44 protein-coding genes (2 of these 44 cut by a window edge) are annotated in these 57,671 nt (G+C 70.7%); 25 read left to right on the top strand and 19 right to left on the bottom strand.

Features of this window, described 5'->3' with window-relative positions; all coding sequences use genetic code 11:
• The 3 genes from BIV28_RS06475 to BIV28_RS06465 form a co-directional block, all read right to left on the bottom strand.
• On the bottom strand, positions 1–3,036 hold the 5' portion of the coding sequence (locus BIV28_RS06475; RefSeq protein ID WP_076260311.1) for a S8 family serine peptidase. 687 nt of this gene lie to the left of the window's left edge; the window shows 3,036 of its 3,723 coding nt (coding positions 1–3,036); its start codon is at positions 3,034–3,036; its stop codon lies off the left edge, out of view.
• Positions 3,037–3,251: 215 nt separating this feature from the next.
• The gene (locus tag BIV28_RS06470) at positions 3,252–3,797 is read right to left on the bottom strand and encodes an FMN-binding protein (protein ID WP_076260309.1); all 546 of its coding nucleotides are present in this window, start codon (positions 3,795–3,797) and stop codon (positions 3,252–3,254) included.
• Positions 3,794–5,260, bottom strand: coding sequence for a ferredoxin reductase family protein (locus tag BIV28_RS06465; protein WP_242652800.1), 1,467 nt, complete (start codon positions 5,258–5,260; stop codon positions 3,794–3,796). Before BIV28_RS06465 ends, BIV28_RS06470 begins: the two co-directional genes overlap by 4 nt.
• A 62-nt stretch (positions 5,261–5,322) precedes the next feature.
• Here BIV28_RS06465 and BIV28_RS06460 point away from each other — a divergent pair, with 62 nt between their 5' ends.
• A complete protein-coding gene (locus BIV28_RS06460) occupies positions 5,323–6,054 on the top strand; it encodes a response regulator (protein ID WP_083707105.1) in 732 nt (243 codons plus the stop codon).
• 101 nt (positions 6,055–6,155) lie between these two features.
• A complete protein-coding gene (locus BIV28_RS06455) occupies positions 6,156–7,385 on the top strand; it encodes a sensor histidine kinase (RefSeq protein WP_242652799.1) in 1,230 nt (409 codons plus the stop codon).
• 96 nt (positions 7,386–7,481) lie between these two features.
• On the opposite strand, the gene BIV28_RS06450 is transcribed toward BIV28_RS06455, so the two are convergent.
• The 6 genes from BIV28_RS06450 to BIV28_RS06425 all read right to left on the bottom strand — a co-directional run bounded on the left by BIV28_RS06450 (position 7,482) and on the right by BIV28_RS06425 (position 18,805).
• A complete protein-coding gene (locus BIV28_RS06450; protein ID WP_076260308.1) occupies positions 7,482–14,312 on the bottom strand; it encodes an OmpL47-type beta-barrel domain-containing protein in 6,831 nt (2,276 codons plus the stop codon).
• Between the two features lie 326 nt (positions 14,313–14,638).
• On the bottom strand, positions 14,639–15,865 hold the full coding sequence (locus BIV28_RS06445; RefSeq protein ID WP_076260306.1) for a pilus assembly protein TadG-related protein: 1,227 nt from the start codon (positions 15,863–15,865) through the stop codon (positions 14,639–14,641).
• An 11-nt stretch (positions 15,866–15,876) separates the two neighbouring features.
• Entirely contained in the window at positions 15,877–16,395 is a 519-nt protein-coding gene (locus BIV28_RS06440; RefSeq protein WP_083707095.1) for a TadE/TadG family type IV pilus assembly protein, read from the bottom strand.
• Positions 16,396–16,537: 142 nt separating this feature from the next.
• Complete coding sequence (locus BIV28_RS06435; protein WP_242652798.1) at positions 16,538–17,389, bottom strand: serine hydrolase; 852 nt, start codon at positions 17,387–17,389, stop codon at positions 16,538–16,540.
• Entirely contained in the window at positions 17,368–18,279 is a 912-nt protein-coding gene (locus BIV28_RS06430) for an alpha/beta fold hydrolase (protein WP_076260302.1), read from the bottom strand. The genes BIV28_RS06435 and BIV28_RS06430 overlap by 22 nt, the downstream gene beginning before the upstream one ends.
• A 19-nt stretch (positions 18,280–18,298) precedes the next feature.
• Entirely contained in the window at positions 18,299–18,805 is a 507-nt protein-coding gene (locus BIV28_RS06425; RefSeq protein WP_076260300.1) for a phage holin family protein, read from the bottom strand.
• A 223-nt stretch (positions 18,806–19,028) separates the two neighbouring features.
• On the opposite strand from BIV28_RS06425, the gene BIV28_RS06420 reads away from it, so the two are divergent.
• Positions 19,029–20,258, top strand: a complete 1,230-nt coding sequence (locus tag BIV28_RS06420; protein WP_207555818.1) for a hypothetical protein — start codon at positions 19,029–19,031, stop codon at positions 20,256–20,258.
• Positions 20,259–20,309: 51 nt separating this feature from the next.
• Here the strand turns inward: BIV28_RS06420 and BIV28_RS06415 are convergent, their stop codons facing one another.
• Together BIV28_RS06415 and nhaA are read right to left on the bottom strand one after the other, a co-directional pair.
• Positions 20,310–21,608 carry a hypothetical protein gene (locus BIV28_RS06415; RefSeq protein ID WP_207555817.1) on the bottom strand — a complete coding sequence of 433 codons (1,299 nt, stop codon included), beginning with the start codon at positions 21,606–21,608 and terminating at the stop codon, positions 20,310–20,312.
• A gap of 72 nt (positions 21,609–21,680) precedes the next feature.
• Entirely contained in the window at positions 21,681–23,024 is a 1,344-nt protein-coding gene (gene nhaA, locus BIV28_RS06410) for a Na+/H+ antiporter NhaA (RefSeq protein WP_207555816.1), read from the bottom strand.
• 305 nt (positions 23,025–23,329) lie between these two features.
• Here nhaA and BIV28_RS06405 point away from each other — a divergent pair, with 305 nt between their 5' ends.
• Positions 23,330–23,575, top strand: coding sequence for a hypothetical protein (locus tag BIV28_RS06405; protein WP_076260295.1), 246 nt, complete (start codon positions 23,330–23,332; stop codon positions 23,573–23,575).
• 47 nt (positions 23,576–23,622) lie between these two features.
• Here the strand turns inward: BIV28_RS06405 and BIV28_RS06400 are convergent, their stop codons facing one another.
• Positions 23,623–24,885, bottom strand: a complete 1,263-nt coding sequence (locus tag BIV28_RS06400; RefSeq protein ID WP_076260294.1) for a hypothetical protein — start codon at positions 24,883–24,885, stop codon at positions 23,623–23,625.
• A gap of 128 nt (positions 24,886–25,013) precedes the next feature.
• Here BIV28_RS06400 and BIV28_RS06395 point away from each other — a divergent pair, with 128 nt between their 5' ends.
• From BIV28_RS06395 to BIV28_RS06370, 6 genes are all read left to right on the top strand, one after another.
• Positions 25,014–26,315, top strand: a complete 1,302-nt coding sequence (locus BIV28_RS06395) for a DegT/DnrJ/EryC1/StrS family aminotransferase (RefSeq protein ID WP_207555815.1) — start codon at positions 25,014–25,016, stop codon at positions 26,313–26,315.
• A gap of 4 nt (positions 26,316–26,319) precedes the next feature.
• Positions 26,320–27,519, top strand: coding sequence for a glycosyltransferase (locus tag BIV28_RS06390; protein WP_076260292.1), 1,200 nt, complete (start codon positions 26,320–26,322; stop codon positions 27,517–27,519).
• A complete protein-coding gene (locus tag BIV28_RS06385) occupies positions 27,516–28,502 on the top strand; it encodes an NAD-dependent epimerase/dehydratase family protein (protein ID WP_076260291.1) in 987 nt (328 codons plus the stop codon). The genes BIV28_RS06390 and BIV28_RS06385 overlap by 4 nt, the downstream gene beginning before the upstream one ends.
• Before the next feature lie 63 nt (positions 28,503–28,565).
• Positions 28,566–29,585, top strand: a complete 1,020-nt coding sequence (gene gmd / locus BIV28_RS06380; RefSeq protein WP_076260289.1) for a GDP-mannose 4,6-dehydratase — start codon at positions 28,566–28,568, stop codon at positions 29,583–29,585.
• A complete protein-coding gene (locus BIV28_RS06375) occupies positions 29,578–30,369 on the top strand; it encodes a glycosyltransferase (RefSeq protein ID WP_076260288.1) in 792 nt (263 codons plus the stop codon). The genes gmd and BIV28_RS06375 overlap by 8 nt, the downstream gene beginning before the upstream one ends.
• Positions 30,359–31,318 carry a GDP-L-fucose synthase family protein gene (locus BIV28_RS06370; RefSeq protein WP_076260286.1) on the top strand — a complete coding sequence of 320 codons (960 nt, stop codon included), beginning with the start codon at positions 30,359–30,361 and terminating at the stop codon, positions 31,316–31,318. The genes BIV28_RS06375 and BIV28_RS06370 overlap by 11 nt, the downstream gene beginning before the upstream one ends.
• 32 nt (positions 31,319–31,350) lie before the next feature.
• Here the strand turns inward: BIV28_RS06370 and BIV28_RS06365 are convergent, their stop codons facing one another.
• Together BIV28_RS06365 and BIV28_RS06360 are read right to left on the bottom strand one after the other, a co-directional pair.
• Entirely contained in the window at positions 31,351–31,728 is a 378-nt protein-coding gene (locus BIV28_RS06365) for a DUF2304 domain-containing protein (protein ID WP_076260284.1), read from the bottom strand.
• Entirely contained in the window at positions 31,725–32,483 is a 759-nt protein-coding gene (locus tag BIV28_RS06360; RefSeq protein ID WP_341350196.1) for a glycosyltransferase family 2 protein, read from the bottom strand. The genes BIV28_RS06365 and BIV28_RS06360 overlap by 4 nt, the downstream gene beginning before the upstream one ends.
• 234 nt (positions 32,484–32,717) lie before the next feature.
• Between BIV28_RS06360 and BIV28_RS06355 the strand changes: the two genes are divergently transcribed.
• Positions 32,718–34,049 (top strand): hypothetical protein, encoded by a 1,332-nt coding sequence (locus BIV28_RS06355; protein WP_207555814.1) that lies wholly within the window; start codon positions 32,718–32,720, stop codon positions 34,047–34,049.
• A gap of 137 nt (positions 34,050–34,186) precedes the next feature.
• Positions 34,187–35,254, top strand: coding sequence for an acyltransferase family protein (locus BIV28_RS06350; protein WP_076260281.1), 1,068 nt, complete (start codon positions 34,187–34,189; stop codon positions 35,252–35,254).
• Positions 35,255–35,264: 10 nt separating this feature from the next.
• Here BIV28_RS06350 and BIV28_RS06345 read toward each other — a convergent pair whose 3' ends face one another.
• Positions 35,265–36,605: a hypothetical protein gene (locus BIV28_RS06345; protein WP_076260279.1), complete on the bottom strand. Its 1,341-nt coding sequence runs from the start codon at positions 36,603–36,605 to the stop codon at positions 35,265–35,267.
• Positions 36,606–36,910: 305 nt separating this feature from the next.
• Here BIV28_RS06345 and BIV28_RS06340 point away from each other — a divergent pair, with 305 nt between their 5' ends.
• From BIV28_RS06340 to BIV28_RS06290, 11 genes are all read left to right on the top strand, one after another.
• The gene (locus BIV28_RS06340; RefSeq protein ID WP_076260277.1) at positions 36,911–37,093 is read left to right on the top strand and encodes a Flp family type IVb pilin; all 183 of its coding nucleotides are present in this window, start codon (positions 36,911–36,913) and stop codon (positions 37,091–37,093) included.
• A 121-nt stretch (positions 37,094–37,214) separates the two neighbouring features.
• Positions 37,215–37,385: a Flp family type IVb pilin gene (locus BIV28_RS06335; RefSeq protein WP_076260275.1), complete on the top strand. Its 171-nt coding sequence runs from the start codon at positions 37,215–37,217 to the stop codon at positions 37,383–37,385.
• A 96-nt stretch (positions 37,386–37,481) separates the two neighbouring features.
• Positions 37,482–37,862, top strand: a complete 381-nt coding sequence (locus BIV28_RS06330; RefSeq protein ID WP_242652796.1) for a TadE/TadG family type IV pilus assembly protein — start codon at positions 37,482–37,484, stop codon at positions 37,860–37,862.
• A 5-nt stretch (positions 37,863–37,867) separates the two neighbouring features.
• Positions 37,868–39,079, top strand: a complete 1,212-nt coding sequence (locus BIV28_RS06325) for a pilus assembly protein TadG-related protein (RefSeq protein ID WP_207555813.1) — start codon at positions 37,868–37,870, stop codon at positions 39,077–39,079.
• A 48-nt stretch (positions 39,080–39,127) separates the two neighbouring features.
• Positions 39,128–39,925 carry a Flp pilus assembly protein CpaB gene (cpaB, locus tag BIV28_RS06320; protein WP_076260269.1) on the top strand — a complete coding sequence of 266 codons (798 nt, stop codon included), beginning with the start codon at positions 39,128–39,130 and terminating at the stop codon, positions 39,923–39,925.
• On the top strand, positions 39,922–41,097 hold the full coding sequence (locus BIV28_RS06315) for a CpaE/TadZ family protein (RefSeq protein WP_076260267.1): 1,176 nt from the start codon (positions 39,922–39,924) through the stop codon (positions 41,095–41,097). Before cpaB ends, BIV28_RS06315 begins: the two co-directional genes overlap by 4 nt.
• A complete protein-coding gene (locus tag BIV28_RS06310) occupies positions 41,094–42,470 on the top strand; it encodes a TadA family conjugal transfer-associated ATPase (RefSeq protein ID WP_076260265.1) in 1,377 nt (458 codons plus the stop codon). Before BIV28_RS06315 ends, BIV28_RS06310 begins: the two co-directional genes overlap by 4 nt.
• Positions 42,467–44,461 (top strand): type II secretion system F family protein, encoded by a 1,995-nt coding sequence (locus tag BIV28_RS06305; RefSeq protein ID WP_076260263.1) that lies wholly within the window; start codon positions 42,467–42,469, stop codon positions 44,459–44,461. Before BIV28_RS06310 ends, BIV28_RS06305 begins: the two co-directional genes overlap by 4 nt.
• Before the next feature lies 1 nt (position 44,462).
• Positions 44,463–45,380 carry a type II secretion system F family protein gene (locus BIV28_RS06300; protein WP_076260261.1) on the top strand — a complete coding sequence of 306 codons (918 nt, stop codon included), beginning with the start codon at positions 44,463–44,465 and terminating at the stop codon, positions 45,378–45,380.
• An 8-nt stretch (positions 45,381–45,388) separates the two neighbouring features.
• Positions 45,389–46,822 carry a hypothetical protein gene (locus BIV28_RS06295; RefSeq protein ID WP_076260260.1) on the top strand — a complete coding sequence of 478 codons (1,434 nt, stop codon included), beginning with the start codon at positions 45,389–45,391 and terminating at the stop codon, positions 46,820–46,822.
• The gene (locus BIV28_RS06290; RefSeq protein ID WP_083707090.1) at positions 46,819–47,757 is read left to right on the top strand and encodes a glycosyltransferase family 87 protein; all 939 of its coding nucleotides are present in this window, start codon (positions 46,819–46,821) and stop codon (positions 47,755–47,757) included. Before BIV28_RS06295 ends, BIV28_RS06290 begins: the two co-directional genes overlap by 4 nt.
• Here BIV28_RS06290 and BIV28_RS06285 read toward each other — a convergent pair.
• The 3 genes from BIV28_RS06285 to BIV28_RS06275 form a co-directional block, all read right to left on the bottom strand.
• A complete protein-coding gene (locus BIV28_RS06285; RefSeq protein WP_076260256.1) occupies positions 47,747–48,307 on the bottom strand; it encodes an NADPH-dependent FMN reductase in 561 nt (186 codons plus the stop codon). The genes BIV28_RS06290 and BIV28_RS06285 overlap by 11 nt on opposite strands.
• A gap of 157 nt (positions 48,308–48,464) precedes the next feature.
• Positions 48,465–50,279 (bottom strand): DEAD/DEAH box helicase, encoded by a 1,815-nt coding sequence (locus tag BIV28_RS06280; RefSeq protein WP_076260359.1) that lies wholly within the window; start codon positions 50,277–50,279, stop codon positions 48,465–48,467.
• A 234-nt stretch (positions 50,280–50,513) separates the two neighbouring features.
• Positions 50,514–54,332, bottom strand: a complete 3,819-nt coding sequence (locus BIV28_RS06275; protein ID WP_076260254.1) for a S8 family peptidase — start codon at positions 54,330–54,332, stop codon at positions 50,514–50,516.
• A 334-nt stretch (positions 54,333–54,666) separates the two neighbouring features.
• Here BIV28_RS06275 and BIV28_RS06270 point away from each other — a divergent pair, with 334 nt between their 5' ends.
• Positions 54,667–55,707 (top strand): helix-turn-helix domain-containing protein, encoded by a 1,041-nt coding sequence (locus BIV28_RS06270; RefSeq protein WP_242652795.1) that lies wholly within the window; start codon positions 54,667–54,669, stop codon positions 55,705–55,707.
• Positions 55,708–55,758: 51 nt separating this feature from the next.
• Here the strand turns inward: BIV28_RS06270 and BIV28_RS19925 are convergent, their stop codons facing one another.
• Positions 55,759–56,205 (bottom strand): hypothetical protein, encoded by a 447-nt coding sequence (locus tag BIV28_RS19925; RefSeq protein WP_207555810.1) that lies wholly within the window; start codon positions 56,203–56,205, stop codon positions 55,759–55,761.
• A gap of 28 nt (positions 56,206–56,233) precedes the next feature.
• Between BIV28_RS19925 and BIV28_RS06260 the strand changes: the two genes are divergently transcribed.
• Positions 56,234–57,671: the 5' portion of an HNH endonuclease signature motif containing protein gene (locus tag BIV28_RS06260; protein ID WP_076260250.1), read on the top strand. 176 nt of this gene lie beyond the right edge of the window; 1,438 of the gene's 1,614 nt are visible here — the first part of the coding sequence; its start codon is at positions 56,234–56,236; the stop codon falls past the right edge of the window.

Here is a 57,671-nt window from a genome sequence, read left to right as displayed (position 1 = left end):
CGTCGAGGGCTTGACCGTCGCGGTGCGCCTGGCGGCGTCGTAGGTGACGGTGGCCGGGACGGCCGCGCCGGTGCGGCCGTTGACGAGCCGGACGGTCGAGGCGGTGACCGTCGAGCCGACGACGTCGCGCACGAAGGTCACCGTCGGCGTCGTCGTGACCGGCAGGCCGCTGCCGAAGTCGGCCGGCCACGTGCTGCGGACGAACTGGGGTGCCACGGTGGGGGTCAGGCCGCCGGCGTTCGACAGCACCTCGACGCCGGTGTTCGGCGCGACCACGGCATCGACCCGCCCGTCTCCGGTGACGTCGCCGACCGCCAGCGCGGTGGGGTCGTAGTGGGAGATGTAGGAGGTGAAGCTGCCGCTCGCCGGGCGCAGCGTGCCGTCGGAGCGCTGCTCCAGCACGCTGACGGTGGCGAAGCCGCTGTGGGTGGCGACGAGGTCGGTCCGCCCGTCGCCCGTGAGGTCGGCGGCCGCGAGGGAGGCCGGGATGTCGGGGATCTCGGTACTCGTCGGTGCCGCGGGGAGTGTGCCGTCGGCCTGCTGTCGCCACACGACGAGACGGCTCGAGGGGCGGTTGCCCCCGCCGGCGGTGGCGAGGTCGAGCCGGCCGTCGCCGTTGACGTCGGCGATGACGATGCCGCTGGCGCCCGTGTCGGTGGGAAGGGAGTGCGTGGTGGCCTCCCATCCTCCGGCGCGCTGGTGCAGCACGAGGACCGAGCCGAACTGGTTCACGGCGACGTCCGGGCGGGCGTCCCCGTCGAGGTCGCCGATGACGACGGTTCCCCGGCGTACCGAGCCGTCGGTGGTGTCGAGCAGCTCACGCGTCCATGAGCCGTTCGGCTGGGGGTGCAGGACGCTGACCTCCGTGCTCGCCTCCGTGGCGGTGGTGCTGACGAGGTCCGCGCGGCCGTCGCCGTCGAGGTCGGCCGCGGCGACGAAGGTCGTGTCGGCGGTGTCGGGCACGACGACCGGCGCTGCGAGCACGTGCCCTGCGGTCTGACGGAACACCTGGATGCCCACGGCCGTCGACACGACGACGTCGCGCAGCCCGTCGCCGTCGACGTCGCCCGTGGCGACGTTGCGCACGAGCGAGCCCTCCGAGGTGGCGTAGTGGACCGGCGCCGTGAGCCCACCGATGGACGCCTGGGCCATGACGTCGAGCTGGCTCGTCGCCGGGCTCGTGGCGACGCCGGCGACGACGTCACCCCTGCCGTCGCCGGTCACGTCGCCGTAGGCGAGGGGCCCGTACGAGGTGGAGGTGGCGAACGCGGCACCTGGGTTGAGGACGCCGGCGGCGCCCTGCTCGACGGTGACCGAGTAGTAGCGCGGGTCGCCGACCCGCGAGCCGTTGGCGTTGCGGACCGTGAGGTACGTCGTTCCCGGCACCCGGACGGTGACGGTCTCGGGCTGCCCCTCCGCCTTCTGGTCGACCTGGGCGATGAGCCTGAGGTTCTCGTCGTAGACGGCGAGGACGGGGTCGACGTTCTGCGGGACGCTCGCGTCGTAGTACGGCGGCGCCACGGTGAAGGTCACGGTGCGCCGGCTCGGGAAGTCGTACCGCCTCCAGTCGAGGTCGCCCTCGATGCCGATGCTGCCGTGGCTGGTTCCGCTCGTCTCGAATCCCACGGCCCTGGTCGGGGTGTCGTCGGGCTCGTTCGCGCCTGCCCCGGGCAGGGGGAGGTCGGCCGCGTAGCCGCCGCCGAGGGCGTTGGTCGCGTCGAGCAGGCCCGCCCCGTAGTAGGGGTCGATGCCGCGGGGACCGGCGTCGCGGGCCGTGGCCCGGAGCCGGGCCAGCACCTGGGCCGGGGTCATCGACGGCGTCTTCGCGCGCATCAGCGCCACGACGCCGGACACGATCGGCGCGGAGAACGACGTGCCGTCGCCGACGTAGTACAGGTTGCCCTGGGAGTCGGGCCGGCCGGTCGAGGTGATCGCCCACCCGGGAGCCGCGAGGTCGACCCACGAGCCGTGCGTGCTGAAGTCGGTGAGCGCGCCCGTGTTGTCGGTGGCGCCGACGGCGATGACCTCGCTGTAGGCGGCGGGGTACTGCGGCGCGTCGTCGCCGGTGTTGCCCGCGGCGACGACGACGACCGCGCCCTTGGCCACGGCGCTCCTGATGGCGGTGTGCAGGGCCGGGTTGTCGGTGCTGCCGCCGAGCGAGAGGTTGATGATGCGGGCGCCGTGACCGACCGCCCAGTTGATGCCCTCGATGACGTCGGAGTCGGTGCCCTGCCCCCGCGAGTTGAGCACCTTGACCGGCATGACGCGGGCGTTCCAGGCGACCCCGGCGATGCCCTCGCCGTTGTTCGTCTCCGCGGCGATGATGCCCGCCACCATGCTGCCGTGGCCGTAGTCGTCGCTCGCCGCACCGGCTGCGATGCCGACGTTGCTGACGGCGTTCCAGCCGGCCACGGTGCGGCCGGTGAGGTCGGGGTGGCGGCCGTTGACGCCGCTGTCGAGGACGGCGACGACGGTGCCCAGCGAGCCCTTGGACCGGTCCCAGGCCCCGGGCAGGCGGACCGTCTTGAGGTAGTCCTGGTCGCCGTAGGTGTAGCCGGGGTCGTTCGGCGTTGCCGAGGCCTCACGGACGTAGTCGAGGCTTACCTCGGCCACGGACGGGTCGGTGGCCAGGCGGCTGGCCAGCTCGTCGGCCGCGCCCGAGGTGTGCACGGTGACGAACGACGTGCCGGGCAGCGTCCGGCCCAGGCTGGCGCCGCGACGCTTCACGGCGCGGTCGCGGGTGCCCGACCCGGCGGTGCCCTTGAAGCGGACCAGCACCGTGTGCGGGTCGTGGGCGCGGCCCGCTCCTTTGGCCGGCGTCGGGCGCGGGAGCCGCTTGGCCCCGAGCGACGATGCCCCGGGCGCGGTGCTCGCCGACGCGGCGACACCGGTGGTCGTGGACCACGGGTGCGCGGACGCGGAGTGGGCGGACGCGGAGTGGGCGGGCGCCGCGGTGGCGACGGACGCAGTCAGGGCCGAGACGGGCGCGACGAGCGCAAGCGTCAGGGCCGCAGCGAGCGGACGGCGACGTGGCATGAAGGATCCCCTGTGAGACGTGGTGGTGCGAGCGCATCATGACACCTCGACGGGCGCCGCAGGCACGGTTCGCGCCAAGCCCGCGTCGACGTGCGACCCGCACGAGCGGCCCGCCACCCACAGGGGGAGGTGACGGGCCGCGTCCGTGGGGCGTCGGCCGGCGGGAGAGGGGTCGCGCGTCGGCCGACGCGTGGGTACGAGAGCGTCGGGCGCCCTCAGATGTGCGCGGCGTCGATCGCCGACTGGAGGCTCTGCTGGTAGGCCTCGCTCGTGTACGTCGCCCCGCTGACCATGTCGATCTGCGCCGACTGTTTCGCGAGGGCCTCCTTGCGCAGGATCGGAGCGGCGTAGGCGCTGATCCGGGCCGAGTGTCCCGAGCTGTCGGTGAGGTGCAGCGCCGTGACGTCGGTGATGTTCGAGCCGGTCACGGTGATCGACACCTGCACGTTGCCGTACTGGGTGCTCGCGACGCCGCCGTCGACGGTGCGCGGCTTCGGGGCCGCCGGCTTGGGCGTGCTGCCTGCCCCGCTCTTGGACGTGCTCTTCGACGCGCTCTTCGTGTGCGGAGGGGGAGCGGCGGACGTGCGGGCGGCACCCGACGCGCGGGACGCGTCGCCCGTCGACCGGGTCGTCGACGCCGGTGGCGCGGAGAGCGTGGCGCCACCCACGGCGTCGTGCTTCGGCGCCAGGCCCGCGGCCCAGGACGCTCCGATGGCCGTGGCGCTCGCGACGCCGACGATGACCGATGTCGTCTTCCTCACCAGCCGAACCTCTCGTCGTGGATGTGGGGGCCGGGCACGCCGGCCCGGTGGACCGCCTTGTGCACGAGCGACATCCACTGCGGCGGCCCGCAGAGGTACACCTCGTGCTGGGCGAGGTCGGGGACGAGTCGCGCCAGGCGCTGGGCGTCGGAACCACTGCCGCCGATTCCCGCGGGCAGCGAGGACCCCGGCACCGGCGGCCCGACGAGCGTCGCCAGGTGGTGGTCGGCGAGCTCGACGAGCGCCTCGAGCTCGTCGTGCAGCGGCAGCTGGCTCGGGTCGTTCGCGCGGTAGACGACCGTGACGTCTCCGGGCAGCGCGTGGCGTTCGGTGACGAGCTCCTCGAGGAGGGCCCGCACCGGGGTGACGCCGATGCCGGCGGCGAGCAGTAGCACCTTGCGCCGCACCCGGGCCCGCGTCGTGAAGGCGCCGTAGGGGCCCTCGACGAGGACGAACGTGCCGGGTCGGAGGTCGGCGATCGCTGACGAGTGGTCACCGAGGCCGCGGATCGTGATGCGCAGGGTGCGCCCGTCCGGGGCGGCCGACAGCGACCACGGGTGGGCCGCGAGGAGCAGCCGCGGCGTCACGAAGCGCCAGTTGAAGAACTGCCCGGCGCGCACCTGGAGGCGGTCGAGGTGGCGGCCGCGCATGACGACCGACCACACGCCGTCGGACTCCTCGACGACCTCGGTGACGCGCAGGCCGTGGCGGGCGCTGCGCAGGACCGGCAGCAGGAGGCGCCACCAGAGCACGCTCGCCGCGACGACGACCCACAGCGTCCACCAGTAGGCGCGCGTCCAGGCCGATGCGGTGAAGTCGGAGCCGAGCGACAGCTCGTGCGGGATGGACAGGACGACCGCGGCGTACGCGGTCAGGTGCACGACGTGCCACCACTCGTAGGACATGCGGCGTCGGGCGATCTGCACCGAGGTCACGGCGATGGCGACGAGCGCCGCCGTCGACAGGGCCGCGAGCAGCAGGTCGCCGCCGCCGGTGACCATCGACAGCAGCTCGCGCAGCCAGCCGACGACGCCCGTGCGGCCGTCGCCGACGGCGGAGCCGACGACGATGGTGCCGACGTGGACGAGCACGAGCGGGACGGTGACCCGGCCGAGGATGCGGTGCGCCATGAGCGCGCGGTCCATGCCGTAGACGCGGTCGACCCACGGCACTCGTGCGGCGAGGACGAGCTGCAGGAGCAGGAGGTCCATCGCGACGAGGCCGGTGAGGCGACCGACGGCCGTGAGGCGCGAGCCGGCGTCGCCGGACAGCAGGTCGTGGCTGCCGCCGCCGAGGAGGAACTGCGCCACGACGAGCATGAGCGTGCCGATGGCGAAGGCCTCGAGCAGGTCGGCGACGCGGTGGCGCCAGCGCCGGAACTCGACGCCGCTGCGCAGAGCCCGCCGGACACGCTCGTTCGGGCGCGGGCGGGTTTCGCTCCGGGATGTCATGGTGTTGCTCACGCAGTCGATGCTCGACGGCGGATCTCAGAAAGTTATGAGACGAGGAGATGATCGTGGGTCGCATGTCCGACGACCTGCCCGGTGGCCTCTCCCTGCCGCCGCTGCCCCCGGGGCCGAGTGGGCCGGACGGCGCGGGCGGCGGGCGGCGGCTGCTGCTCGTCGAGGACGACGCCGACCTGTCGACGATGCTCGAGCAGCTGTTGACCGAGGAGGGCTACGCGGTGACGGCGGTTCGCGACGGCCAAGCCGGCCTGCACCAGGGCCTCGTGGGGGAGTGGGACGTGCTCGTCGTGGACCGGGGCCTGCCCGGCATCGAGGGCGTCGACCTCGTGTCGCGGCTGCGGACCAAGGGGCTCGCGGTCCCGGTCCTGTTCCTCACGGCGCGCGGTACGGTCGCCGACCGGGTCGAGGGCCTCGACGCCGGGGCCCAGGACTACGTCGTCAAACCGTTCGACGTCGACGAGCTGCTGGCCCGGCTGCGGGCGCTGCTCCGGCCCCTCGGCGGCGGCGCGACCGAGCTGGCCGTCGGGTCGCGGCGCCTCGTCGTCGGTGAGCAGCGGGTCGTCGGCGAGGGCGAGGACGTCGTGCTGTCCCGGCGCGAGGCGGCGCTGCTCGAGGTGTTCGCCCGGCGGCCGACGCGGGTGTTCACCCGCGACGAGCTGCTCGACCGCGCCTTCGACCGCGCCGACACCCTCGGCGCCGTCGACACCTACGTGCACTACCTGCGGCGCAAGCTCGGCAAGCGGGTCGTCGAGACGGTCCATGGCGTCGGCTACCGGCTGGGGTCTCGGTGACTCGCGGCACGGTGTCGGGTCCTGCTGGGGCGCAGGGGGATCCGGTCGGACGCGCGGCGCGCTCCATCGCATTGCGTGTCGGTGCGACGACGGCTCTCGTCGTGCTGCTCGCGATCCTCGGGGCCGGGTTCCTCTTCGACCGCCAGCAGGCCACCGACATCCGCCGCCAGGTGGACGCGTCGGCCGCGACGGTCGACGACGTCGTCGACGCACCGCCCGGCATCTGGCTCGTCGAGCTCGCGCCCGACGGCACGCGCACGACGACCGGCACGCCGCCCGCCGTGCGCGACGCGGCCGTGGCGGCCCTGCGCGTCGCCGGCACGAACCCGGAGGCCACGGCGCCGGAGGCGACGGTGTCGGACGCCGCGACCCCGAACGGCGCGGCCCCGCACCGGCCGTTCACGATCACCGTCGAGGCCGACGGCCGCGACTGGCCCGCCGCCGGGGTCCAGCGCGAGGGCCACACCTTCGCCGCCGTCTACGACATCCGTCTGCACGCGACGCAGGAGCGCAGCCTCCTCACGGCGATGGGGGTGGCCGGCGTGCTCGGCGTGGCACTGTCGGCGCTGACCGGGTGGCTCGCCGGTCGGCGGGCGGTCCGCCCGCTGGCCGACGCGCTCGACCTGCAGCGGCAGTTCATCGCCGACGCGAGCCACGAGCTGCGGACCCCGTTGAGCGTCATCAGCATCCGGGCGCAGATGCTGCGGCGGCACCTGCGCGCGCAGGGTCGCGGCGACCTCCTCCCGGAGGTCGACCAGCTCGTCGACGACACGAAGGTCATGAGCGACGTCGTGTCCGACCTGCTGCTGTCCGCGCAGCTCGACGCCGGTGAGGCGACGCGCGAGCCGGTGAACCTCGTGCACGTGGCCGAGCAGGTCGGCCGGTCCCTCGAGCCCTACGCGGCCGAGGCCGGGGTGAGGCTGAGCTGGCCCGAGTCGGCCGCGCGCCGGCCGGTCGTCGTCGACGGTGTGTCCTCCAGCCTCCGGCGCGCGGTCCTGGCCCTCGTCGACAACGCCGTGGCGCACTCGACCTCCGGCTCCTCGGTCGAGGTGCTCGTGTCGGCCGATGAGGAGGCCCGCTCCGCGCACGTCGACGTCGTCGACCACGGGGCCGGCGTCGACCCCGAGGACCTCGAGGTGCTGACGCGCCGGTTCGCGCGGGCCAAGGCCGACGAGGGGGCGGGGCGGCGGTTCGGGCTCGGGCTGGCGCTCGTCACGCAGATCGTGCGGTCGCACGGCGGCGCGCTCGAGGTGGTGGAGACGGCCGGCGGCGGCGCGACCTTCCGGCTGGTGCTGCCCCTCGCTTCCGTGGACGACGCCGACCTCGACTGAGCCGCAGAGGATCTCGAGAGTCTCGACGTCCTTGAACGGGAAGGACGCGGGTGCCCCGCCCCGATCGGGCCACCCGCGTCCGTCTGTTCCCGCCTCTCAGCGGAGTCCGATGCTGACGTAGTAGGTCTGGCCGTCGTCGAGGCTCACACCCACCCGCCAGTAGTAACCGGCCTGTGCCTTGTCGGTCTTCCAGTTGTACTGGTACTGCGTACCGTCCCAGCTGTAGCTGCCGCCCGCAGAGGCGGTCGCCGTGAAGGCCGACTCGTTGACCGCAGCACCGGTGCTCGAGCCCTTGACCGGAGTCAACCACTGCGGCGCGCTGTTCGCCTGGACGATCGCGCCCGCGGCAGTCCTCAGCTGGAACTTCATCGGGATGGTCTGGCCGGCGTTGAAGACGCTGGTCGACACACCCGTCTGGTGCGCGGTGTCGTTGACCGGCTGGAGGAACAACGTGTTCCCGTAGCCGTACCGGACCTGGTAGGTCACCGACGCCGTGCCCACGTTGCCGGCCTTGTCGGTGGCCGTCGCGGAGTAGGTGAAGGTGCCCACGCCGTTCGCCGTGCCGCCGGTGCGGACGCCGGTCGCCGGGGCGGCCAGGCCACTCGTGGCGTCGGTGGCCGAGGCCGTCGCGGTCGGGACCGCACCCACGACGTACGTCGCGCCGTCGGTGACGCCACCGATCGTGACACTCGGGGCGACGGTGTCGATGTTGATCCCGCCCACCGTGGTCGACGCCCTGTTGCCGGCGTTGTCGACCGCGGTGCCCGGGACGCTGTTCGCACCCTGGGCCGCGACCGTCGCGTCCGGCTGGCAGCTGGCGATGCCGCTGACCGCGTCGGCGCACGTGAAGTGCACAGTGACGGGCGTCCGGTACCAGCCGTTGGCGTTCGGGCTCGTCGTGGCCGCACCGGTGATGGTCGGGGCGGACTTGTCGATGAGCACCGTGACTGTCCGCGACGACTCGGCGTTGCCGGCCTTGTCGACGCTCCAGAACACGACCTGGTGGGTGCCCTCAGCGGTGACGGTGACGGTGGTGCCGTCCTGCTTCAACCCGCCGTCGACCCGGTAGGACGTGCCCGCGACACCCGACAGGGCGTCGGTCGCCGACAGCGTCACGGCAACGTCGCTGCTCTGCCAACCGGTGGGAGCGGTGGCCGTGGTGCTCGGTGCCGTGCGGTCGATCTTGATGCCCTTGACCGTGGCAGCCTTCCCGTTACCCGCCTTGTCGGTGACCGACGTGCTGGCCGAGAGGTTGTCGCCCTCGCCGGTGACCGTGCTGTCGGTCGGAGCGGTGCCGTCGAGGCCCGACAGGGCGTCCGCGGCGGTCCACGTCACGGTGACGTCGCCGTTGTACCAGCCGTTGCTGTTCGGGGCCGTGGTGGCGGCACCGCTCAGGGTCGGGGCCGTCTTGTCGACGTTGACGCCGGAGATCGCGAACGGCTCACTGACGTTGTCCGCGGCGTCGGTGGCGGTGCCGCCGGCGCTCTGGTCCTTACCCTCGCCCAGCGTCTGGGCTGCGGGGCAGGAGAGGATGCCGGAGAGGCCGGCCTGGTCGGCGCAGGTGAACGTCGCGGTGACGTTCGCGTTGAACCAGCCGTTGGTGTTGGCCGTGGCCGACAGGCTGCCGGTCACGGTCGGCTTCGTCTTGTCGACGTTGACCGTCGTCTCGTCCGAAGTCGAGTTGCCCGCCTTGTCGGTCGCGATGCCCTGGACCTTCTGTGCCGCGCCCTCACCCCTCGTGACCGGTGCCGTGCAGCCGGCGATGCCGGAGCCGGCGTCGGTGCAGGTGAAGGTGACCGTGACGTCGCTGTTGTTCCAGCCGCGTGTGTTCGCGGCCGGCGACTGGGTGTGGCTGATGCCGGGCGCCGTCGTGTCGATCTTCACCGCGAGGTTCTTCTGGGCCTCGACGTTGCCTGCGACGTCCACGCTCCACACCTGGAGGGTGTGCACGCCCTCGGCATCGATCGTGACGCTGGTGCCGTCGGCGATCGGGTCGGAGTCGAGCTGGTAGCGGGTCGTGGCCACGCCCGACAGGTTGTCCGTCGCGGCGAGCTCCACCGTGACAGCGCTGTTGCTCCAGTCGGAGATGTCGGAGACCGTGGTGATCGGCTTGGTCTGGTCGATCTTGACCGGGGCGCTCGTCGCCGAGGTCTCGTTGCCGGCTCGATCTCTGACCGACGCGCCGGCCGTGAGGCTGGTGCCCTCGCTGTCGATGATGCTGTCAGCGGGGGCGGCGCCGTCGATGCCCGAGAGCGCGTCTCCGGCGGTCCAGTGCACGGTGACCGGGGCGCGGTACCACCCGGCCGCGTTCGGGGCCGACGTGGCGGCCCCGCTCAGGGCCGGGGCGGTCTTGTCGATGCTGATCGGACCGACGGTGGTGCTGGCGGAGTTGCCGGCGGCATCGGTGGCCGTGCCTGTCGTGTTCTGCCCCGCGCCCTCGCCGAGCGTGACCGGGGAGGCGCACTTCGCGATCCCGGACAGCGCGTCGGAGCAGGTGAAGCCCACCGTCACGTTGCCGGCGTACCAGCCGTTGGCGTTGGGCGCGTGGTCGGGCGCTCCACCGATGGTCGGCTTGACGGTGTCGATGCTGACCCTGGCGTCGTCGAGCTGCGTGTTGCCCGCGTTGTCGACGGCCGTACCGGGTGCGGCCTGGTCGCGGCCGTCGGTCGTGACGTCGACGGGTGCCGGGCAGGTGGCGACGCCGGACAGCGCGTCGTCGCACTCGTAGGACACCGTGACGGGAGACATGTTCCAGCCGTTGGCGTTCGGAGTCGGCGTGACCTTGTGGTGGATCGTCGGGTCGGTGAGGTCGATCTTCACCGTGGCCGTGTGGGCCGCCTCGACGTTGCCGGCCTTGTCGACGCTCCAGTACGTCAGGGCGTGCTGCCCCTCAGTGCTGATGGTGAGCGTGGTCGCCTTGACGGCGTCGCCGCCGTCGACGGTGTAGTACGTCGCGCCGACGCCAGAGAGGCCGTCGCTGGCGCTCAGGCTGACCGTGACCGACGTGTTGTTCCAGCCGGCCGGTGCGTTGGCACCGGTGACCGGGGCGGTGCGGTCGATCTTCACCGGCGTGCTGTCGGCGGTGGTGCTGTTGCCGGCCTTGTCCAGGACGGTCGCGGTGGCCTCGAGGCCCTCGCCCTCGCCCGTGATGACGTCGTCGGCCGGGGTCGAGACGATGCCGGAGCGGTCGTCGTCGGCGCTCCAGGCGATCGTGACGTCGCTCCGGTACCAGCCGGCTGCGTTCGGGTCGGTCGTCGGCGCTCCAGCCAGGCTCGGGGCCGTCTTGTCGACGTTGATGCCACCGACCGTGACGCTGTCGGAGTTTCCTGCGGCGTCGACCGCGGTGCCCACGACGGACTGCGCGGTGCCCTCACCGAACTTCTTGTCCTCCGTGACGGAGTCGATGCCGGACAGGGCGTCGGTCGCGTCGAAGTGGACCGTGACGTCGGTCTTGTTCCAGCCGAAGCCGTTGGCCGCCGGGGAGCGGCTGCCCGCGATGGTGGGCTTGGTCTTGTCCAGGCTCACCGTCGCCGGGTCGGTCGCCTCGTTGCCGGCGTTGTCCTTCGCAGCGCCGGTGACGGGCTGGTTCTTGCCCTCGGTCGAGATCGTTTGCGGCGCAGTGCAGCTGGCGATGCCGGACAGCCCGGCCTGGTCGTCACACGTGAACGTGACGGTGACGTCGCTGTTGTTCCAGCCGTTGGCGTTCGCCTTCGGGTCGAGGACGTGCGTGATGGTGGGGGCGGACTTGTCGATCTGCACCGTGACGGTCTTGACCGCCTCGGCGTTGCCCGCCTTGTCGACCGAGTAGTACGCGACGTGGTGCGTACCCTCGCTCGTCAGGCTCACGGTGGTGCCGGTCTGGTCGCCACCACCGTCGACGGTGAAGTGCGTCGCCTCGACACCCGAGAGGGCGTCGTGCGGGGACAGCGTGACGTCGACGCCGTCGTTGACCCAGCCGCCCGGGGCCGACACGTCGGTGCTCGGGGCGGTCTTGTCGATCTTGACCGGCTCGCTCGTCGAGCTGGTGACGTTGCCGGCCTTGTCCGCGACCGCGGCAGAGACGGTCTGTCCAACCCCCTCGGTCGTGATCTCGGCGTTCGCGGGCACCGCGCCGGCGAGGCCCGAAAGGGTGTCGTCCGCGGCCCAGACCTGGGTGACGCTCGTGTTGTACCAACCGTTGTCGTTCGGCAGCGTCGTCGGGGCGGCGCTCAGGTTGGGCGACGTCTTGTCGATGTTGATGCCGCTGACGGTGGTGGTGGCAGCGTTGCCCGCGTTGTCGGTCGCCGTCCCGATGACGCTCTGGGCCTCGCCCTCGCCGAGGTGCTGTGGCCCGGTGACGGAGTCGATGCCGGAGAGCCCGTCCGTGCCGGTGAAGGAGACGGTGACGTCGTCCTTGTACCAGCCGGCAGGGTTGGCCGCGCGGTCCGGTGCGCCGGTGATGCCGGGGGCGCTCTTGTCGATGTTGACCGTCGCCGCGGCGCTCGTGCTGTTGCCGGCGTTGTCGGTGGCAGTGCCGACGACCTTCTGGGCCAGGCCCTCGGTGGTCACGGTCGACGGAGCCGTGCAGGCGCTCAGGCCGGACAGCTCGGTCTGGTCGTCGCAGGCGAAGCTGACGTTGACGTCGGTGTTGTTCCAGCCGTGGACGTTCTGGGCCGGAGCCTGGCTCGGCGTGATGCTCGGCGAGGACAGGTCGAGGCGCACGGTGAACGACTGGGCCGTCTCGGCGTTGCCGGCGTTGTCGACCGACCAGTACGTGACGGTGTGGACGCCCTCGCCGCCGATGGTCACGGTCGAGCCCTTGCTCGCCGTGGACGCCCCGTCGACGCGGTAGAAGGTGCTGTCGACGTCGGACAGGTTGTCGGTGGCCGGAAGGCCAACGGTGACAGGGCCGTTCACCCACCCGGACGGGACGCCGGTGGCCGTGGTCGACGGCGTCGTGCGGTCGATCTTGATGCCGGTGACCGTCGCCGTGGCGATGTGGCCTGCCTTGTCGGAGATCGACGCGCTGGCGGAGCGGTTGCTGCCCTCACCCGTCACGACCGAGTCGGCGGGACAGGAGATGACACCGGAGAGGTTGTCGGCGCAGGTCCAGCGAACCGTCACGTCGCCGGAGAACCAGCCGTTGGCGTTCGGGGTGTCGACCACCTCACCGCTGATGCTCGGGGCGGTCTTGTCGACGTTGACGACGGGCGTCTTGACCGAGGAGCTGTTGCCGGCGGCGTCGGTGGCCGTGGCGGTGTCCTGCTGGTCGGCGCCCTCGCCGAAGGTGTGGCTGCGGTCCTGGCTCTTGACGCCGGACAGTGCATCGGTGGCCGTGTAGGTGGCCGTGACGTCATCGCCGTACCAGCCGTAGGAGTTCGGCGCCGGCAGGGCGTCGACGGTGATGATCGGCTTGGTCTTGTCGATGCTGACCGACGCCGGGTCGCTCGCCGTGTTGCCGGCGTTGTCGGTGACGGTCCCGGTGACGGCCTGGCTCTGGCCCTCGGTGGTGACCGTGCGCGAGCCGACGCACGAGGCGACGCCGGAGAGCGCGTCGGAGCACTGGAAGGTCACGGTGACGTCGGTGTTGTTCCAGCCGTCGCTGTTGGCGACGGGGTTCTGGGTGTGGCCGATGGTCGGCGAGGTCTTGTCGATGCCGAACGAGACCGTGTGGGAAGCCTCGGTGTTGCCGGCCTTGTCGGTGCTCCAGAACGTCAGCGTGTGGTTGCCCTCGGTGGTGACCGGGATGCTGGTGCCGGCCGTCTGCGTGCCGCCGTCGAGGCGGTAGAAGGTCTTGTCGACGCCGGAGGCCCCGTCGTTCGGGACGAGGGTCAGCGTGACGTCGGACTTGTTCCACGCCGGCGGCGCGGTGACCGTCGTGACCGGGGCGGTGCGGTCGATCCTGACCGCAGGCGAGCTCTGGGCGTTCGTCGTGTTGCCGGCCTTGTCGGTGACGCTGGCGGAGGCGGTCAGCGGCGAGCCCTCACCGGTGATCGTGCTGTTGGCAGGGGCCGAACCGGCCAGGCCCGACAGGGCGTCGCCTGCGGTCCACGCGACGGTGACGTCGCCGTTGTACCAGCCGTTCGCGTTGGGGGAGGTGGTCGGGGCGCCGGAGAGCGTCGGGGCGACCTTGTCGATGTTGATGCCGCTGACGGTCGCGCTCGCCGAGTTGTCGGCGTTGTCGACGGCCGTGCCGGACACCGACTGGTTCGCCCCGTTGGTGGCGACGACGACGGGGGAGACCGGCTGCGTCTTGACGCCAGAGAGGGCGTCGCTCGCGGTGAAGGTCACCGTCACGTCGGTGTTGTTCCAGCCATTGGCGTTCGCGGTCGGGGTGCGCGACCCGGTGACCGTCGGTGCGGCCTTGTCGAGCTTGACCTCGACGGACGCGGTCCCGGTGTTGCCCAGGTTGTCCGTCAGTGCCGTCGTTCGCGTCGTGGTGCCTTCGGTGGTGACCGACCCGGTGCCGGGGTTTACGGAGGCGACACCGGAACCGCCGTTGTCCGTCGCGTTCCAGGTCAGCGACACGTCGGCCTTGTTCCATCCGGCTGCGTTCGGCGTCGGGTTCAGGGTCGCCGTGGCGGTGGGGGCCGCGTTGTCGAGGGTGTAGCCCGCAGAGGCCGTGGAAAGCGCGCCGGCGCAGCCGCCATTGCCGTTGTTGGTGTTCTTGTAGGAAGCGACGGTGTACTGCACGAGGCCGTTTCCGGTGCCCGCCGTGAGCCATGCTCCGCTCGTGAAGCTCCACGCCGTCTTGGCGCTTGCCGATGTCTGTCGCGCCACGAGCGTCGAGCCCTGCGTGACCTCGACGCAGATGGTGTTGGACTCAGTCGCGAGGTCGAGGGTTAGAGCTGCACCCGCCTTGGCGAACAGGGCGCCACCAGCGGACCGGTACGTCCCCGATGATCCCGAGAACGTGCCGCTGATCGACGCTGCTGCGTTCGCAGGCATGGCCAGCGCGACAGCGCCTCCCAGAACGAGGCTCGTGGCGCCGATGGCAGCCAGAAGACGGCGTGCAGACATAAGGGTTCCCCTCCCCAGCGAAACGCCGACACCATCGCCCCCGCGACTCGGCGTGAGGCTCAAGGTAGGTGGTCCGGAGGGGCCCGTCTCAGGAACCGTCGAAATCTGGCAGTTCGGTTGTGCCGCATCGAGATTCGTGTGTCCATAATGTCCGGTTCGCACACATTTCAAGGTGGGCAGACGGGACGGAGCGGTCTACTGCCGGGTGCGCAAGGTTCGGATCCCGAAGCCCATCGTCGAGCTCGCCGGCGGGGTCACTTGCTCATCGTCATGGTGCCGGCGTTCGTCTGCGTGACGCCGCCGACGTTCCCCGTGCTCTCGACGTAGACCGTTCCCTGGTTGCCGTTGCCGGTGCCGCTCTTGACGACGATGGGGCCGCCCACGAAATGGAAGTCGGATGTGCCGTTGAACTCGATCGTGGCGGACTTGGCGTAGATCGCCCCGGTGATGGTGGTGTTGCCGTTGCCCTGCGCGGAGAAGGCGTTGGCGTTGTCGCGGTCGTAGATGATGCCGAAGCCGGAGGGCCACCCGGCCGGGGCGCCTGCGGGTGTGCCGGTGGGTGCCTTGAGGCCGGCGATGACGCCGTTCTTGGCGTCGAGGCTGCCGCCCGCGCTCTTGAAGTAGAGCGTGACCCCGCCGCTGCTCGTGAGCGTCGAGTTGTTCTTCATCGTCCAGGCGCCGGTGATGACGTACGCGCCGGCGCTCAGCGTGCAGGTGCCCGACGGGATCGCGAAGGCCCCGTAGACCCCCGGGCCGTCGGAGCACGGGTCGGACTTCGCGGACAGCCCGGTGCTCGAGAGCGGCAGCGACATCGATGCGAGCGGGTCCGGGATGACCGGCTCGGTGATGTACGCCGGCGAGAACTGCCCGCCGCTCACGGTGCCGGTGACCCCGACCGTCTGCGACGACGCCGGCGTGACCGTCCACATGCCGTTGGGGCCTGCGGACAGGTTGCCGTTGAGGTGGATGCTGCCGTTGCTGACGCTGTAGTCGGCGTTGCCGGTGTCGGTCGTTCCGGTGCCGAGGAAGCACAGGGCGCAGTCGCCGAGGAGGGTGGTGACGACCTTGAGGCTGGACTGGGCCTCACGGTCGACGGTGAGCTGGTTGGTTCCGGTCACGATCTGGCCGAGCCCGAGGGGTGAGCTGGCGGTGACGTGGTAGTCGAGGGTGAGCGTGCCGGTGGCACAGGACGGTACGAGGTCCACGTTGGGCGAGCTCGGCATGTTCGCCAGCCGCAGCTGGTCCGCTGCCGTCTCCGCCTGGCTCAGCAGCGTCATGTCGCCGACGAGGCTGGCGCAGGTGCCCGACTTCCCGGCGTAGACCTTGCCGGCAGCCATGACCGCGGCATCCGCGGCGGTCTGGGCCTGGCGCTTGTTGACGTAGGCCATCCCGAAGTCGGTCACCAGGGCGGCGCAGATGCAGAGCGCCACCATGAAGAACGTGACGACGAGCGTGACGGCCCCGCGCTCGTCACGGCGCATCAGGCCGTGCCTCAGGAGAACTCGCACCGGAACACCCCGTCGGCGGTGAGGCGCTTGGTGTTGCCCATGCCGGGGATCGGCAGCATGACGTTCGCGTCGTAGGCCACCGTCACGTAGATGTTGTCGGTGGCTCCGGAGCCCGTGCAGGGCTTGGTGCTGGAACTGCCGCAGACGTTGGTGGCGCCGGCCGAGGTGGTGCCCCGCCGGACCGTGACGTTCGCCGACGGGAGGACCACCAGGGGCCTGGCCGAGTTCACGGCCTCCGACGTCACGTCGGCACAGGTCCGGTTGATGTTGTCGACCACGGCGTACCGGGCGGCCTGCCGTGCAGCGTTGCTCAACGCCAGGTTCTGGGCGAAGAGCAGCCCGAACACGACGATGGCGAACAGCAGCAGAAACAGGACCGGAGCCAGCATGGCGAACTCGACCGCCGTGGCTCCCTTGTCCCGTCGGCGCGCGCTGCCGCCTCGGTCCGTACCTGCAGTGGTGCTCTTGGCGCCCTGAAGGCACGCCAACGATATGAAGCCCATATCTCCCCCGAGAAGTATGGTGTGTCGCCTCGTCTGGCCAGGGGCACGTTACCCCGAACGGGGGCCTGCGTCCGGGAAAAGCGCGAGCCGCCTTTCGTGGACCTGCATGTCGTTGCTCGAGCAACAGGCGGGACGGCGGCTCCTACGCCACGGCGTCGAGGACGAGCTCTCCGACCTGGCGCATCCCGCGCAGCACGGCCCACACCGTGAGGTGGTCGAGCGAGGTGCCGACCGCGGGGTCCCAGTTCGCGACGGCCGCCCAGGCGACGGTGCGACCGCCGGCGGTCACCGCGCCGACGTCGGCCCGTACCCCGGCGTCGGTCCCCGTCTTGTTCCACAGGACGCGTTCCTCACCGAGCGAGACGTGGTGCGCGATGGGGTCGAGGCCGGCCTGGTCGACGAGGACGGAGCCGACCATCGACTGATCGACGTTCGCCGAGAGCCATTGCCGGACAAGGCGATCCGGCTCCGGGCCGATCGCCGTCCCGTTCGCGAGCCTGACCATGAGCGAGCTCAGCTCGGCCGCGTTCCCGGTCGAGAGCGTCGCCGGGTGGTCGTCGGAGCGGACATCGCGGACGCGGTCGTGCAGGGCGGTCGACCTGAGCCCGAGAGCGGTGGCGCGCGCGGCGACCTCGGCCAGGCCCACGCGTCGGAGCAGGACGTTGGTGGCGAGGTTGTCGGACACGGCGCCGACGAGCGCGGCGACGTCGACGAGGGGGAGGGTCTCCACGGACAGCGTGTGCCAGAGGCCGGAGTCGCCGACCCAGAGGTCGACCGAGCGGGTGAGCGGCTCGTCGGGGGAGAGGTCGCCGGCGACGAGCCCGCGCGCCGTCTCGAGCAGGAGCAGCACCTTGCCGACGGACGCCGTGCGCAGGGGCACCTCGGGGTGCTCGGCCGCGAGCGTCGTGCCCTCGGCGTCGCGCAGGCACACCGACCACGTGACTCCGCCGGCGTCGGGAAGCTCGAGCTGCATCAGTCCAGCGACCTCAGCCACGACAGCAGTGCTGCGTTGACCTGTTCGGGCGCCTCCTCGGTGAGGAAGTGCCCGGCGCCCTCGACGTTGACGTGCCGGTAGTCGCCGGGGACGAACGCGCCCGAGCCGCGCGTCGACGCGGGCAGCACGCATCCGTCGTCGGTGCCCTGCAGCTGCAGCACCGGGACGCGGATCGCGTGGCGGACGCGACGCATGAACAGCGGGCCGTCGGGGCGGACCGACGAGCGTCCGAGCCAGCGGTAGTGCTCGGCCGCGGAGTGGGCGACGAACGGGATCATCATGGCGTCGCCGTAGCGCTCCACGTCTGTGTCCGTGGGGAACTCGCCGAACGGCGAGGACCACGCGCGCATCAGCTCGCCGACGTACTCGTGCGACTCGGCCATCTCGCGCTCCGGCACGAACGGACGCTGGAGGCCGACGATCCAGCTCGACGCGCGCCTCTGCTTGCGGTCGGTCCACGTCGCGTGGCGCATGATCCGCGGGTGCGGCATCGACAGCGACGCGACGGCCCGGGTGACGTCGCGCCGGAACGTCGGCATCGACCACGAGATCCAGCCGCCGAGGCCCTGGCCGACGACGACGGCCTGCTTCTCGCCGAGCGCGCGGATGACACTCGCGGCGTCGAGGGTCGACATGTACGTGTCGTAGCCGCGGGGCGGCTTGTCGCTGCCGCCGTAGCCGCGCAGGTCCATCGCTGCCACGCGGAACCCGGCCTCGGCGAGCGCGACCATCTGGTGGCGCCACGTGTACCAGAACTGCGGGAAGCCGTGCAGGAGCAGGACGAGCGGCCCGTCACCCAGCTCGGCGACGTGGAACCGGGCGCCGTTGGCGGAGACGTAGCGGTGCTCCCACGGACCCTCGACGTTGACGAACGCAGCGTCGACGGGCATGGGAGGGCGCGGTGAGGCGTCAGGCGTCGCGCGAGGCGTCGACGGCAGGGGTGGAGGGGGTGACCGGCGCGGCCGGGAGGTCCTTGCGGTCCCACTCGGGGCGCGGTGCGGGCACGACGGTGCCCGGGTTGGCCAGGGCGGCCTTGACGCCCTCGACGGTCTGCTGGGCGTTGGCGATCGCCTTGTCGGGCGAGGGCTTGACGGTCTTCATCTTGCGCACGCCGAGCAGGGCGAGCACCGCCGCCACGAGCAGCATGAACACCGTGACGATGAGGAAGCCGAGCCACCGCGGCAGGCCGAGCGCGGTGAGGCCCTCGGCGATCGTCGTGAAGATGAAGTAGACCGAGTAGAAGAGGATGACCGCGGCACCGGCCAGCAGGCCTCCGCCGACACCGGCCTTCTTGAACTGGACCGAGACCTCGGCCTTTGCCAGCGCGATCTCGCTGCGGATGAGCGCCGAGATGTCCTGGGTCGCGGACGCGACCAGCTGGCCCAGTGTCCGCTCCTGCCGCGGGTCCGTGCTCATCGGCTGTCTGCCTCGCTCTCGCTCGGGGTGCGCGCGGGACGCGCGCCTACCGGTTGCCACCCTACTGTGACTCCCCTACCCCGACGCGGACGGGACACTCACACGCGGGTTTGTCCGACTTCACCCGAAACCGTGCGGTCGGCAGGAGCGCGCCTCTACCCTGCGGGAGCAAGTGAGTCATCGGGGGGCTCTGACACACGCAGCACGGGGTGGGGTGCGCCACATGAGCGTCCAGGTTCAGGTCGCGCGCGCAGTCCGGTCGACGCAACGACCGGCACGGGACGCGTTGCGCTGGGCGCTGCCCGTCTTCGTCGTGACGCGGGCCGTCGACGCCGTCTTCATGGCGGTCGCCTCGAGGTTCCAGGTGTCGCTGCCTCCGGCCCCGGCGGGGATGTTCACCTACGCCCCGAAGCCCGCCGACCCGGGCCTGTTCGGCGTGCTCACGAACTGGGACGGTCAGTGGTACCAGTTCATCGCCGAGCAGGGCTATCAGGTGCCCGCGCCCGGCGAGCACGGAGCCGCCGACGCCCTGTGGGCCTGGCAGTTCCCTCCGCTCTACCCGTTCCTCGTCCGCGCGCTCATGGTGGTGACGCGGATGGACTTCCCGCACGCGGCCGCGACGCTCAGCCTCCTAGCCGGCGCCGCGGCGATGGTGGTGCTCTACCTGCTGCTCGAACGCGCGGGTGGCCGACGCGTGGCCCGGACGGGGGTGCTCCTGGCGAACCTCTTCGTCAGCGCGCCGATCCTCGGCGCCGCCTACTCGGCGTCGCTCAGCCTGCTCCTGCTCCTCTCCTGCCTCTACGCCGTGAGCCGCCACCGCTACGGCGCCGTCCTCGTCCTGCTCGTGCTCCTGTCCCTCACCCGCCTCATCACCCCACCGTTCGCCGTCGTCATCGCCGTGCACTGGTATCTGCGTGAGCGCGGCGAGCAACCGTCAACGGTGACTCGACGTCAGCGCGTCCTGCTCGGGGCGTCCGCCGTCTACTCGGTGGTGGGCGCGTTCACGTGGCTGTCGGTCGGTGCCGCCTTCATCGGGCCGGCCAACGGGTTCGCCCGAACCGAGGGCCAGCGCTCGATGGCCTTCGGCTGGTTCGGCGCCTCGCTGCGCGAACTCGACCTGCCGGGGCTGCTCGGCGTCGTGGTGCTCGTCAGCCTGACGATGCTCTACGCCGTGAGCCGCCGCTCGAGCAGCTGGGGCGTGGAGATGCGGGCCTGGTTCGCGTCGTATCCGTTCTTTCTGGCCGCCGCCACGTCGATGCACCCGGGGATCCTGCGCTACCTGCTCATGGTGCCGACGCTGCCGATGGTCGCGGCCCCGGCCGCGACGCTGCCCGTGTGGGCGCGTCGGAGCCGGCTTGGCGTGCTGGTGGTGATCGGGCTCTTCGCCCAGTACTGCTACGTGCGCTACCTGCTCGTCATCCCGAGCCACGTCGCGCCGGTCTACCTGCCCTGACGCTTCGGCTCAGTGCGCGGCTGCCACCCTGGGCGGTGCTGCTTCAGCGGGTCATGGTGCCCACGGCAGCAGGGCAGGCGCGGGATCGAGGATGTACAGGTATCGAATCCACAGCCACTGGCCCCACAGTGCGAGGAGGGTGACGACTATGAGGCCGGCGACCTTCGCGGCGGACGGCCGGTTGCGAAGAAGAGCCGCTAGCGCGGTCGCGAGAAACGGCGCGGCGAGCAGCAGGTAGCGGATGACGCCGGGCGTCACGGGAGTCACGAGGAGAACGAAGACGACGTAGGCGACTCCCCAAGCGCACAACTCCGGAGGGACGTCGAGGCGTCTCGCGAGGAGTACAGCCCCGAGCAGCAGGATGACGACGGCCAGCGCGAGGAGAAGCACCACGGCCGGTCCACCCGCGCGCCACAGCCCGCCGAACCAGCCGAACTCGAACGACCTCAACATCGACGACGCTCGAGCGGTGCCGGACAACGGCCCGTTTCCCAACCGCGTGCCCGCCGACCGTCCGGCGACGATGCCCGTGATGGTGCTCCACAGCCAAGGTGATGCGAGGGCCAAGAGCGCACACGCCGCGGACGCAACGCGGACGCGCATGGCAGGACGTCCGGCAGGGTCGCGGTGCCACGACCACCACTGGACGGCGATGACGACCGCGAAGGGCACCGCCACCGGTCGGGTGAGCGAGAGCAGCGCGATCCAGACGAACGCGAGGCCGTAGCGCCTCGACATGAGTGCCGACAGTGTCAAGAGCACCAGCAACAGTGCCGCGGGTTCGCTGTAAGCCAGACCCAGCAGGGGAGCTGACGGGAAGGCGTTGAGACTCACTGCTGCCACGGCGGCGACAACGGCGCCGACGGCGGGGCAAAGGATCCGGAGTAGCAGCAGACTCGCGAGCAGGCCGAGCAGAAGGTTGACGGCGATCGAAGCAGCCGGAAAGCCAAGGCCCGTCACGGCCATGACCAGTCGGGCCAGCGCTGGAAAGAGGGGCGGGAAAGCCCAGGCCCACGCGTCGTTGGGCGAACGAATGGCGTCGCCAGTCGGGTAGCCGTCCGTCGCGATGCGTTCGTACCACTGGCCGTCCCAGTTGGACAGAAGGCCGCCCAGACCTGGTGACGGCGGCGTCGGCGAGTGGACGAAATACTCCGAGGGGCTGCCCCCTGGGTTGGCCGGGCCACTCCCGCTCTGCGCCGTGGACGCCCACCACAACTCGAGGAAGTTGAGACAGCGGAGCACCACATAGCCGGAGATGACGACGAGGACGGACCGCGGCACCCACGCCCGGGCGTCCCCGGCCTCAGGGGCGGAGGTGGCGCTCCCTCGGTCGCGCGGTTCCGTGAGCATTGCGTGCAACATAACCGCAGCGGGAGCACGTGTCCGGACTTCCGTCCTTCGTGTCGCGCTGGAGGGGTGCTGTTAGTCGACGTCTTCGTACACGTCCGGGATGCCGTCGCGGTCCCGATCCTCGGTCTCGCGAAGCTCGACGAGACGGTAGTGACGGTTGCGCTGTCGAAGGACGATCGTCGCGAGGAGGGCAGCCAGGAGGCTCCCGGTGAGAACGGCGAGCTTGACGTGCTCGTCGCGGGCGGAGCCGGCGCCGAAGGCCAGCTCGCTGACGAGCAGGCTCACGGTGAAACCCACACCGGCGAGGATGGACAGCCCGAGCACGTCGGTCCATGACAGGTCCGAGTCGAGCTCGGCCCGGGTGAAGCGGGCGACCGCCCAGGTGCCGCCGAGCACTCCGACGGTCTTGCCCACGACCAGTCCGACGACGACACCCAGCGCCGCGGCGTCGGTGACGGCGGCGCCGAACCCGCCACCCACCACCGTGACTCCGGCCGCGAAGAAGGCGAAGACGGGCACGGCGAACCCGGCCGAGAAGGGGCGGACCTTGTGCTCCATCCGTTCGGCCAGGGTGTGGACGTCGGGGTCCTCCTCGCGCTCTCGGTTGACGGGGACAAGGAGCCCGAGCAGCACGCCGGCCACGGTCGCGTGAACCCCGCTTGCATGAACCAGGGCCCACGCCACGACTGCTGGTACGGCGAGGAGGAATGGGTTGGTGAGCTTGCGGCGCAGGAGGATCCGCCAGGCCGCTAGCGGCGCGGCGGCCGCCAGCAACCAGACCAGATGGACCGACTCCGTGTAGAAGATCGCGATGATGGTGATCGCGATGAGGTCGTCCACGACGGCGAGCGTCAACAGGAAGGAGCGCAGGGCGCTCGGAAGGTGCGTGCCGATGACCGCGAGGACGGCGAGGGCGAAGGCGATGTCGGTCGCTGTCGGAACGGCCCAGCCGCGAAGCGACGCCGAGAGGTCTGCGCCCCCGTGCTCGACCAGGACCACCGTCGCCGCGTAGAGCAGGGCGGGGAGTGCGACGCCGCACGCCGCCGCCGCGATCGGCAGGGCAGCCTTGCGTCGGTCGGACAGGTCGCCGGCCACGAACTCGCGCTTGAGCTCGATGCCGGCGACGAGGAAGAACACGGCGAGGAGCCCGTCAGCGGCCCACGCGCCGAGACTGAGGTCCAGATGCAGGGCGCTCGGGCCGACGGTCGTGTCACGCAGGCTCGCGTAGGCATCGCGCCAGGGGGAGTTCGCCCAGATGAGGGCGACCACGGCGGCTGACAGGAGGATGGCCCCGCCGACGGTCTCCTGCCGCAGCACCTCAGCGACGTACCGGGCATCACGCCAGGTGCCGCGGCCGAGGATGCGGCTCTTTGCACTGCCTGCGGGCGAGGAGCTGGCGGTGTGGTCCTTGGTCACGAGATGCCTCCGGGGTCGTCGACGAGAGACGCCGACCAGTCTTCCCGGCACACCCTTGCCGCGCTCGCGGGAGCGCGGACCAGCCGATTCTACGGGGAGCGCGAAGGGGCGTGATGAGGCTCGGTGAACCACCGGGTTGCTGCTGCCTTGCAAGATCCTTGTGCCCGACTTGTCCATTTCGTGAATTTCATTGGGGCGGTGGCAAATCGGACTAATCAGGCATGCGCGTCTATGGGGCGAATCCGCCGCTATCTTGTGCTCAAGGGGGCAAGGGGCAGATCCGTCGGTTCGGGTGTGGGGGAGCAATGGGTGAGAAGCCTGCAGGGTGGTATTACGTCGGGGACGGACAGCTCCGCTACCGCGACGACTACGGCTGGACCGAGTTCGTCATGGACACGAACGACCCGCGCGCCCAGAAGTGGCCGCCGCCCACGCCGCGCACCATGCTCCAGCAGGTGCGCGACCACGAGGCCGAGCTGGCGATGATCGCCGCGCACAATCGAGGCCGGCGTTCCCGTTGGTTCCGCCGTCGTGAGGCGCGTTCTCGCTGACCCGTGACCCTCGGTCGGTCCCGGTTTCGCGCAAGGCGCTCCTTGGGTCAGGCGATGCCTGCCTGGGGCTCCCGTTCCTGCGCGCCTGCTCGATCCGCGCGCCGGCCGAGGATGAGGGTACCGGCCAGGACGACGGATGGACCCGCGACGAGCCCGACTGCGGTCACCCACCCGAGGCCGGGATCGAGTGCCACCAGGACGAGGAGGACGCTCGCTCCGAGGATCCACAGGACGGAGGCAGCACCAGCTCGGCGCGACGCCAAGAGGGCGGTACCGGCGACAGCAGCCGTCGTGGCCACCACGGTCGAGGCGGCCAGACCCACCACGACCACAGGCGGGACATCCGGAGCCTGCCCGTAGAGCAGCGGAAGTGCGATTGGCGATGCACCCGCGGCAGCAGCGGTGGCGAGAGCGGATACAGCCATTGCAGCGAGGGATGCCCTGCGGCGCATGACCGAGAAGCCAGCCATGTCCCCGCGTGCTCGGGCGTGACTCAGGCGGACGAGCGCCGGCGTGGTGAATCCTGCTGCCAGCACGCTTGCGAAGCGGTAGTAGCTGCTTGTCACGACGAAGGCTCCGATCAAGGCAGGCGCGTCGAGGAGCTTTCGCTCGAGGACGAACGGTGCAGCATTGAGGCAGGCCTGGTACCCAAGCGCCACGAGCACGAACGCGAGCTGCTCGGCCTTCGGCTCCTCGCTGGAGCTGCCGCCCGGGATCGGTCCGGTCTGTGTCAGGCCCCGAACTGCCCCCACGAGGCCTGCCACCAGCACCGGGCCTCCCAGTGCAGCCGCCAGGACGGGCGCTCCCACGCTTTCCGGAACCGCGATGGCGGCCGCCACGAGAATGATGCGCACGCCCCCCTCCAGACCGAAGAGCCCTGCGTAGCGTCGTAGATCTCCTGAACCGGCCACCCGTCCCCGGGCAATGGCTGCGACGGTCCATCCGACGACCCCGAGAACGGTCGCCGTGCCGAGGAAAGTGAAACTCTTGTCCGCCGGGGACTGTGCTGCCCAGATCAGGGCCAATGCCGAGACCCCGACGGTCACGAGGGCGAGCCTCAGGCTGGCGGCTCGGACGTCCGCCGCGGGGTCGGCATTGAGTCGTCGGCTGATCATCTGCTCCGTAGGCATCGCCAGCCCGTAGCCGAAGACCGTTATCGCGGTCCAGGCGAGGCTGTAACCCGTGAAGGCCTCGTGACCGAGTACCCGCGGTCCAGCGGCCAGAGCGGCCAAGACCGAACCTGCGACGACGAGGTTGCCCGCTGTGACAGCGGGCGCACCACCGCGGCGTAGGGAGTTCTCCTGCGTCACGGCATCTCCTGGCCTCGGGCTCGTCGGGTCCCAGTCGCCCACGATAGTCCGGCGTCGGCCGCCCGAAGCGGACCGACAACCTGCTCAATTCCGGCCCATCCGACGGGTCGCTGGGTAACATCACGCGGGTGACTGGACGTGAGGGGCCACGGCTGGTGCCCACAGATGCTGCGGTTCGAAAGAAGGCCATTCGTGCCGAGATCGACGGGCTGCTGGGTGAGTACTTCGACCTCGTCGAGCCGATGCCTGCCGACTCATGTCCGCTCTCCGTCCCGCTCTACGGGGCGGAGGAGGTCAGCGGGGCGCTCGGCACGATGCTCGATCAGAACGTCACCATGGGCGCCTTGGTCCGCGAGTTCGAGGATGAGTTCGCCCGGTTCGTGGGAACCGAACACGCGATCATGGTCAACAGCGGTTCGTCTGCGAACCTGCTCGCGCTCGCCGTGCTGTCGAGCCCCTCGCTGCCCGGTGCCCTGAGGCCGGGGGACGAGGTCATCGTCCCGGCAGTGACGTGGGCCACGACGATCTCCCCGATCCTCCAGCACGGTTGCGTCCCCGTTCTGGTCGACATCGACCCTCAGACCCTCAACCTGCGTCCCGAGGACCTTGAGCTGGCCCTCTCCTCCAAGACCCGCGCCATCATGCCCGTGCACCTCCTGGGCAACCCGGTCGACATGGGTCCGCTCATGGAGTTCGCGGCTGCACACGACCTGCGTGTCATCGAGGACACCTGCGAGTCGCTGGGAAGCTCGATCGACGGACGGATGGTGGGGGCGTTCGGCGACTGCGGCACGTACTCCTTCTACTTCTCGCACCACATCACCACCATCGAGGGCGGCATGTTGGTGACCAACGACGCTGGGATCGCCGACCTCGCTCGGTCGATGCGTGCGCACGGGTGGACCCGGGACATGGCCCAGCGGGAGGCGTTCGAGGCGGCGAACCCGTGGATCGACCCACGATTCCTGTTCGTCAACGTGGGGTACAACCTGCGTCCGATGGAGCTGCAGGCAGCCTTCGGCCTCGTCCAGCTCAAGCGGCTCGACTCCTTCAACGACCGGCGGCGTTCCAATGCCGAGTACCTGCTCGGCGCGCTGTCCGGGCTCTCGGGGCACCTCGAATTCGTGACCGAGCAGCGTGGTGGGCGCAGCACCTGGTTCGGCTTCACCGTGATGACGAGGAGCGGCGACGTGCGACGCCGACTGAGCGCCCATCTCGAGGAGCGCGGCATCGCGACGCGTCCGATCGTGGCCGGCAACCTGGCGATCCAGCCGGCCTTCCGTGACAACCCGCACCGCACAGTGGGGCACCTCGTCGGAGCAACGCAGGTAGGGGAGCGGGGGCTGTTTATCGGCAACCACCCCAACCTGAGCCGAGCCCAGCTCGACCACATCATCGACGCGTTCCAGTCGTTCTTCCTAGGCGTCTGAGGTCGTGGCGGACGGCAGGGTCCTCTGGCTGCACAGCCATTTCGAGCTGCCAACGGGAGGCACGAAGTACATCTACGAGGTCGCGCGACGCCTGGCCGAGGTCCGACCTGTCGAGATGGTCGTCGAGAGCGCATCGCCGTTGTGGCGTGACCGCTACGCCGCCGAGGGCATCACCCTCAACGAGATCGGCGGGCTGACGTCGACGCGCCTCGCCTACTGGGCGGCTTTCCCCTGGTTTCTGCGTCGAGACCTGAAGGCGCTGCGTTCGCTCGTCCGGCCGGGTGACGTCCTCGTGTCCAGCTTCTACCCGATGCCCTGGGCCGCCACCCGCGTGGCCCGCGACCTCGGCTTGCGGCACGTGTCACTGTGCTTCGAGCCCTTCCCGTTCTTCCATGACGCCGAGGTCATCGGTCTCTACCCGCGTCCGAAGCGCGCCCTGTTGCGAGGCTTGCGGATGGCCTACGGACGGCTGGACCACGTCGGGATCACCGCGGCCGACTCGCTCCTGACCCTCAACGCGACCACCAAGGGCGAGATCGAACGCGTCTACGGCCGAGGTGATGCGGTGCCGGTGTATGCCGGTGTCGACACCGAGCTCTTTCGGCCCTACTCGGATGAGGAGGTGGCGCATCTCGTCGCAGCCTGGGGACCGGGGCCCTGGGTCGTCCACTCGACTGACTTCTCGCCGATCAAGCGCACCGACCTCGCCGTGCTGGCCTTCGCGGAGGCCGCGCGCAGCAACCCCGAAGCGCGACTGCTCGTCACGAGCACTCGTGAGGATCCTGCGGCAGAGGCCCAGGTCCGGCGCCTCGCCGCCGAGCACGGCGTCGGGGACCGCGTCGTCATGGCGGGCTTCCTGCCGTTCGCCGACCTCCCGCGGGCCTACTCGCTGGCCACCGCACTGCTCCAGACGGGCACGTCGGCCGGCTCCGGTGCAACGACGATGTCGCTCCCGGTCAAGGAGGCCCTGGCCTGTGGCACCGCAGTGGTTCGCAGCCGGGCCACGGACGAGGACGTCGAGGACGGAGTCAGCGGCTTCCTCGTCGATCCCTCCGACTCGGCGCAGACTGGTGCCCGCTTATCCGAGCTCTTGGGCGACCCGGCGCGGGCATCCAAGATGGGTCTTGCCGGCCGGGAGCGCATCGAAACCACGTACACGTGGTCAAAGGTCGTGGATTCCGTTTCCCAAGAGGTGAACTCGTGAGCCGACGCGCCCTGGTGACAGGTGTCGGGGGATTCACCGGGCGCCGGCTCGCAGAGCGTCTTCTCGCTGACGGCTGGGACGTGTCCGGAACGGTCCACTCGCGTCCATCCGGCATCGAGGGGGTCCAAGAGCATCGATGTGACGTCGCCGACTGGGCCGAGGTGCGACGTGTCGTGGCTGAGTCGCGCCCCGACGTCGTGTTCCACCTCGCGGCCATCGTCGACACCGTGACGACTCCGGACCTGTCGGCCTTGTACCGCACCAACACGCTCGGAACGGCCGCCGTCCTGGACGCCGTGGGCAAGGCGGGTGACGTCGCCCGAGTCGTCCTCGCCAGCTCCGCCTTCGCGTACGGCCGGTTCGACGGGCCTGGCGCCGTCGTGGGTGAGGACACCCCGCTCGCGCCCGTCACTCCCTACGGGGCGTCCAAGGCGGCTGCCGAGGTGATCGCTCTGCAGTGGTCGCGGCAGCACGCCACCGACGTCGTCGTCGCCAGGGGCTTCCAGCACACGGGCCCCGGACACGTCGGCAGGTACGCCCTGGCTGACTGGGCTCGGCAGTTGGCCGAGGGCGCCGACCGGCTCGAGGTGGGGGATCTCAGCCCTGTGCGGGACTACCTCGACGTCCGTGACGTCGCGGGAGCATATGTGGCTCTGGCGGAGTCGGGCCGTGCGGGCCGCGCCTACAACGTCGCGAGCGGGATCCCGCGCAGCATGCGGGACATGCTCGACGGGCTGGTGACAGCCTTTGGTCGAGAGGTCGAGGTGGCCGTCGCCCCAGACCGCCTCAGGGCCGTCGACCAACCGGTCTTCGTCGCCGACGTCGAACGACTTCACGAGGACACCGGCTGGGTACCGGCGTACGGGGTGGAGGAGACGCTGCGAGACCTTGCAGACTTCGCGACGGAGTCCGCGCGGGCAGCCGGCGAGGATGACGCCCGTTCTGCGGGTTTCACGCCCTTCGAGCGGAGGACCCGTGGGTAGCATGACCGGAGTCCGCAAGCACCGCGTGGGGTGGACAGGCATCGACCGGATGAAGGAAACGCTGTGACGAAACGTGCCCTGATCACCGGCATCACCGGCCAAGACGGCTCCTACCTGGCTGAGCTCTTGCTGTCCAAGGGGTACGAGGTCCACGGGCTCATCCGTCGCGCCTCGACGTTCAACACCTCGCGCATCGACCACCTGTACGTCGACCCCCACGACAGCGGCGCCGAACTCTTCCTGCACTACGGCGACATCGCCGACGGGTCGCGTCTTGTGACTCTCCTGGCCCAGGTCCGCCCCGACGAGGTGTACCACCTTGCGGCCCAGTCACACGTGCGCGTGAGCTTCGACGAGCCCGAGTACACCGGCGACACCACGGGCCTCGGCACGATTCGACTGCTCGAAGCGATCAGGATGATCGGCCTTCAGTGCCGGTTCTACCAGGCGTCCAGCTCGGAGATGTTCGGTGCTGCACCTCCGCCTCAGAACGAGGAGACACCCTTCTACCCACGCAGTCCGTACGGCGCGGCAAAGGTGTACAGCTACTGGGTCACCCGCAACTACCGCGAGGCCTACGGGATGTTCGCGGTCAACGGCATCCTCTTCAACCACGAGAGCCCTCGCCGCGGTGAGACCTTCGTGACGCGCAAGATCACTCGCGCCGTGGCCCGCATCAAGGCGGGACTCCAGGACGACCTCTACCTGGGCAACCTCGACGCCGTCCGCGACTGGGGTTACTCACCGGAGTTCGTCGAGGCGATGTGGCTGATGCTCCAGCACGACGAGCCGCGCGACTACGTCGTGGCGACGGGCAGCGCCTATTCGGTCCGCGACTTCGTCCAGTTCGCGTTCGAGCACGCCGACCTCGACTGGGAGAAGTACGTCCGCTTCGACGAGCGATACCTGCGCCCCACCGAGGTCGACGCGCTCATCGGCGATGCCTCGGTCGCCGAGAGGACGCTCGGCTGGGTGCCGAAGGTGCACACTCCCGACCTCGCTCGGATCATGGTCGACGCCGACATCGAGTCGCTGCAGTCAGAGGGATCGCCGTGGGTCCACCGGGCGTGGGCGCATGGCTGACCGTGGATGCGTCCTGGCGGTCGTCCCGACCCTCGGTGAGCGGACGGACACGCTCGGGGCGGCTCTCGCGAGCGTCCGTGCGCAGGAAGGTATCTCGACGACACTCGTCGTCGTAGTCCCGGCGACGGCTACGGAGGCCAGGGCGATCGCGAAGGAGTTCGGCGCTCTCGTGGTCGACGATCCGCGCAGGGGCTTGTCTGCCGCTGTGAACGCAGGCATCGAGGCGGCCGACGGAGAGTCCTACTTCGCCTGGATCGGTGACGACGACGAGCTCTACCCGACGGGCCTGCGAACCCTCGCCGACCTGCTCGAGGCCGACCACGGCGCCGTCGTCTCCTTCGGTGCCTGCGACTACATGGACGATGCCGGCCGGGTCTTCGCCGTGAGCCGGGCCGGACGATGGGCTCGCCGAGTGCTGGCCTGGGGGCCCGACCTCATCCCACAGCCCGCCTCGCTCACGCGTCTGCCGGCCATTCGTGCCGTTGGCGCCTACGACGAGGGCCTGCGGTTCGTCATGGACCTCGACATGTTTCTACGGCTGCGCCGGCAGGGGCGGTTCCTCACGACCGGCGAGCGCATCGCGTCCTACCGGTGGCACCCCGACGCCCTCACGGTGGCCAATCGCGGCATCTCCATCGCCGAGGCAGAGAAGGTCAAGCGGCGTCACCTGCCCGGTCCGCTGCGTCCGCTGGCCCCGGTCTGGGACGCGCCGGTGCGGCTGGCGATCACGCTGGTCTCCAAGCAGCTCTCCCGGCGGGCACGGGCGGGTCGTCATGTCGACTGAGGCGCCCGGTCCTCTCGACCGACATGCTCCCTTCTACGTGGCGGGCCACCGCGGGCTCGCCGGGTCCGCCGTGTGGCGGCGCCTTGAGCGCGACGGGTTCACCGATCTCGTGGGCCGCTCGTCGGGCGAGCTCGACCTGCGCGACCGCGACGCCGTTCTCGAGTTCTTCGCCGAGATCCGACCACGCTACGTCGTCGTGGCGGCGGCCCGGGTCGGCGGCATCCTCGCCAACAGCACGCGTCCGGTGGAGTTTCTCTCCGACAACCTCAGGATCCAGGTCAACGTGCTCGACGCGGCCCACGCGAGCGGTGTCGAGCGCCTGCTGTTCCTCGGGTCCTCGTGCATCTACCCGAAGTTCGCGGACCAGCCGATCGCGGAGTCTTCCCTGCTGACGGGGGCCCTGGAGCCGACGAACGATGCGTACGCCATCGCCAAGATCGCCGGCATCATGCACGTGCAGGCCATGCGGCGCGAGTACGGCCACCGGTGGATCAGCGTCATGCCCACCAACCTCTACGGTCCAGGCGACAACTACGACCCCGAGTCCTCGCACGTGCTCGCAGCGCTGATCCGCCGCTTCCACGAGGCGGTAACCAATGGGGCAGCGTCGGTCACGAACTGGGGAACGGGCGCGCCGCTGCGCGAGTTCCTCCACGTCGACGACCTCGCCTCGGCAGTGCTCCACCTGCTCGAGCACTACGACGACCCTGCTCCCATCAACGTCGGTACCGGGCGCGACCTCAGCGTCCGCGATCTCGCGAGCCTCGTCGCCGAAACGGTCGGGTTCACGGGCAGCATCGAGTGGGATGCCGGCCGGCCCGACGGTACGCCGCGCAAGCTTCTCGACGTTTCTCGCCTCGAAGCCCTGGGTTGGAGCGCGCGAATCCCCTTGCGCGACGGCTTGGCCGAGACGTATGCCGCGTACCTCGCGGCACTGGACTCACCCTGAGCGAACCGGTCCGCCGGGCTCGATGTCGGCCGTCAGTCGCGCTTCTGAGTGCCGTTGCTCCCTGACCGATCGCGTCGGGGCTCGTTGTCGAGACGTTGGAGCGCGGCCTCCTCGGCAACCCGAAGAAGCTTCTTCTCGAGACGTCCTACCTCGGCGGTCAGCTGGATGAGGATCAGCAGCAGGCCGACGAACCCGATGAAGAACAGAAGGTTCAGGGGGACGGCCACACCGGTGATCCATGCTGCCCAGTCGAGGAAACCAGGTGCCAGCGCCATGAGGGTGGTGATGAGCCCGACGACGGTCCACGTCACCGCGAACCGTCCGCGGATGTACCGGCGCCTCACCATCTCGAAAATGGTCAGGACGACGATGACCGCTCCCGCGAGGGCGAACCCGAAGCCGCCGGTCAACGGACGACTCCGGTCATGACCGGCCGAGGGCGCACGAGGCCGAGGAAGATCGTGGCAACTGCGCGGCCGGCATAGCCGACGGAGGCGATCGTGTTCTGGCTCGGCGTGCCGCCCAGGCGCGGACGCATCGAGACCGGCACCTCGACCACGCGAAGGCCGGTCCGGCGGGCAAGGACGAGGGACTCGACAGTGTCGCCGAGGTACTCACACGGGTAGTGCTGCGCGAACAGCTCGATCGCAGAGCGCGAGAAGGCGCGGAACCCCGATGTCGAGTCCGTGAGGGGGGACCGCACCACCCGGCTCATGAGGCCGGCGACCACACGCATCGAGGCGAAGCGCACAGGGTGCACCTCGTACCCGTCTCCTGAGGCGAAGCGACTGCCGATGACGACGTCGGCGATCGACGTTGCGTCGATGAGCGCTCGCGCTTGCTCGGCCACGTGCTGGCCATCGGCATCGATCTGGATGACTACTGCATATCCGCGTTCGGCCGCGTAGCGGAATCCGGTGCGCATGGCACCCCCGACGCCGACGTTGAAAGGGTGCGAGGCGACCCGGACCGGGAACTGCCGAGCGATGCGCGCAGTGTCGTCGCGTGATCCGTCGTCGACGACGAGGACGTCAGTGTCGGGCAGGTTCTCGAGTACCTCGGCGAGCACGACGGCGATGGAGGCGCCCTCGTTGTACGCGGGCATGACGACGAGGACGCGTGGGTCGACGCCTCCGGCGTCGTCCCGGCTGATGCTCTCGATCACGTTTCCCCCGCTGCCCTGGGCAGTCCACGTCCTCTGGTCTGCGCCCATGGTGCCGGTCGATGTGCAGCCGTGTCCGGCGTTTGGGACAACTTGGCCGGAGGGTCACCCGGCACTGCGGAGGCATCGGCGGCCGGCCTCAGGCCAGGAGAGCCCACCACTGAAGCGGGCAAATCGGCGCAGCGAGGACTGGCTTCGCCTATGCTCGCCGGGACTCGTCCGGTCCGGATGGACGGGGTGCGGTACGAGACGCAGCACGCCCCAGGGGAGGAGCGCCAGCGCATGCCGTCAGCAAAAGCCGTGTCCACCACTCACGTGACAGGTCCTGCGAGCGCCCGGCGGACAACCGGCGCCGTTGCACGCGTCGCTGCGCGTGTCCGCCTGTTCCTTGTCACCTATTGGGTGCCGCTCGTCGTCTTCGCGGCTTCCCGACTTGTCGACACCGTGTTCCTCGTCATGGCGGCGCACGACCAGGTTGCTTTGACCCGCACTCGCATCGACTACTACGTCTATGACGCCGAGCCCGCTGACCCCGGCTATTTCGGGATCGTCTCCAACTGGGACGCCCAGTGGTACCGGCGGATAGCGACGGACGGCTACGAGCTGCCCGCGCCCGGAGGGTCCGCCGCCGATACGCGCAACACTCTGTGGACGTGGGCCTTCCCGCCCGCGTATCCGATGATCGTCAGGGCCCTGATGGGGGTCACGACGCTCTCCTTCCCGGTCGCGGCCACGATCGTCAGCTGTCTTGCTGGTGCCGCGGCCGCGGTGCTGATCTACCGGCTCGTGGTCCGCACTGGCGGTCGGTACCTGGCCACGATCACCGTCCTCTTCTCCAGCTTCTTCATCAGCGCGCCGCTGCTGCAGATCGGCTATAGCGAGTCGCTCGCCCTGCTGTTCCTGATGGCCGCCCTGAACCTGTTGGTGGATCGTCGCTACTGGTGGGCTGCTGTAGCGGTGCTGGCGTTGTCGTTCACTCGCATCGTGACGCTCCCCCTCCTCCTCGCCGTGGCGGTGCACGCCTATCTCCGGTGGCGGGCCGAAGGCGCTTTCTGGGCGGGCAGGCTCAAGGAGGCCCTGGGCCTTTTCACCGTCGCCTTCGTGAGCGTGTTCGGTCTCGTCTCGTGGATGCTCCTCGCGTCGGTCTTCATCGGCACCAAGGCGGGCATGGAGCGCAGCGCCGGCCAACGAAGTCTTTACCTCGGATGGTTCGAGGACTCGTTCCACCTCTTCGGGGTCCTCGGCCCAGTCTTCCTCCTGCTCTTCCTCGCTCTGGTGACGCTGAACATGGTGGGTCGCCGCGGGCGCGTATGGGCGCCCGAGCTGCGCGCTTGGTCCGTGGCCTACCCAGCGTTCCTCTTCGCGATGACCCCGATCCTTCCCGCCGTGCTGCGCTACCTGCTCCTCGTGCCCACCTTGCCGGTGCTGCTCGCGGGGACGCCTCGGACCGCCTCGAAGCGATCGATCATCTGGGTCGGGCTCTTGCTCGTGGCCCTCTTGATCGGGCAATGGTGGTACGCCCACAACATCGTCGTCGTCTTCACGTCCGAGGCTCGACCCGCCCCTTAACGACATCGGGTGAGTCCGATATGTCCGTGAATAGCAGGATATGCGGATTGAATTACCGCTCTATCGGATTCATTTGCCGGACACTGATGTCCGCTCCCTCCTACCTTCGCCCTCAAGGTCGTGGATGAGGGGGAGACGTGCACTACCTGAGGAGTCTGACAGGGCTGCGTTCAGTAGCAGCGTTGCTCGTGCTGCTGCACCACGTCGCAGTGCTGAGGCCCGACATAGGCCTGCTTCGGCCGGCGGAGCTCGGTTACGTCGGCGTCACGTTCTTCTTCGTTCTCAGCGGCTTCGTCCTGACGTACTCGTGGAACGACGCGATGACAGCGCGCGACTTCTATGTGAAGCGTCTCGCGAGGATCTACCCGCTGCACCTGGCGACGATCGCCCTCATGCTGGTCATCGACCGGGGCGAGCAGCCCTTGTCGGCGGTGGTGGCGAATGCCTCGCTCGTCCACGCCTGGTGGCCGCAGCAGTGGATGGCCTACTCGGTCGTGGGCGCCGCTTGGTCCCTGTCGTGCGAGGCGTTCTTCTACGCGCTCTTCCCATTCGCCATCGGAGCCGTCGCTGTCGTCAGGCGGCCGCTGCTGCAGGCGTCGCTCCTGGCATCGGCCGTGGTTGCGATTGCTGCGCTCACGGCGTCGAAGACAGGGGTGGGGTCCTACTTCTTCCACCTGCCGATGGTCCGCTTCTCTGACTTCCTCATCGGCATCCTGCTGTGCCTCTCCCTGCGCCGGGGCTGGCGACCGCCGGGCGGGGTGAAGGCCATGTTGCTCGTCCTGTGCGGCGGCTATTCGGTGCTGTCGTGGGTGCAGCACGAGCAGTTCAACGGCACGGATCGGCAGTGGTTCTACAGCGCGGTCCTTGCCTTGCCCTTTGGGCTTCTCATCGCAGCCTGTGCGGTGCGTGACCTCGACGGCAGGCCGTTCGTCCTGGCCACGAGGATCTGGGTTCGGCTCGGAGAGTGGTCGTTCGCCCTCTATCTCGTGCACGGCCCCGTGCTCTCGGTCCTTCGCGCTCCCCTCACGACCTCGGAGGGCACGGATGCCGTCCTGGCTATCCTGTCCGTGCTCTTCGTCAGTCTTGCGGCTGCGGCGTTGCTGCACGAGCTTGTCGAGGCGCCGCTGGAACGGGCGATCCGACGTGCCTGGACGCGGAGGCGGCCAGTGCGCGTCGAGCCAGGTGCGTCGGCAGCGCTCGGCTGAGGCGGGGCCCTCAGCCACGGACGAGGATGACCCACCCGCCTATGCGCTTGCTCTCCTCGTACCCGTGATCGAGCGCCACGGAGGCGTGGACCGACCCGGCGGGTGCGATGACCACCTGGGCCTGCTCGAGGGCGCGCGCCGCTCCCGCCGCATCCGCGCGTTGGAACGCCAGGTATGCGGCCTGGTCCTGCGCCTCGAAGGCGTCCAGTGGATTGCTGACCCACACCGTTGCGCCCGTCGCGGCCAGCTGCTCGGAAACGGGTTCCGGGGCGAGGACGACCCTGCCTGATGCGGCACGGGCTGCGGCAGCGATGTCATCGTCGGCGGCGCGCAGAGCGGGTGCGCGCACGGCCAAGATGCTCGTGACGGCGACCGCTCCCAGGGCCACGACTGTTCCGGCGAGCAGGGTGTTGCGCCGCCCGTCGCGGGGCGTCCGTCGATCGCCCACCATGACACCCGTCTCCGGGGACGCGTGACGGCGAGAGGTCGCTGCGGCGCCGGCGGCCAGCAGGAGCAACCAGACGCCGTTCCGGGACGCCGTAACCGTGCCGACGATCAACCCGGCGAGAGCGACGTACTCCCACACCGGCCGTCGACCTCGCGCCGCCATGATGACGAGGATCAGCCCGGCAGCGATCGTCATGAGGTCGAAGGGGTTTCCGAGGTTCGGGCGCCCCCACATCCCCGACGCGTCTGAGGTTGCCTCGCCACCAAGGACGCCCAGGTAGTAGGACGGCGCCCGCCACAGGCCGGGGTTCGCGCAGGCGGCCACCAGCGTGGCGATCCCCAGGCAGACGGTGACGACCGGATCGCGGCGAAGGCTGGAGAAGAGCAGGTAGCAGCCGGTCACGGCCACGCCGATGAGGACCGCCCCGTGGAGGTTCCCCCACAGCGCTAGGAGCGGCACCACGAACCAGACTCTGCGTGAAGGGTGCTCGTGGTCATACCGAAGCAGGAGAAGCAGCAGCGCGAACGGGACGAGTGAAAGCAGCTGCACCCGAGCGACGAGGAACGCGGTGGCCGCGCCCACGGCGAGGACGACGATGACGAGGATCGTGCGCGCTGCCGGCGCCCCGCGCCGAAGCGCATCCCAGGCGATGAGAGCGAGCGTCGCAGACACCGAGATCGCTTGGCCTGCAATCAATCCCACGGTTCCAGCCGCACCGATCGCGGAGAATGCGAGCTGCCCGAGAACTGTTGTGTTGACCCAGCCGGACGTCGGTGCGGCAGCGAATGGCACGCCCGTGGGCACTCCGCCTGCCTCCCTGATGTGGTTGCCGAGTGCCACCGGCCAGAAAGCGTCGGAGCCGGTCCTGGACAAGGCCGCGACCATGGCGGTCAGCGTGAACACAGCGACCCAGCAGGCGACGGTTCCCGCCGTGGCGGGCGCCGAGGCAGGCGTCACCGCCGATGCATCACGGGTCCGAGATGCCTGCCCCGACATGCCTGCTCCGTCCGTCGCGCTGTGCCTCCACGAGCGGCGGAGACCCATCGAAATCCTCGTTCAAACCCTGCCACCCGGCGCGTCCGGTTGACACCTCTTTGTGTGGGTGATGAGAACTTCAAGCATTTTCGGGACACGGCGTCAACGCCCACCTACTCTCTGTTCAGCGGGGGGCACATCGGGTGGCCCTGCACCATCGGGAGGAAAGAACAATGACGAAGCTTGCTGCCAAGCTCCAGACGGGTCTCAGCCGCGCCATGGACCGCGAGAAGGGCGCGACCGCCGTCGAGTACGGCCTCATGGTCGCCCTCATCGCCGTCGTGATCATCGCGGCCGTCACCCTTCTCGGGAACAAGCTGTCGACGACGTTCAACAACGTCGCGACCCAGGTCTGATCCAGTGACGGGCGCCGGCTCCACAGGCCGGCGCCCGGACACGGCTCGTCGTCGGGGGACGGGCTGCCACACATCAGCACCACGTCTGGCACTCACCCACACGTACGAGGAGCGCATCCCAATGACCAAGCTTGCATCGAAGCTCCAAGTCCGCCTCAACGGCGACCGCGGAGCCACGGCCGTCGAGTACGGCCTCATGGTTGCTCTGATCGCCGTCGTGATCATCGCGGCGGTGACGCTGCTCGGCAACAACCTGTCGCAGACGTTCAACAACGTCGCGACGCAAGTCTGAGCTCGACGTCCACGCCGGGGGGCCGGGGACGACATAGGCGCATCAGCGCGGGGAGGGCGGTCTGGCATGGCCAGAAGTGAACGTGGCGCGTCAGCGGTGGAGTTCGCGATCGTCCTCCCCGTGCTGCTGCTCGTACTCGGCGGCATCGTCGACTTCGGGCGCTACTTCTTCGTCCAGATCCAGGTGACGAACGCGAGCCGCGAAGGTGTCCGCGCCGCGGTGATGTACCCCAACCCAGCCGCCGCCGACATGACGGCGATCACCGCTCGAGCGATGGCAGCGGCCGGGGCCGCCCCGGGCATCGCGGTGCAGGGCGTTAGTACCTGTGCTGCCAGCGCGACGACCAACGCGTCCGTCACTGTCACCGCCCCCTTCAACTGGATCATCCTCGGGCCGGCCATTCGCATGGTCGGTGGCAACTGGAGCAGGCTCAACGGTCCGGTCGCGGCGACGGGAGTCATGAGATGTGGGGGCTGAGGAAGGTGAGCCGCCGTCGTCATGACGCCGGTGCGGTCGCAGTCATCGTGAGCGTCGTCGTGGCGTTCGGCGTCCTCATGGGGTCTCTCGCCATCAGCGTCGACGTCGGGTCGCTCATGTCAGAGCGGCGACAGCTGCAGAACGGTGCGGACGCGGCAGCCTTGGCCCTGGCCCAGCTGTGTGGCGTCAACGACCAGAGCTGCAAGTACTCGACTTCTCCGGTTGACACCACGGCCGCAACCGCCGTCCAGCCGCTGGCGGGCCTCAATGCCCAGGACGGCAAGTCGACGGTCAGCAGCGTGTGCGCGGCGAACATCTCCACCATCACCACGACGTGCGAGACGCCCGACGCGGCAAGCATGACCAAGTGCACGCCCAAGCCGAGCTGGCTCAGCGGCGCCATCCCCTACGTCGAGGTCAAGACGACGACCTTGAACGTCGGCGGCGGGAACACCGTTCTCACCCCGTTCGCGAAGGTCCTGACCAACAGCTCCGGGAGCACGGTCACGGCGTGTTCGCGGGCGGCCTACGGGCCCGGGCAGCCGACCCAGATCACGGTTCTTTCACTTTCCATCTCCGAGTGCGACTGGTCTTCGCAGGTGGGCTGGCCCGGTGCCACGAACTACCCCGTCGGCCCGTCTGGAGCATGGCCTGGCTACTCCGACACCGACACCCGTCCGCGCTGGCCAAGCTCCGAGGATGCGGTCTTCGCCAAGGGCAACGACACGACGTGTGACACGTCGAGCCCCGGCGGCACCGCGCCAGGTGGCTTTGCCTGGCTCGACGGGATCACCGGTCCGTGCTCGGGGGTCATCGCCGACAACGCGTGGGTCCACGGCGACACCGGTGCAAACGGCTGCAGCACGGCGCAGTTCGACCCGTTGCAGGGGACCATCGTCTACATCCCGGTCTTCGACTGCATGATGAACAGCGATCCGGGCCGAGCGCCGATCGCGGGTGACAACTGCAACTCGGGCTCGGGCAACAACACGTACTACCACATCTCCGGATTTGCCGCGTTCTACCTCAGCGGTTGGCGTCTGACCAACGGGAGCAAGAACAGCGTCCGTCCGCCGAATGGCCTCTGCGGCACGAGCAACTCGCAGCGGTGCCTGTCGGGTTGGTTCCTCAAGGACCTCATCCCAGCCGGAGACATCATTCCGCCGACACCGACGGATCCGAACTACGGCATCACCGTCGTGAAGCCGGCGGGCTGACCGCCACACAACGTCTTTCGATCAACAGCTAGTCGGGGGGAGCCCTTCATGAACCGTCGCATTCTCGTCATCCTCGTGGCCGTCGTCCTGGCCGTGGGTGGCGGCGCGCTGGTCGTCATGTACGCGCAGAACGCCGACGCCCGCGCCATCGCCGAGCAGTCGCCGGCCCCCGTCTGGGTCGCGCAGAAGATCATCCCGGCAGGGACGAGCCTCAAGGACGCGCAACGCACCGGCCTCATCGCCCAGACCTACGTGCCGGCCAAGGCCGTCCCGGTGGGGGCGCTGCAGGACATCAACGCCGACAACAACGCGCTGCTGGCCGTCAACGACGTCCAGGCCGGCGAGTACCTGCTCGCGGCCCGGTTCGGCACCCAGCCGGCCGGCACCAAGGCCATCGAGGTCCCGAGCGGCATGCTCGCGGTGTCGCTGTCCCTGTCCGACCCGGCGCGCGTCGGCAAGTTCGTGACGCCCGGTTCGCACATCGCGATCTACCAGAGCTACACGATCAAGGACCTCAGCAACACGCCCGAGGCCAAGATCCTCAACGACAACCAGGTCAAGGGCACGAGCCTCCTCATGGGCGACGTCACCGTCATCGCCATGGGTGACGCGCCGCTGTCCGGCGCGGCGGCCCAACCCTTGGCCGAGGGCCAGTCGCCCACGTCGCAGGGCGCCGCCGGCGGGTTCCTCGTCACCGTCGCCGTGAAGCCGACCGACGCCCCGCTGCTGATCCACGGCATCCAGAACCGAACGCTCTACGCTGCACTTCGAGGCTCCGATGTCCAGATCGACCCGAAGCAGGAGGTCACGGACCTCCAGTTGAGAGATGCGGTGACTTCGCAATGACGATCCTCTGGGACTTCGACCCCCAAGCCGTCGACACGTACCGGTTCGCCCTCGGGGGCGACGCGGTCCTGCTCACCTCGGGCCCACGCGTCAGCCGTGCACTCGAGGAGGATCGCAACCACGCGCTCGTCGTCATCGGGCCCGACATCGACCTCGACCTGGCCTGCGAGCTCGCCGAGCGCGAGCGCATCGACCGCCCCGAGCTCGGCGTCATCCTGCTCCGGCACCGCCTCGACGTGACGGCGCTCGCGCAGGCCCTGCGCAGCGGCGTCCGCGAGGTCGTCCAGGCGGACGACCAGACGGCGCTCGCCGAGGCGGTCCGCCGCTCGATGGCGCTCACCCAGCAGCTCTCGGGCCACAGCGCCGTCACCGGCGGCCGCGACGGCAAGGTCATCACGGTCTTCTCGGCCAAGGGCGGCGTCGGCAAGACGACGATGTCGACCAACCTCGCCACCTATCTCGCGTCCACCGGCGCCAAGACGCTCCTCGTCGACCTCGACCTCATGTTCGGCGACGTCGCGATCAGCCTCCAGCTGCAGCCGCGCGGGTCGGTCCGCGACGTCGTCGCGATGAGCGGGCACCTCGACGAGGCCGGCGTGCAGTCGGTCGTCACGACGCACCCGGACAGCAGCCTCGACGTCATCGCCGCACCTGCCGACCCGGCCGACGCCGACCGCGTGCCCTCGCACGTCGTCGTCGAGCTGCTCCGCGTCGCTCGGGGCCTCTACGACTACGTCCTCGTCGACACCCCGCCGTCGTTCACCGAGCACGTGCTCGCGTCGTTCGACGTCAGCGACCTCACGGTCCTCATCGCGACGCTCGACATCCCCGCGGTGAAGAACCTCCGCATCGCCATCAACACGCTCGACACGCTCGGCGCCTCGAAGGAGGCCCGCACGATCGTGCTCAACCGCTCCGACGCGAAGGTCGGCCTCAAGCCCGACGACGTCGAGGCGGCCCTCAAGACGCCGATCTCGGCCAACGTGCCCAACAGCCTCACGGTCCCGGCGTCGGTCAACCGCGGCGTCGCGCTCGTCATCGACGAGCCGCGCAACCCGGTGTCGATGGCGATCCGCGAGCTCGCCGACCACGAGATCCGACGCCGGTTCGGCGAGGACATGCAGAACGGTGCGAAGCGTGGCAGCTTCAGCCTCCTGAGGAGCAAGCGATGAGCAACCTGGCAGACCGTCTCGACCGCGCCCGCGCGGCACAGGTCGTCGACCACTCGACCAACGGCTACGGCGCCGAGTCGCCGGCCAAGCGCCGCAACGTCGACCCGTTCGCCACGGTCAAGGAGCGCGTGCACGCCGCGCTCGTCGAGTCGCTCGGCCCGCGCCTCTACGACCCGCACCTGGCCGAGAGCGAGCTCGCCGCCCAGGTGCGCCAGACGCTCCAGGACGTCATCGACTCCGAGCAGACGCCGCTGTCGCACTCCGACCGGACGCGCATCGCCCAGGACGTCAGCGACGACATCCTCGGCCACGGCCCCCTCGAGCCCTACCTCCGCGACGCGGAGGTCAGCGAGATCATGGTCAACGGCCCGGAGGACATCTACATCGAGCGCGACGGCAAGCTCTTCCCCGTCGAGGCCCGATTCAATGACGAGGCGCACCTGCGCCGCACCATCGACAAGATCGTCGGACGCGTCGGCCGGCGCGTCGACGAGTCGAGCCCGATGGTCGACGCCCGCCTCCCCGACGGATCGCGTGTCAACGCCGTCGTGCCGCCGATCGCCCTCGATGGCTCGATGCTGACGATCCGAAAGTTCGCCGCCGACCCGTTCAACGACCGTGACCTCATCTCCTTCGGCACGTTCACGCCGATGGTGCGCGACTTCCTCGAGGCCTGCGTCCGTGGCCGCCGCAACATCATCATCAGCGGCGGTACCGGCTCCGGAAAGACGACGACGCTCAACGTCATCAGCTCCTTCCTGCCGCACGACGAGCGCATCGTCACAATCGAGGACGCCGCCGAGCTCCAGCTCCAGCAGGACCACGTGCTGCGCCTCGAGGCCCGTCCGGCCAATATCGAGGGCCGCGGCCAGATCTCGATCCGCGAGCTCGTCAAGAACACCCTGCGCATGCGCCCCGACCGCATCATCGTCGGTGAGATCCGCGACGGCGCCGCGCTCGACATGCTCCAGGCCATGAACACCGGCCACGACGGCTCGATCACCACCGTGCACGCCAACAGCCCGCGCGACAGCCTCGCCCGTCTCGAGACGATGGTCCTCATGGCCGGCGTCGAGCTGCCGGTGCGCGCCATCCGCGAGCAGGTGGCCGGTGCCGTCGACCTCATCGTGCAGCAGTCGCGCCTCAAGGACGGCTCGCGCAAGATCACCGCGATCTCCGAGGTCGTCGGCATGGAGTCCGACGTCATCACGCTGCAGGACATCTTCACCTTCAACTACGGTGCCGGGCGCGACGAGAACGGCCGGTTCCTCGGCACGCTCCAGCCCACCGGCATCCGCCCGAAGTTCGCGCAGGACCTCGCCGACGTCGGCGTCGAGCTGCCCGTCTCGCTGTTCGCCCGGACCGGACTGTGAGCGCGGGACGTCGTCGACTCGCGCTCGTCCTGGCCGCTGCTGCGGCCGGGCTGCTCGCCCTGCCCTCGGCCGCCCGCGCCGACGACCCCGTCACCGTGGGCCTCAGCAGCGTCTCGGGCACGAGCCAGGGCGACGCGTCGACCCTGACCGGTGTGCTGACGATCCGCAGCAAGTCCGACGTGCAGGTCGACCCGTCGAGCCTCAAGGTGACCATCGACGGCGTCGACTACCCGGTGGCCGTCAAGCAGGCGCCGAAGCGCGACCGTCGCTCGATCATCCTCATCGACACGAGCGGCTCGATGGGCGTCGCCGGCATGCTGACCGTGCGCAAGGCGGTCGCGGCCTACCTCAAGACGGTGCCCTCCGACGTCAAGGTCGGCGTCGGCTCCTTCGCCGACACCGCGGGCATCGACCTGCCGCCGACGCTCGACCGTGGGGGTGCCCAGCGCGTGGCCAACGGGCTCGCCTCGCGGGGGTCCACCAGCCTCTACGAGGGCGTGCAGGACGCCGTAGCCGGCCTTGGTCCCCGAGGTGACCGCAGCATCATGCTGCTCAGCGACGGCGCCGACACGATCGCGAACGACCCGGCCAAGGCGCTGGCCACCACGGTCGCCAAGCTCAAGGCGGCCGACATCCGCGTCGACGTCGTGCGCTTCAACACCAACGACCCGAAGGCGAGCGCGGCCCTGCAGCAGCTGGCTTCTGCCAGTGGCGGTTCCGTCGTCGCCGCCGACAACTCGGCCGCGGTCGCGTCGGCCTTCCAGACGTCCGCGCAGGCGCTCAACAAGCAGGTGCAGGTCACGATCGAGGTGCCGAAGGGCCTCGACGGCGCGCACGAGTACACGATCAGTGGCACCGCCGGCGGCCAGCCGTTCACCTTCGCCAAGCAGACGTCGTTCGCCGCGCCCGCCGCGACGCCGTCCAAGCCGACCCCGACGCCGAGCGGCTCCGTCGCCCCGGCCGTGGCTGCCGGCGGTACCGACGTCGCGCTCGCCCCGGTCACGAACAGCGACCGCACCCCGCTCATCGCCGCCGGCCTGCTGGGCGTCGCCCTGCTCGCCGGCATCGGCGCGGCCCTGACCCCGACCCTTCAGACCAAGAAGGAGCGACGCGTCGCGGCCATCGAGACCTACGTCGCGGGCACCGACATGGGGCTGTCGCGCCAGGAGATGAAGGCCGCACAGAGCACCATCACCGCCCAGCTGCTCGACATCGGTGACCGGGTCATGAAGGACCGCAAGTCGACGAGCAAGACGATGGCACTCATCGAGAAGGCCGACCTGCCCTTCCGGGCGGGGGAGTGGCTCATCCTGCGCATCGTCGCCGTCATCGTCGGCGCCGCGGTGGGCTTCTTCCTCGCCGGCGACGCCAAGATCGTCGGGCTCGTGCTCGGCTCGGTCTTCGGGGTGATCGGGATGCCGGCCTTCCTGCGGATCGCCGCCGGCCGCCGTGCGGCCAAGTTCGAGTCCCAGCTGCCCGGCATTCTCCTGCTCGTCTCGACGAGCCTCCGCAGCGGTTTCGGCCTCCCGCAGGCGCTCGAGGCCGTGGCCCGCGACGCCGCCGAGCCGAGCGGCAAGGAGTTCAGCCGCGCGCTCGCCGAGACCCGCATCGGTACCGACCTGTCGGACGCGCTCGAGCGCGTCGGCCACCGGCTCGACAGCAGCGCCATGCACTGGACGGTCATGGCGATCCGCATCCAGCGCGAGGTCGGCGGCAACCTCGCCGACACGCTGCGCACCACGGCCAACACGCTGCGTGAGCGGGAGGCGCTGCACCGCCAGGTCAAGACGCTGTCGGCCGAGGGGCGCCTGTCGGCCTACATCCTCATCGCCCTGCCGATCTTCCTCTTCTTCTACATGCTCCGCGTCAACTACGACTACGTCAGCCTGCTGTGGACCACGACCATCGGCCTGTTCATGAGCATCGGCGGACTCGTCGCCCTCGGGGTCGGTGTCGTGTGGATGCGCAACGTCGTCAAGATCGAGGTCTGAGATGAACGTCAACCCGGTCTACGTCGCGGCCGCGCTCGTCGCCATCGGCCTGATGGTCGCCGTGCTGTCGATGTCGTTCGGCACGAGCGAGCCGCGCGGCGTCGCCAAGTCGCTCATGCTCATCGAGGACAGCGTCACGAGCCGGTCCGTCGTCACCGCCGACCTCGGCGCGAGGGACCGCCTCGTCACCCCCGTGTTCGACCGCACCAAGTCGCTGGCGATGGCCTTGTCGCCCAAGGGAACCGACGACCGGTTCACCTTGATGCTCGACCGAGCGGGCAACCCGTCCCCCTGGACGGTGGAGCGGATCATGGGCGCCAAGGGCGTCTGCCTGCTCCTCGGCATCGTGCTCGGTGCTGTCTACGGCAGCTTCACGCTCGTCAGCGTCGTGTACGGCCTGCTGCTCGGTGCCGTCTTCTTCTTCCTGCCCGACCTGCTGCTCTACAACGCCGGCATGCGCCGCCAGGAGCAGACGAGCAAGAGCCTCGCCGACGCCCTCGACATGCTCACCGTCTGCGTCGAGGCCGGCCAGGGCTTCGACGCCGCGTTGCTGCAGGTGGCCCGCAACGTCGACGGCCCGATCTCCGGCGAGTTCGCCCGCGTCATCTCCGAGATCCAGATCGGCAAGTCGCGCGGCGAGGCCTTCTCGGCCATGGGTGACCGCGTCACCCTTCCCGAGGTCAAGAACTTCGTCACGGCCCTCGTCCAGGCCGACCGGCTCGGCCTGCCGATCGCGGCCGTCCTGCGCGAGCAGACCGCGAACATGCGCCTCGTGCGCAAGCAGAAGGCGGAGGAGAAGGCCCAGAAGGTCACCATCAAGATCCTCTTCCCGCTCATGACGTGCATCCTGCCGGCCCTCTTCATCGTCATCATCGGCCCCGGCGCGATCAACATGGCCAAGGCCTTCGGCGGCGGCTGACCGGGACCGTGGTCGCTCTTCCCGAGGCCCGACCCCTCGAACGGGGCGCCGAGGCCGGCGCGCGGCGGGACTCGCCCGTCGCGCGCATCGGTTGGCTCCTGCCCGGTGCCGTCCTCGCGCTCTTCGCCGTCAAGTCGCTGGGCCCGGTGCGCGACCCCGACACCTTCTGGCACCTGCGTGCGGGCGAGCATCTGCTGAGCACCGGCCAGTTCGTCCTCGACGACCCGTTCGGTGCTGGAGCCCAGCGGCCATGGATCCTCAACCAGTGGATGCCCGAGGTGCTGCTCCACGGCGCCGATGCGGCGTTCGGGCTGCCGGGCGTCGCGTGGCTGCTGTGCCTCGCGACCGTCCTCGTCGGGGTCTGCCTGTGGGTCGCGTGTCGGCGGCGGTCGTCGGCCCTCGTGACCGCCCTGGTGCTGGCCGTGGCGTTCGTCGCGATGGGAGGCAGCCTCTCCCCGCGCCCGCAGCTGGTGACGTTCGGCCTGGCGGCGCTCAGCGTCGACGCGTGGTGGCGCACCCTGGCCGACGGCCGGGCGCGCTGGTGGCTGGTGCCGATCACGTGGCTGTGGGCGTGCTCGCACGGGATGTGGTTCGTCGGCCCGGGCATCGGCGTGCTCGCCGTCGTCGGCGGTGTGCTCGACGGGCGCTGGCGTCTGCGACGGGCCTCGAGGCTCGTGCTCGTGCCGGTGCTGTCGGTCGCCGTCGCCGCGGTGACCCCAGTGGGTCCGCGGCTGTTCCTGTCGCCGTTCCAGGTGGCCGACGTGACGCCGTTCGTCAGCGAGTGGCAGGCCACCTCGCTCGGCGACCCCGGTCTCTGGGCCACGCTGGCCCTTCTCGTGCCCGTCGCCGTCCTCGTCCGGCGCCGTGAGCTGCGTTGGACGACAGCGCTGTTCGCGGCTGTGGCCGTGTACCTGGCGTTCTCCCACTCGCGCACTGTGGCCCTGGCCGCGGTGATCGTGGCCCCTCTCGCGGCTGCTGCGCTGCAGTCGCTCCTGCCTGTCCCTCGCGAGCCCGTCGCGCGCAGTGAGCGGGTGGCCACGGTGGTCCTGCCGGCCGCGGCCCTGGCCCTCGTCGCGCTGCTGGCGCCGTCGGTGGCGTCACGCCCGGCGCTCGGAGCGCCGACGCTCGACCGTCCGCTGTCCGCGCTTCCCGCAGGCACCGTGGTGTGCAGCGACGAGGCCGTCGGGGGTTGGCTCGAGTGGGCGCACCCGACGCTGCGTCCCACGATGGACACCCGCGTCGAGATCCGCACGGCCGAGCGCATCGCGTCCTACCACCGGTTCGTCACCGGTGCCGCGGTTTGGCAGGAGTACCCGACCGAGCTGCACTGTGACGCAGCGCTGCTCGCCAACGACTCACGCGTCCTGACACTCATGACCGGCGCAAGCTGGACCCGCACCGCCGCGGGCGACGGCTACGTTCTCCTGGCAGAGCCGCGATGACGAGGCCGAGTGGCGAGCGCGCCGAGCTCGACGACGCGGCGACGCCCCCGGTAGCGCCGGCCAGGCCGGGCACATCCAGCCCGCCTGACGCGTCCGGCGGGCTTGGGGGTCGGCGTGAAGACCTCGGCCGCGTCGTCCGTCTCGCGCTCTGGGTCAGCCTGCCCGTGGCGCTGTGGGTGCTGGCACTCAGCCGCCTCGACACCTTCGGCACCGACTCGGCGCACGCCTACTGGGCGGTCTGGCGGGTGTCGCCGTACGGCGTCCCGCCCGGCACCCCCGACGCGTTCAACTACTCGCCGGCGTTCGCGCAGCTGATCTGGCCGCTGACGCTGTTGCCGTGGCCGGCCTTCCTCGCGGTGTGGTCGTGCCTGCTCGCAGGTGCCTTGGTCTGGCTGCTCTGGCCACTGCCTCCGCGCTGGCGCTGGCTCACCCTGCTCTACGTCGTGCCGCCGGCCCTCGTCATCGGCAACATCGAGGCGTTCCTCGCCGTCGCGTGCGTCGTCGGCCTGCAGCGTCGCGGGGGCTGGGCGTGGGCGTTCCCGCTGCTGACCAAGGTGACGCCCGGGCTGGGCCCGGTGTGGTTCGCCGTCCGCCGGGAGTGGCGCTCTCTCGCAGTGAGTCTCGGCGCGACGGCCGCCGTCGTGCTCGCCTCGTACCTCGCGGCGCCCGGGCTCTGGGCGGCGTGGCTCGACTTCCTGGTCGGTGCCCCGACCCCGCCGACCCAGGTGTTCTATCCGCCGCTCGTCGTGCGGCTTCCGGTGGCCGTGGCGTTGGCCGCGTGGGCGGCGCACCGTTCCAAACCCGCGTGGCTCGCAGTGGCGATGGTCGTCGCGATGCCCCTCTGGTCGAGCGGCGTCCTCATCCTCCTCGCCGCCGTCCCGCGACTACGACGCGACTCAGTGGCCGCCGCGTCGGCGAAGGGTCTCAGGCGCTGAGGGCGTCCGCGTCGGTGTCGGCGTTCGCGTCGGCGCGGGCGGCGAGGGTCGAGAGGAGCTCGGCGAGCTCGGCGCGGCGCTCGTCGGTGACGGTGAACTCGCCGGCGGGGGAGACGTCCTGGGTGAAGACGAGGCCGGTGGAGCCGACGACGTCGGCCTTGACGTGGCCGAGGACCTTGGTGAGGTCGGCCGTGGCGTCGGTCGCGCCGGTCCAGCCGTAGCCGACGAGGGCGACAGGCTTGGCGTGCCACTCGGCGAAGAGGTAGTCGACCGCGTTCTTGATCGGGGCCGGGAAGCTGCGGTTGTACTGCGGCGTCACGACGACGACGGCGTCGGCCTCGAAGACCTGCTTGGCCCAGGCCAGGGTGTGCGGCTTGGCGTAGTTGCCGTTCTTCGGCATGTCCTCTTCGTCGAAGAACGGGAGGGTCGACAGGTCGACGATCTCGACCTGCCACTCGTCCGTAGGCGCCTGGGCGGCGACCCACTCGGCCACCACGGGGCCGATGCGGCCGGGACGGGTGCTGGACACGACGACACGAAGCTGCTTCACGGTGTCAACGAATACCACGCAACCGGACCTCAGTCCGAATCGAGCTCGCCCGGATCGGCGCTGGGTGCCCGTAGCCCCCGTCGCGCAGGGCCCACGACCAGTCCCGCAGAGCGGAAGCGAAACGGACATGTGCCAGCTGACGGGCCGCCGCGACTGTTCAGGCGCGGCTGCCCTTGGTGCGGGGCTTCTTCTGGAAGCCGCCGCGACGCGAGCCGTCGTCGCGTGTCAGCTCGATGAGCTGACCCGAGATGCGGGTGGAGCGCAGCTTCTCCCACGTGCCGGGCGGCAGCGTCGCCGGCAGCTCGACGATGGAGTGGTCGGCGCGGATGTCGATGTGGCCGAAGTCCTGTCGTCCCAGGCCGCCTTCGTTCGCGAGGGCGCCGACGATCTGGCGAGGCTCGACCTTCTGCCGACGACCGACCGAGATGCGGTAGCCGACCAGCGGCCCCGACGACGGGCCGCGCCGGCCACGCCCGTCCCGTTCGCCCCGAGCCCCGCCCCTGCCCTCCCGGTCGCCGCGGCCTCGCGTGTCGCGGTCGTCACGGCGGCCGCGCGGATCACGATCGTCGAACGTCCTTGCGGGACGGACCGGTTCGGGCTCGAGCAGCATCGGCTCGCCGCCCTGCAGCACCACGGCCAGCGCGGCCGCGACGTCGGCCTCGGGCACGTTGTACTCGTTCACGTAGTGCCCGATGACGTCGCGGAAGAAGTCGACGCGGTCGGTGGCGAGCGCCGCCGTGATGGCGTCGTCGAACCGGGAGAGGCGCGTCGCGTTGATGTCCTCGACGCTCGGCATCGCCATCGGCACGAGCGACTGCCGGGTCGCCTTCTCGATCGCCTTGAGCAGGTGGCGCTCTCGCGGCGTGACGAAGGAGATCGCGTCTCCGCTGCGCCCGGCGCGCCCGGTGCGGCCGATCCGGTGCACGTAGGACTCGGTGTCGGTCGGGATGTCGTAGTTGACGACATGGCTGATCCGCTCGACGTCGAGCCCGCGCGCCGCGACGTCGGTCGCGACGAGGACGTCGAGCTTTCCCGACCTCAGCTGCTCGACGGTGCGCTCGCGTTGGTTCTGGGCGATGTCGCCGTTGATCGCCATCGCCGAGAAGCCTCGCGCCCGGAGCTTCTCCGCCAGCGTCTCGGTCTCGTTCTTCGTGCGGACGAAGACGATCATCCCCTCGAAGTTCTCCACCTCGAGGATGCGCGTGAGGGCGTCGACCTTCTGCGGATACGACACCGTGAGGTAGCGCTGGGTGATGTTCGGTGCCGTGGACGTCTTGGACTTGACGGTGATCTCGACCGGGTCGTGCAGGTACTTCTTGGAGATGCGCCGGATCTGCGAGGGCATCGTCGCCGAGAAGAGTGCGACGTGCTTGTCGTCCGGGGTGTCGGCCAGGATCGTCTCGACGTCCTCGGCGAAGCCCATCTTGAGCATCTCGTCGGCCTCGTCGAGCACGAGGAAGCGCAGCTCACTCAGGTCGAGCGTCCCCTTGTCGAGGTGGTCCATGATGCGGCCGGGCGTACCGACGACGATGTGCACGCCCCGGCGCAGCGCGCTCAGCTGCACGCCGTAGGCCTGCCCGCCGTAGACCGGCAGCACGTGTACGCCCTTGAGGTGGGCGGCATACCGTTCGAACGCCTCGCACACCTGCAGCGCCAGCTCACGCGTAGGCGCGAGGATGAGCGCCTGCGGCGACTTCTGCCTCAGGTCGAGCCGGCTGAGGATCGGAAGGGCGAACGCCGCCGTCTTGCCCGTGCCGGTCTGTGCCAGCCCGACGACGTGGCGGCCCTCGAGCAGGGCCGGGATCGTCGCGGCCTGGATCGGCGACGGGTGCTCGTAGCCCACGTCGCGCAGCGCCTTGAGCACCTTGTCGTCCAGCCCGAGGTCCGCGAAGCTCGTCTCCGCCTCGACGGCCGCACCCTCCGTCCGACCGGGCTCCGAAGGAGGGGCTTCGGCTTCGGGATCGGCGGTCATGGTCTCGGGGCTGTGCTGGCTCACCCCCTGACGGTAGTGCGTCGACAGGGGTGCGCGACACACGTCGCCCAGCCGCAGCCCCAGTGACCGCCGCGCGGCGCGACAAGCCACCTGGGTGTGCGCCGGCGCGGTGAGGCACCGGCGGAGCAGCCGCCAAGCCGAGCCTTGCGTGGCAGACGGAACCGCCCGACCCCCCACATGGGGAGCCGGGCGGTTCGCTGCCAGCACCAACCGTCAGCGCACGACGTACGCCGCCTGCGTCACCTGCGTGACCGTGGCGCCGGTGACGTCGGTGACCGTGACGCGGAGGGCGACGGTCTTGCCCGACGCGCCGGTGTGGTCGACGACCGCGCTCCACGCGTCACCCGTGTGCCGCACCGCGGCATCGGTCCACGTGGTGCCGCCGTCGTAGGACGTCGCCGCCTCGACCGACGCGATGGCGCCCGGCGTGTAACCGGCGTGACCGGTGACGCGCACCGGCAGGACCTGGCCGGCGGCGGCCGGCAGCGTCTTCATGCCGTCCTCGGGCAGCGTGACCCGCGGGAAGAGCAGCGGCAGGCCGCGCGAGAAGACGTCCGGCTCGAGGTGGGAGTGGAAGCCCCACGTCGTCGTCACCTGCATCGAGCGCCGCCACGCCGGGGCCGACGACGGGAACTTCGACTGGCGCAGCGTCAGCTCGTAGCGCGAGTCGCCCGCCGGCACCTCGAAGACGCCGGACGGCCAGGGGCTCGTGCCGATGACCTCGCCGTCGCGGCGCATCTCCAGCGACCCGCCGTCGCCGAAGCTGCCCGGCTGCGCCACGTGGCCCCAGTCGTCGCCGTAGAGCTGCGGCGCGAAGCCCATGAGGTCACCCTGCCGCTCGGCGGTCAGCTGCTCTGCGCCGTCCTCGTCCTGGATCGCGGTCGGGCCGACGACGCCGCCGTGCCAGGCCTCGGTACGGACGCTGCCGGCCGGGTAGCCGTGCCACGTGCCGAGCATCGCCTCGCCGAACGGCAGGCTCGACATGACGAACTGCTCGAACTGCGAGCCGCCGTCGGTGTAGAACTCGCTCCGCCGGCCCGGGACGGGCACGCTGCTGAAGGTCGAGACGCCGAAGCCGAAGCCGCTCGGGCGCCGCACGCTCACCCCGTCGACGAACGCCGTGTCGACGCCCATGGCCGTGTACGTCGCGTCGGTGCGGCCGAGGCTCTTGTCGTGCACGACGTACGTCTTGTCGCTCGTGAACGGCGTCGACTCGGTGAAGCCGAGGGTGTAGACGTACGGGCTGCGCGCCGTGGCCTGCCACGACAGGGTGAGCGTGTTGCCGGGCGCCGACGCCAGGGCGGCACGCAGCGCGTCACCCTCGGCCATCGGCAGGCTGTACGCCGCGACCGAGACCGCCGGGAAGCCCAGGGCCGGAGCCCACCGTCCGGTCGCCGGGCGGTAGAGCAGCAGACCCTTGGCGCCGGACGCCTTGACGGCGTTGACCATCGCGGACGTGAGGTTGCCCGTCGGCGAGGCGAGGCGCACGAGCGCCACCTTGCCGCCGACCTTCTCGGCCGTCAGGTCGGACGCCGTGCCGGCACCGGCGTCCACGAGCGGCGCGCTGCCGGTGCCGTCGAGGCCCGCTGCCGTCACCTCGGGCGCGGTCGGGTGCAGCGTCGCGGCACCCGCGGTCATGGAGGTCACCGCGGGGGCGTAGCCACGCTGGTTGATGCCGAACTCCCACGTGCCGGCCTTCGGCTTGCCCTGCACGTCGGCGTAGAGGGCCCTGACCGTGGAGCCGGCCAGCATCGAGCCGGCGTGCACCCACACGTCGTCCCACTGGCGGGTGAAGGAGAGCACCGAGGCCCGGGCCACGCTCGGCCGGTCGGTCTTGACCGACACGAGGTGCGCCTGGCGCGCGTCGAAGTCGATCGTCGTGTCGCCCGTGATCTGGATCTCGGGGCGCGCGAAGTACGCCATCGAGTCGAGGGTCGGCGCGGCGGCGTCGCCGTCTGGGGACTGGACGAACGCCGACAGCAGGTACGTGCCGGGGCGGATCGCGTACGTCTGCTCGGCCTGGCCGTTGTTGTACCGGCGCTCGCCGCGGGGCGAGTCGGTGTTGACGACGTCGACGCTCGAGGTGCCCGCGGCCGCGTGGCCGAGGCGGTCGGTGAGCCGCAGCGTCAGCGTCACCGTCTCGGGCTGGACGTACATCGCGAACGGCGTCGACACCGTGGTGCCGTCGGCCGTCGTGGCGAGGACGCGGCCGGTGACGTCGCCGTACTGCGCGGCGGTCAGCCTGACCGACGGGTCGACGGCGAGCGGGACCGACGCCGTGCCGTGTGCCGGGACGGTCAGCGTCGAGGTGTTGAGCGTGACGTCGGCCGTCTTGAGCGCGCTGCCGTCGTCGCCGACGAGGCCGGCGACCTTGAGCGACAGGGTGGTCGGGGTGTCGCCGAGGTTGGTGAACGGCACGTCGACCGTGGTGCGCTGCGCCGCCGTGTGCGGCCAGTCGAAGCTGCCGGCCTGGACCGCCCCGCTCGTGACGGTCGCCTTGGTCGCGGCGAACACGTCGAGGCGCCCGGCGCCGACCTCGCGCACGTCGCCCGGCACGGACGACTCCGCCGTGGAGACGAGCGCGGCCTTGAGCTGCGCTCCGGTCCACGACGGGTGGGCCTGCTTGACGACGGCGGCGGCGCCGGCGACGTGCGGTGTGGCCATCGACGTGCCCGACATGGCGACGTACGCGTCGTCGCCACGGCCACCGGAGCGGGCCGCGAGCACCGCGACGCCCGGGGCGGCGATCTCGGGCTTGAGGGTGTGCGTGAACGCGGCCGGGCCGCGGCTGGAGAACCACGCGGTCTGGTCCGCGCTGTCGACCGCGCCGACCGACAGGACGGCGGGCGCGCACGCCGGGGCCGAGACCGTGTTGGTGCCCGGGCCGGTGTTGCCGGCGGCGATGACGAACAGGCTCGTGCTCGTCGTCGACAGCTGCTGGGCGGCAGTCGACAGCGGGTCGGTGCAGTCGCCCACGGGGCCGTTGCTGCCGAGGCTCATCGACACGACGTCGGCGTGCTGGCCGACGGCCCACTCCATGCCGGCGATGATCCCGGAGTAGGAGCCCGAGCCGTAGTCGTCGAGGACCTTGCCGATGAGCAGGTCGGTGCCGGGCGCGACGCCCCTCTCCCGCCCGCCGCTCGCCGCGCCGGAGCCACCGACGGTCGAGGCCGTGTGCGTGCCGTGGCCGTCGGGGTCGGACAGCGCGCCGCCGTAGGAGCCGGTGAAGTCCTGGGAGGCCTTGACGCGGCCGGCGAGGTCGGGGTGCGCGCCGTCGACGCCGGTGTCGAGGACGGCGACCGTGGTGCCGGTGCCGGTCAGGCCCGCCGCCCACGCCTGCGGGGCGTCGACCTGCTTCGTCGACTCCTCGAGGCTCGCGCTGACCTTGCGGTCTAGCCACACCTTCGCGACGCGGGCGCCGGCCGGGGTGGCCCGGCTCGACGCGTCGGCCCAGAAGTCCTTCGCCTTCGCCTTGTCGGTGGCCATGGCAACGGCGCCGATGGACCGGAGCGTGCGCTTCTTCGCCGCGCCGCGCGGGGTGGCGGGCGCGCTGCGCGCGACGTCGACGCCGCCGGTGTAGCCGACGATGATGGGCAGGCTCTGCGTCGACGCGTCGTCGTAGCCCTGCGCGACGAGGCCCGTCACGTTGAAGAGCTCGTCGTCTACGCGTCCGGCGGCGAGGGCCGCGGCCGCGCTCTCCGGGTAGACGTAGAGGTCGCGCCCGACGCGTCGGGTCTCGACCGTCGGGACGGTGCCGTCGGCGTCGGGCAGCACCGTGGCAGAGGGCGATTCGGTGCCCGCGCCGGTGACGACGACGCGGTCGCCGGTGACGAGCGTGACGGTCCTGGGGCGCTGGGCGGCGGCGTTGGTGGCGGCGGCGCCGGCCGACCATGCGGCCGATCCGACGATCGGACGGTCGCGGTCGCCCGCGCCGGGTGATCCCTGGCCGAGGGCCTGGGTCGGGGCCGCAGCCGTCGCGGCGAGTACCGCCGCCGTGGCTGCTCCCAGGGTGGTACGCCAGTTGGGGCGCATGAGTCCTCCGAAGGGGGTGGGTGCGCGGGCCCGCCTGATCGGGCCCGCGCGGCTCGGGGCGCCGGACGGGGAGAGCCCGGCGTGGCCGGACGGGGGAACGTCCGGCGTGCGCCCCAATGTGCCGATGTGACCCGGTCTGCGGAACAATGGCAGGCGGCGGTTGTGCGCCATGGCGGGGGTCCGCCACCGGCGGGGTGACCCGCCCCTCGAGGGCCGCGGGTCTACTGACGCCGTGGTCGCGAGTGCAGGTCCCCGAGGTGTTGCCACCGTCCTCACGGCATGGAGACGCGGAGACGCGGCCGCGCACCCACGCGGCCGGTGGGGAGGCAGCGACGTGGAGGTGCTCGGCGCCCTCGGGTTCTCGCCGGAGGAGGCGACGGTCTACCGGACGCTCGTCGGGCTCGGCGCGACCGGGCTGGCCGACCTCGCGCGTCGGTGCACGATGCCCGACGCCGACGTCGAGCAGGCCGTGCTCGCGCTCCGGGCCCGCGGTCTCGTCGCCGAGTCGGCGGTGGCGCCGGGCCGCTGGGTCGCGGCACCGCCCGGTGTCGCGCTCCGCGCCATCGTCAACGACCGGCGCCACGAGCTCGAGCAGGCCGAGCTCGCCGCAGCCCGGCTCGCCGAGGCCCACCGCACCGAGGCCTCCGTCGACGTCCACGACCTCGTGGAGGTCGTCATCGGCGCCGGCGCGGTCGGTCAGCGCTTCCACCAGCTGCAGCTCGGGGCCGTGTCGGAGGTCTGCGCGTTCGTCACCGACCGGCCGGCGGTCGTCACGGCCGACGAGAACTCGGCCGAGGACATCGCCACGGCGCGCGGCGTCCGGTACCGGGTGGTGCTCGAGCGCGACGTCCTCGAGCACGAGCCGCAGGCGAACGTCGCGGCCGTGCTGCGTCGGGAGGAGGAGGTGCGCGTCGTCGAGCGCGTGCCCACCAAGCTCGTCATCGCCGACGGACGCACCGCCCTCGTGCCGCTCGACGTCGAGGGGGCCGAGCCGTCTGCCCTCGTCATCCACGCCGCCGGACTCGTGGGTTCACTGGTGGCGCTGTTCGAGTCGGTGTGGCGCGACGCGTGGCCGCTCGTCCTGTCGACGCCCGACGCCGACGACATCGTCGAGATGCACTCGGGGCCGGACGAGTTCGACCTCCAGGTGCTCTCGCTGCTGCTCGCCGGTGCCTCCGACGCGCGGGTCGCGCGCCAGCTCGACGTCGGGCTTCGCACGGTGCAGCGGCGCGTCAGGTCGCTCATGGACGCGACCGGGTCCACGACGCGCATCCAGCTCGGGTGGGCCGCCCACGAGCGGGGCTGGGTGGCGCGGGCGTCGACCGATGCTGCGGCCACCGACATCGCCGCGCCGGAGGTCGCCGGCACGGCCTGACGCACGACCGGGATCTGTTGTGGGGCAGGGCTTCTGCGTCCTGGTCAGGGGTCAGTGCTCGGCGACCCAGCGTTCGAGGGCCTCGACCCGTGCCACGAGATCCTGCACGAGGTCGGGCTGGAGGGCGGCCTGCAGGTGGGCCTCCAGGCGCGCCTCGAGGGTCGAGGACGCTGGGGTGGCTGCGGGAGTGGAGGGCTGGTCGGCCAGGCCGCGACGGATCAGCGTGCGCGCCAGAGTGGACGGGCCGATGCCGAGCTCGGTCGCCTGCGCCGACAGGGCCTCGAACTCGTCGGTCGTGAGCCGGACCGAGATCATTTTGGAACGGTCGGGCCGGTCGGGCCGGTCGGGCCGGTCGGGCCGGTCGACGTGGTCGTCGCGGTCGTCGCGGTCGTCGCGGTCGCCACGGTCGCCTCGGTGGACGGTGTCGACGGCGGGGCGCCTGCGGGTGGTCTTCGGGTAGTCGGGCACCGTGACTCCTGAGATGTCATCGTCATGCATTGTCAGTGCTCGAGTCTATGGTGGAACCATGCTCCTCGACACTCGGCCCGCCGACGCCGGCACCGTGTCGACGCCTTCGGCGCCGACACGGTCGGTCCGTGCGCGCGCTGCCGTCGAGGGCGCTCGAGCGCGTCGGGGCTCGGGTCGTGCGCTCGGCGCCGGCGCGATCGGCGAGGCCGGTCAGGAGCAGGACGGGACCGGAGTCCCTGCGACGGGCGCGACAGAGGAGACGGATCTGTCGGAGGCGACGGACACGACGGGCTCGAAGGGCTCGACGGGCGCGACGGACGCGACGGACCTGTCGGAACGCCTCGCCGTGATGCTCGAGGCGGTGCGCGGGCTGGCGAACGACTTCCCCTTCTGGTCGCTCGGCGACGAGGCAGTGGCGCTCTCCTTCGGGCACGCGCAGGCGCTGCGGGAGGCCGCCCAGGCCCTGAGCGTCATGCTCGCGCGGGAGGCCGACGAGCGTGGGCTGGCCGGCGCGGCTCGGCTCTCCGGGCCCGACTGGCTGCGGGTCGCGGTCGGCGCGGGGAACGGTGACCGGTCCGAGCCCGGCCCGGGAGAAGGCGCCGCGGCCGCCGGTTCGGTGGTGGCCCTGGAGGGCGGCGATGCAGCGACGATGGCGCTCCTGGGCTCGGCGCTCCGAGAGCCGCGATGGGAACTGTTGGCGGCACGGGTCGCGGCCTGCGAGGTGTCGGCCGTGCAGGCCGGCGTCATCGTGCGGTTCCAGCGTGACCTCGCGCCGATCGCCGACCGGGAGCACCTCGACGACGTGGTGGCCTCGCTCGTGGAGCACGCGCCGGCGCTGACGGTTCGCGAGCTGCGCCGGCTCGTCGGTCACGCAAGAGCGAGCCTGCGCCCGCCGGCCGAGGCCGAGATCCGAGAGCGAGGGTTGCGCGCCGGGCGGTCGTTGCGGCGGGTCGGCTCGTGTGCCGGGTTCGTCGACTTCCTGCTGCGGCTCGACCCCGAGGGCGCGGCAATCCTCGAGGCGGCGATCGACCCGCTGGCGCGACCGCGGCCCGACCTCGACTGGTCCGGTCTGCAGGCCGCGACCACCTCCGACACCACCCCCGGTCCAGGCGCCTCAGCTTCCGGGGCCGGCGATGGTGGTGCCGCGTCGGGTGCCCTCGACCCGCGGACGCCGGCGACGCGGCGCGCAGACGCGCTGCTCGAGCTGGTCGGGCGGGCCGTCGGGGCGCCCGAGGGAGTGGCCCGCACGCCGCGCACGACGCTGGTGGTGACCATGAGCCTCGAGGCGCTGCTGGAGCAGGTCCAGGGCGCCGGGATCGCCGAGGATGACGCCGTGCTGAGCCCTGGGGCAGTGCGGCGGCTGGCGTGCGAGGCGGGGATCGTGCCGATGGTGCTGGGCGGGCCCTCTGAGGTGTTGGACGTGGGGCGGGCGCAGCGGTTCTTCACGCCGGCCCAGCGTCGGGCGCTGGCCCGGCGCGACGGTGGGTGTTCGTATC

The sequence above is a fragment of the Intrasporangium flavum genome (assembly GCF_001956915.1).
GTDB lineage: Bacteria > Actinomycetota > Actinomycetes > Actinomycetales > Dermatophilaceae > Monashia > Monashia flava.
The sequence above is the reverse complement of the archived record's forward strand: the minus strand, read 5'-3'. Positions and strand labels throughout refer to the sequence as shown.

Bases quoted from the DNA above. Each gene is read 5' to 3' on its own strand.
- BIV28_RS06420 (WP_207555818.1), top strand. From the start codon at position 19,029: ATGAGCGTCCAGGTTCAGGTCGCGCGCGCAGTCCGGTCGACGCAACGA.
- BIV28_RS06375 (WP_076260288.1), top strand. From the start codon at position 29,578: ATGGCTGACCGTGGATGCGTCCTGGCGGTCGTCCCGACCCTCGGTGAG.
- BIV28_RS19925 (WP_207555810.1), bottom strand. From the start codon at position 56,205: ATGCATGACGATGACATCTCAGGAGTCACGGTGCCCGACTACCCGAAG.
- BIV28_RS06450 (WP_076260308.1), bottom strand. From the start codon at position 14,312: ATGCCTGCGAACGCAGCAGCGTCGATCAGCGGCACGTTCTCGGGATCA.
- BIV28_RS06440 (WP_083707095.1), bottom strand. From the start codon at position 16,395: ATGGGCTTCATATCGTTGGCGTGCCTTCAGGGCGCCAAGAGCACCACT.
- BIV28_RS06280 (WP_076260359.1), bottom strand. From the start codon at position 50,279: ATGACCGCCGATCCCGAAGCCGAAGCCCCTCCTTCGGAGCCCGGTCGG.
- BIV28_RS06310 (WP_076260265.1), top strand. From the start codon at position 41,094: ATGAGCAACCTGGCAGACCGTCTCGACCGCGCCCGCGCGGCACAGGTC.
- BIV28_RS06430 (WP_076260302.1), bottom strand. From the start codon at position 18,279: ATGCCCGTCGACGCTGCGTTCGTCAACGTCGAGGGTCCGTGGGAGCAC.
- BIV28_RS06340 (WP_076260277.1), top strand. From the start codon at position 36,911: ATGACGAAGCTTGCTGCCAAGCTCCAGACGGGTCTCAGCCGCGCCATG.
- BIV28_RS06445 (WP_076260306.1), bottom strand. From the start codon at position 15,865: ATGCGCCGTGACGAGCGCGGGGCCGTCACGCTCGTCGTCACGTTCTTC.
- BIV28_RS06290 (WP_083707090.1), top strand. From the start codon at position 46,819: ATGACGAGGCCGAGTGGCGAGCGCGCCGAGCTCGACGACGCGGCGACG.
- BIV28_RS06405 (WP_076260295.1), top strand. From the start codon at position 23,330: ATGGGTGAGAAGCCTGCAGGGTGGTATTACGTCGGGGACGGACAGCTC.
- BIV28_RS06460 (WP_083707105.1), top strand. From the start codon at position 5,323: ATGTCCGACGACCTGCCCGGTGGCCTCTCCCTGCCGCCGCTGCCCCCG.
- BIV28_RS06335 (WP_076260275.1), top strand. From the start codon at position 37,215: ATGACCAAGCTTGCATCGAAGCTCCAAGTCCGCCTCAACGGCGACCGC.
- BIV28_RS06315 (WP_076260267.1), top strand. From the start codon at position 39,922: ATGACGATCCTCTGGGACTTCGACCCCCAAGCCGTCGACACGTACCGG.
- BIV28_RS06300 (WP_076260261.1), top strand. From the start codon at position 44,463: ATGAACGTCAACCCGGTCTACGTCGCGGCCGCGCTCGTCGCCATCGGC.
- BIV28_RS06275 (WP_076260254.1), bottom strand. From the start codon at position 54,332: ATGCGCCCCAACTGGCGTACCACCCTGGGAGCAGCCACGGCGGCGGTA.
- BIV28_RS06415 (WP_207555817.1), bottom strand. From the start codon at position 21,608: ATGCTCACGGAACCGCGCGACCGAGGGAGCGCCACCTCCGCCCCTGAG.
- cpaB (WP_076260269.1), top strand. From the start codon at position 39,128: ATGAACCGTCGCATTCTCGTCATCCTCGTGGCCGTCGTCCTGGCCGTG.
- BIV28_RS06425 (WP_076260300.1), bottom strand. From the start codon at position 18,805: ATGAGCACGGACCCGCGGCAGGAGCGGACACTGGGCCAGCTGGTCGCG.
- BIV28_RS06370 (WP_076260286.1), top strand. From the start codon at position 30,359: ATGTCGACTGAGGCGCCCGGTCCTCTCGACCGACATGCTCCCTTCTAC.